The 57,671-nt window shown below is 54.8% G+C and carries 57 protein-coding genes (2 of these 57 cut by a window edge); 44 read left to right on the top strand and 13 right to left on the bottom strand.

Annotated features, from left to right (window positions below):
• The 5 genes from yjbE to psiE form a co-directional block, all read left to right on the top strand.
• Positions 1-220 carry the 3' portion of an exopolysaccharide production protein YjbE gene (gene yjbE, locus HED65_RS17790; RefSeq protein WP_114979575.1) on the top strand. The gene continues 23 nt to the left of window position 1, outside the view, so 220 of the gene's 243 nt are visible here — the last part of the coding sequence; its start codon lies beyond the left edge, outside the window; it ends in the stop codon at positions 218-220.
• A 62-nt stretch (positions 221-282) separates the two neighbouring features.
• Complete coding sequence (locus HED65_RS17785) at positions 283-921, top strand: YjbF family lipoprotein (RefSeq protein ID WP_114979574.1); 639 nt, start codon at positions 283-285, stop codon at positions 919-921.
• Entirely contained in the window at positions 918-1,655 is a 738-nt protein-coding gene (locus HED65_RS17780; protein ID WP_114979573.1) for a capsule biosynthesis GfcC family protein, read from the top strand. The genes HED65_RS17785 and HED65_RS17780 overlap by 4 nt, the downstream gene beginning before the upstream one ends.
• Complete coding sequence (locus HED65_RS17775) at positions 1,655-3,751, top strand: YjbH domain-containing protein (RefSeq protein WP_114979572.1); 2,097 nt, start codon at positions 1,655-1,657, stop codon at positions 3,749-3,751. The genes HED65_RS17780 and HED65_RS17775 overlap by 1 nt, the downstream gene beginning before the upstream one ends.
• Positions 3,752-3,873: 122 nt before the next feature.
• On the top strand, positions 3,874-4,284 hold the full coding sequence (psiE, locus tag HED65_RS17770) for a phosphate-starvation-inducible protein PsiE (protein WP_000202963.1): 411 nt from the start codon (positions 3,874-3,876) through the stop codon (positions 4,282-4,284).
• A 97-nt stretch (positions 4,285-4,381) separates the two neighbouring features.
• Here the strand turns inward: psiE and malG are convergent, their stop codons facing one another.
• The 3 genes from malG to malE all read right to left on the bottom strand — a co-directional run bounded on the left by malG (position 4,382) and on the right by malE (position 8,091).
• The gene (malG, locus tag HED65_RS17765; RefSeq protein WP_014830272.1) at positions 4,382-5,272 is read right to left on the bottom strand and encodes a maltose ABC transporter permease MalG; all 891 of its coding nucleotides are present in this window, start codon (positions 5,270-5,272) and stop codon (positions 4,382-4,384) included.
• Positions 5,273-5,286: 14 nt separating this feature from the next.
• Positions 5,287-6,831 carry a maltose ABC transporter permease MalF gene (malF, locus tag HED65_RS17760; protein WP_114979571.1) on the bottom strand — a complete coding sequence of 515 codons (1,545 nt, stop codon included), beginning with the start codon at positions 6,829-6,831 and terminating at the stop codon, positions 5,287-5,289.
• A 69-nt stretch (positions 6,832-6,900) separates the two neighbouring features.
• Positions 6,901-8,091 carry a maltose/maltodextrin ABC transporter substrate-binding protein MalE gene (malE, locus tag HED65_RS17755; RefSeq protein WP_032666867.1) on the bottom strand — a complete coding sequence of 397 codons (1,191 nt, stop codon included), beginning with the start codon at positions 8,089-8,091 and terminating at the stop codon, positions 6,901-6,903.
• 372 nt (positions 8,092-8,463) lie between these two features.
• Between malE and malK the strand changes: the two genes are divergently transcribed.
• The 5 genes from malK (at position 8,464) to ubiA (ending at position 13,585) form a co-directional block, all read left to right on the top strand.
• Entirely contained in the window at positions 8,464-9,573 is a 1,110-nt protein-coding gene (gene malK / locus HED65_RS17750; RefSeq protein WP_028017971.1) for a maltose/maltodextrin ABC transporter ATP-binding protein MalK, read from the top strand.
• Positions 9,574-9,644: 71 nt separating this feature from the next.
• On the top strand, positions 9,645-10,955 hold the full coding sequence (locus HED65_RS17745; RefSeq protein ID WP_114979570.1) for a maltoporin: 1,311 nt from the start codon (positions 9,645-9,647) through the stop codon (positions 10,953-10,955).
• A gap of 113 nt (positions 10,956-11,068) precedes the next feature.
• Positions 11,069-12,025 carry a maltose operon protein MalM gene (malM, locus tag HED65_RS17740; RefSeq protein WP_114979569.1) on the top strand — a complete coding sequence of 319 codons (957 nt, stop codon included), beginning with the start codon at positions 11,069-11,071 and terminating at the stop codon, positions 12,023-12,025.
• A 180-nt stretch (positions 12,026-12,205) separates the two neighbouring features.
• Complete coding sequence (ubiC, locus tag HED65_RS17735) at positions 12,206-12,703, top strand: chorismate lyase (RefSeq protein ID WP_028017968.1); 498 nt, start codon at positions 12,206-12,208, stop codon at positions 12,701-12,703.
• Positions 12,704-12,715: 12 nt separating this feature from the next.
• Positions 12,716-13,585: a 4-hydroxybenzoate octaprenyltransferase gene (gene ubiA / locus HED65_RS17730; RefSeq protein ID WP_114979568.1), complete on the top strand. Its 870-nt coding sequence runs from the start codon at positions 12,716-12,718 to the stop codon at positions 13,583-13,585.
• An 87-nt stretch (positions 13,586-13,672) separates the two neighbouring features.
• Here ubiA and zntA read toward each other — a convergent pair whose 3' ends face one another.
• Together zntA and HED65_RS17720 are read right to left on the bottom strand one after the other, a co-directional pair.
• Complete coding sequence (gene zntA, locus HED65_RS17725; protein WP_114979567.1) at positions 13,673-15,844, bottom strand: Zn(II)/Cd(II)/Pb(II) translocating P-type ATPase ZntA; 2,172 nt, start codon at positions 15,842-15,844, stop codon at positions 13,673-13,675.
• 76 nt (positions 15,845-15,920) lie between these two features.
• On the bottom strand, positions 15,921-16,547 hold the full coding sequence (locus tag HED65_RS17720) for a lysoplasmalogenase (RefSeq protein WP_114979566.1): 627 nt from the start codon (positions 16,545-16,547) through the stop codon (positions 15,921-15,923).
• Between the two features lie 129 nt (positions 16,548-16,676).
• Here HED65_RS17720 and HED65_RS17715 point away from each other — a divergent pair, with 129 nt between their 5' ends.
• Positions 16,677-17,033 (top strand): DUF2500 domain-containing protein, encoded by a 357-nt coding sequence (locus HED65_RS17715; protein ID WP_114979565.1) that lies wholly within the window; start codon positions 16,677-16,679, stop codon positions 17,031-17,033.
• A gap of 57 nt (positions 17,034-17,090) precedes the next feature.
• On the opposite strand, the gene HED65_RS17710 is transcribed toward HED65_RS17715, so the two are convergent.
• Both HED65_RS17710 and rsmD read right to left on the bottom strand, forming a co-directional pair.
• Positions 17,091-17,372, bottom strand: coding sequence for a DUF1145 family protein (locus tag HED65_RS17710; RefSeq protein WP_114979564.1), 282 nt, complete (start codon positions 17,370-17,372; stop codon positions 17,091-17,093).
• Entirely contained in the window at positions 17,356-17,958 is a 603-nt protein-coding gene (rsmD, locus tag HED65_RS17705) for a 16S rRNA (guanine(966)-N(2))-methyltransferase (RefSeq protein WP_114979563.1), read from the bottom strand. The genes HED65_RS17710 and rsmD overlap by 17 nt, the downstream gene beginning before the upstream one ends.
• A 127-nt stretch (positions 17,959-18,085) precedes the next feature.
• On the opposite strand from rsmD, the gene ftsY reads away from it, so the two are divergent.
• The 6 genes from ftsY to livJ all read left to right on the top strand — a co-directional run bounded on the left by ftsY (position 18,086) and on the right by livJ (position 25,071).
• Entirely contained in the window at positions 18,086-19,546 is a 1,461-nt protein-coding gene (gene ftsY, locus HED65_RS17700) for a signal recognition particle-docking protein FtsY (RefSeq protein WP_114979562.1), read from the top strand.
• Between the two features lie 2 nt (positions 19,547-19,548).
• On the top strand, positions 19,549-20,214 hold the full coding sequence (gene ftsE / locus HED65_RS17695) for a cell division ATP-binding protein FtsE (protein ID WP_025758973.1): 666 nt from the start codon (positions 19,549-19,551) through the stop codon (positions 20,212-20,214).
• Positions 20,207-21,262 (top strand): permease-like cell division protein FtsX, encoded by a 1,056-nt coding sequence (gene ftsX / locus HED65_RS17690; protein WP_028017960.1) that lies wholly within the window; start codon positions 20,207-20,209, stop codon positions 21,260-21,262. Before ftsE ends, ftsX begins: the two co-directional genes overlap by 8 nt.
• A 251-nt stretch (positions 21,263-21,513) precedes the next feature.
• Entirely contained in the window at positions 21,514-22,371 is an 858-nt protein-coding gene (gene rpoH, locus HED65_RS17685) for an RNA polymerase sigma factor RpoH (protein WP_114979561.1), read from the top strand.
• Between the two features lie 136 nt (positions 22,372-22,507).
• Complete coding sequence (locus HED65_RS17680) at positions 22,508-23,773, top strand: 4-aminobutyrate--2-oxoglutarate transaminase (protein WP_114979560.1); 1,266 nt, start codon at positions 22,508-22,510, stop codon at positions 23,771-23,773.
• 197 nt (positions 23,774-23,970) lie between these two features.
• Positions 23,971-25,071, top strand: a complete 1,101-nt coding sequence (gene livJ / locus HED65_RS17675) for a branched chain amino acid ABC transporter substrate-binding protein LivJ (RefSeq protein WP_147279804.1) — start codon at positions 23,971-23,973, stop codon at positions 25,069-25,071.
• A gap of 216 nt (positions 25,072-25,287) precedes the next feature.
• Here the strand turns inward: livJ and panM are convergent, their stop codons facing one another.
• Complete coding sequence (panM, locus tag HED65_RS17670) at positions 25,288-25,677, bottom strand: aspartate 1-decarboxylase autocleavage activator PanM (protein WP_114979558.1); 390 nt, start codon at positions 25,675-25,677, stop codon at positions 25,288-25,290.
• A gap of 424 nt (positions 25,678-26,101) precedes the next feature.
• Between panM and livK the strand changes: the two genes are divergently transcribed.
• The 10 genes from livK (at position 26,102) to ugpQ (ending at position 36,137) form a co-directional block, all read left to right on the top strand.
• On the top strand, positions 26,102-27,211 hold the full coding sequence (gene livK, locus HED65_RS17665; RefSeq protein ID WP_114979557.1) for a high-affinity branched-chain amino acid ABC transporter substrate-binding protein LivK: 1,110 nt from the start codon (positions 26,102-26,104) through the stop codon (positions 27,209-27,211).
• A 46-nt stretch (positions 27,212-27,257) separates the two neighbouring features.
• The gene (livH, locus tag HED65_RS17660) at positions 27,258-28,184 is read left to right on the top strand and encodes a high-affinity branched-chain amino acid ABC transporter permease LivH (RefSeq protein WP_028017954.1); all 927 of its coding nucleotides are present in this window, start codon (positions 27,258-27,260) and stop codon (positions 28,182-28,184) included.
• Positions 28,181-29,458 carry a branched chain amino acid ABC transporter permease LivM gene (gene livM / locus HED65_RS17655; protein ID WP_013099130.1) on the top strand — a complete coding sequence of 426 codons (1,278 nt, stop codon included), beginning with the start codon at positions 28,181-28,183 and terminating at the stop codon, positions 29,456-29,458. The genes livH and livM overlap by 4 nt, the downstream gene beginning before the upstream one ends.
• Complete coding sequence (livG, locus tag HED65_RS17650; RefSeq protein WP_008500101.1) at positions 29,455-30,222, top strand: high-affinity branched-chain amino acid ABC transporter ATP-binding protein LivG; 768 nt, start codon at positions 29,455-29,457, stop codon at positions 30,220-30,222. Before livM ends, livG begins: the two co-directional genes overlap by 4 nt.
• Positions 30,223-30,239: 17 nt before the next feature.
• Positions 30,240-30,953 carry a high-affinity branched-chain amino acid ABC transporter ATP-binding protein LivF gene (gene livF, locus HED65_RS17645; protein ID WP_022651964.1) on the top strand — a complete coding sequence of 238 codons (714 nt, stop codon included), beginning with the start codon at positions 30,240-30,242 and terminating at the stop codon, positions 30,951-30,953.
• Between the two features lie 248 nt (positions 30,954-31,201).
• A complete protein-coding gene (gene ugpB / locus HED65_RS17640) occupies positions 31,202-32,518 on the top strand; it encodes a sn-glycerol-3-phosphate ABC transporter substrate-binding protein UgpB (RefSeq protein ID WP_114979556.1) in 1,317 nt (438 codons plus the stop codon).
• A 74-nt stretch (positions 32,519-32,592) separates the two neighbouring features.
• Positions 32,593-33,480, top strand: a complete 888-nt coding sequence (ugpA, locus tag HED65_RS17635; protein WP_114979555.1) for a sn-glycerol-3-phosphate ABC transporter permease UgpA — start codon at positions 32,593-32,595, stop codon at positions 33,478-33,480.
• Positions 33,477-34,322 (top strand): sn-glycerol-3-phosphate ABC transporter permease UgpE, encoded by an 846-nt coding sequence (gene ugpE / locus HED65_RS17630; RefSeq protein WP_114979554.1) that lies wholly within the window; start codon positions 33,477-33,479, stop codon positions 34,320-34,322. The genes ugpA and ugpE overlap by 4 nt, the downstream gene beginning before the upstream one ends.
• A 1-nt stretch (position 34,323) precedes the next feature.
• Entirely contained in the window at positions 34,324-35,394 is a 1,071-nt protein-coding gene (locus tag HED65_RS17625; protein ID WP_114979553.1) for a sn-glycerol-3-phosphate import ATP-binding protein UgpC, read from the top strand.
• Entirely contained in the window at positions 35,391-36,137 is a 747-nt protein-coding gene (ugpQ, locus tag HED65_RS17620; RefSeq protein ID WP_114979552.1) for a glycerophosphodiester phosphodiesterase, read from the top strand. The genes HED65_RS17625 and ugpQ overlap by 4 nt, the downstream gene beginning before the upstream one ends.
• Here ugpQ and HED65_RS17615 read toward each other — a convergent pair.
• On the bottom strand, positions 36,121-36,498 hold the full coding sequence (locus tag HED65_RS17615; protein WP_108089399.1) for a DUF2756 family protein: 378 nt from the start codon (positions 36,496-36,498) through the stop codon (positions 36,121-36,123). The genes ugpQ and HED65_RS17615 overlap by 17 nt on opposite strands.
• 123 nt (positions 36,499-36,621) lie before the next feature.
• Between HED65_RS17615 and ggt the strand changes: the two genes are divergently transcribed.
• On the top strand, positions 36,622-38,367 hold the full coding sequence (gene ggt / locus HED65_RS17610) for a gamma-glutamyltransferase (RefSeq protein ID WP_189338751.1): 1,746 nt from the start codon (positions 36,622-36,624) through the stop codon (positions 38,365-38,367).
• 86 nt (positions 38,368-38,453) lie between these two features.
• Here ggt and yhhY read toward each other — a convergent pair whose 3' ends face one another.
• Entirely contained in the window at positions 38,454-38,942 is a 489-nt protein-coding gene (yhhY, locus tag HED65_RS17605) for an N-acetyltransferase (RefSeq protein ID WP_114979551.1), read from the bottom strand.
• A gap of 254 nt (positions 38,943-39,196) precedes the next feature.
• Here yhhY and HED65_RS17600 point away from each other — a divergent pair, with 254 nt between their 5' ends.
• The 5 genes from HED65_RS17600 (at position 39,197) to gntU (ending at position 44,148) form a co-directional block, all read left to right on the top strand.
• Positions 39,197-40,234: an oxidoreductase gene (locus HED65_RS17600; RefSeq protein ID WP_114979550.1), complete on the top strand. Its 1,038-nt coding sequence runs from the start codon at positions 39,197-39,199 to the stop codon at positions 40,232-40,234.
• 123 nt (positions 40,235-40,357) lie between these two features.
• A complete protein-coding gene (locus tag HED65_RS17595; RefSeq protein ID WP_028017945.1) occupies positions 40,358-41,053 on the top strand; it encodes a pirin family protein in 696 nt (231 codons plus the stop codon).
• 101 nt (positions 41,054-41,154) lie between these two features.
• Entirely contained in the window at positions 41,155-42,150 is a 996-nt protein-coding gene (gntR, locus tag HED65_RS17590; RefSeq protein ID WP_114979549.1) for a gluconate operon transcriptional repressor GntR, read from the top strand.
• A gap of 126 nt (positions 42,151-42,276) precedes the next feature.
• Positions 42,277-42,804, top strand: a complete 528-nt coding sequence (gene gntK, locus HED65_RS17585) for a gluconokinase (RefSeq protein ID WP_114979548.1) — start codon at positions 42,277-42,279, stop codon at positions 42,802-42,804.
• Positions 42,805-42,807: 3 nt separating this feature from the next.
• On the top strand, positions 42,808-44,148 hold the full coding sequence (gntU, locus tag HED65_RS17580) for a gluconate transporter (RefSeq protein ID WP_114979547.1): 1,341 nt from the start codon (positions 42,808-42,810) through the stop codon (positions 44,146-44,148).
• 117 nt (positions 44,149-44,265) lie between these two features.
• On the opposite strand, the gene plsB is transcribed toward gntU, so the two are convergent.
• Positions 44,266-46,686: a glycerol-3-phosphate 1-O-acyltransferase PlsB gene (gene plsB / locus HED65_RS17575; protein WP_114979546.1), complete on the bottom strand. Its 2,421-nt coding sequence runs from the start codon at positions 46,684-46,686 to the stop codon at positions 44,266-44,268.
• 154 nt (positions 46,687-46,840) lie between these two features.
• Between plsB and HED65_RS17570 the strand changes: the two genes are divergently transcribed.
• The 4 genes from HED65_RS17570 (at position 46,841) to HED65_RS17555 (ending at position 49,656) form a co-directional block, all read left to right on the top strand.
• Entirely contained in the window at positions 46,841-47,209 is a 369-nt protein-coding gene (locus tag HED65_RS17570; protein ID WP_023334158.1) for a diacylglycerol kinase, read from the top strand.
• A gap of 108 nt (positions 47,210-47,317) precedes the next feature.
• On the top strand, positions 47,318-47,926 hold the full coding sequence (gene lexA / locus HED65_RS17565; RefSeq protein ID WP_025757830.1) for a transcriptional repressor LexA: 609 nt from the start codon (positions 47,318-47,320) through the stop codon (positions 47,924-47,926).
• Between the two features lie 63 nt (positions 47,927-47,989).
• On the top strand, positions 47,990-49,327 hold the full coding sequence (gene dinF / locus HED65_RS17560) for an MATE family efflux transporter DinF (protein ID WP_114979545.1): 1,338 nt from the start codon (positions 47,990-47,992) through the stop codon (positions 49,325-49,327).
• Positions 49,328-49,446: 119 nt separating this feature from the next.
• A complete protein-coding gene (locus tag HED65_RS17555; RefSeq protein WP_028017939.1) occupies positions 49,447-49,656 on the top strand; it encodes a CsbD family protein in 210 nt (69 codons plus the stop codon).
• A gap of 66 nt (positions 49,657-49,722) precedes the next feature.
• Here HED65_RS17555 and zur read toward each other — a convergent pair whose 3' ends face one another.
• Positions 49,723-50,235 (bottom strand): zinc uptake transcriptional repressor Zur, encoded by a 513-nt coding sequence (gene zur / locus HED65_RS17550; RefSeq protein ID WP_028017938.1) that lies wholly within the window; start codon positions 50,233-50,235, stop codon positions 49,723-49,725.
• A 115-nt stretch (positions 50,236-50,350) separates the two neighbouring features.
• Between zur and HED65_RS17545 the strand changes: the two genes are divergently transcribed.
• From HED65_RS17545 to pspG, 4 genes are all read left to right on the top strand, one after another.
• Entirely contained in the window at positions 50,351-50,839 is a 489-nt protein-coding gene (locus HED65_RS17545; protein ID WP_114979544.1) for a cupin domain-containing protein, read from the top strand.
• 170 nt (positions 50,840-51,009) lie between these two features.
• Entirely contained in the window at positions 51,010-52,257 is a 1,248-nt protein-coding gene (locus HED65_RS17540; RefSeq protein ID WP_114979543.1) for a conjugal transfer protein TraF, read from the top strand.
• A gap of 81 nt (positions 52,258-52,338) precedes the next feature.
• Positions 52,339-53,334, top strand: coding sequence for a tRNA dihydrouridine(20/20a) synthase DusA (gene dusA / locus HED65_RS17535; RefSeq protein ID WP_114979542.1), 996 nt, complete (start codon positions 52,339-52,341; stop codon positions 53,332-53,334).
• A gap of 136 nt (positions 53,335-53,470) precedes the next feature.
• Positions 53,471-53,713, top strand: coding sequence for an envelope stress response protein PspG (gene pspG / locus HED65_RS17530; RefSeq protein WP_114979541.1), 243 nt, complete (start codon positions 53,471-53,473; stop codon positions 53,711-53,713).
• A gap of 184 nt (positions 53,714-53,897) precedes the next feature.
• Here pspG and HED65_RS17525 read toward each other — a convergent pair whose 3' ends face one another.
• Positions 53,898-54,881: a quinone oxidoreductase gene (locus tag HED65_RS17525; protein ID WP_114979540.1), complete on the bottom strand. Its 984-nt coding sequence runs from the start codon at positions 54,879-54,881 to the stop codon at positions 53,898-53,900.
• Positions 54,882-54,947: 66 nt separating this feature from the next.
• On the opposite strand from HED65_RS17525, the gene dnaB reads away from it, so the two are divergent.
• The 3 genes from dnaB to tyrB form a co-directional block, all read left to right on the top strand.
• The gene (gene dnaB, locus HED65_RS17520; RefSeq protein ID WP_025757838.1) at positions 54,948-56,360 is read left to right on the top strand and encodes a replicative DNA helicase; all 1,413 of its coding nucleotides are present in this window, start codon (positions 54,948-54,950) and stop codon (positions 56,358-56,360) included.
• Between the two features lie 16 nt (positions 56,361-56,376).
• Complete coding sequence (gene alr / locus HED65_RS17515; RefSeq protein ID WP_114979539.1) at positions 56,377-57,456, top strand: alanine racemase; 1,080 nt, start codon at positions 56,377-56,379, stop codon at positions 57,454-57,456.
• Between the two features lie 119 nt (positions 57,457-57,575).
• On the top strand, positions 57,576-57,671 hold the start of the coding sequence (gene tyrB / locus HED65_RS17510) for an aromatic amino acid transaminase (protein ID WP_114979538.1). The gene runs 1,098 nt beyond the window's last position; 96 of the gene's 1,194 nt are visible here — the first part of the coding sequence; its start codon is at positions 57,576-57,578; its stop codon lies off the right edge, out of view.

Here is a 57,671-nt window from a genome sequence, read left to right as displayed (position 1 = left end):
TTTTGCCATATCTGCGCTTGCGGCGACATCTGTCTATGCAGCTCCGGTTCAGGTCGGGGAAGCAGCAGGGTCGGCTGCGACGTCTGCGTCTGCGGGGATTTCTACCGCAGCCAGCGCCAGCACCGTAAGTTCAGCCGTGGGTGTCGCGCTGGCGGCAACCGGTGGCGGTGATGGCTCCAATACCGGAACCACGACCACCACAACGACCAGCACCCGGTAATTACGGGTGTTTTAATCATAACCACACTTCGGTGTGGTTATTTCGCCCTTCGGAGAAGAGTCGTGAAGCGACCTGCAATCATCATGATTTGCCTGCTCTTGCAGGCGTGCTCAGCCACCACCAAAGGGCTGGGGAACTCACTGTGGGACAGTATGTTCGGCACACCGGGTGTACATCTGACCGATGATGAACTTCAGAACATGCCGTATGCCAGCCAGTACATGCAGTTAAACGATGGCCCGCAACTGTTTGTGGTGCTCGCTTTCGATGAAAACGGGCAGCAGAAATGGGTGACGCAGGATCAGGCCACCATCGTGACGCAGCATGGACGTCTCGTGAAAACCCTGTTGGGCGGAGACAACCTGCTTGAGGCGAACAATATCGCTGCCGACCCGCTTATCAAACCAAACCAGATCACCGACGGCGCAAGCTGGACGCGCATGATGGGCTGGACCGAGCATAAACAGGTGCGTTACGCCACCGCACGATCCACCTTCCGTTGGGAGGGGACGGACAGTGTCAGCGTGGGAAGCGACAAAACCCAGGTTCGCGTGCTTGATGAAGAAGTGATCACCGACCAGGCCACGTGGCATAACCGCTTCTGGATCGACGATGACGGACAAATCCGTCAGTCCCTGCAGTATCTCGGTGCCGGATTCTTCCCGGTTAAAACTACGCTTATCAAGGCCGCGAAATCATGAAAACACTTATTCGCGTTGCGCTGATCGCCAGTTTTGCCACACCGCTTGCCTGGTCTGCCGGAACGGTGAAGGTCTATACCCCGGACAGCACGCAACCCAAAACACTGACCAACGCCGGACATCTGATCGATCTCGTCGGCCAGCCCAGACTGGCGAACAGCTGGTGGCCTGGCGCGGTGATCGCTGAACGCCAGAAGACCGCTGAAGCGGAACAACAGAACAAGGCGCTCCTCGCCAGGCTGACGGGGTTAGCGGAGCAGGAAGAGGGTGAGGATGCGGCGGCGATTAACAGCGTTCGCCAGCAGCTTCAGGCACAGAAAATCACCGGGCGGTTACCAGTGAACCTCGATCCAGATGACGTGCGCGTGGCGGAGAACGGTAACCCGGCTCTGGAAGGGGAATACACGCTCTGGCTACCTGCACAACCCACTACCATCACCGTCTTTGGTCTTATCAGTCACCCCGGTAAAAAAACCTTTACGCCAGGCCGCGATGTGGCGAGCTATCTCGATGAGCAAAGCCTGTTAAGCGGTGCGGATAACAGCTATGCCTGGGTGGTTTACCCTGACGGGCACACGCAAAAAGCGCCAGTGGCCTACTGGAACAAACGCCATATCGAACCCGCTCCTGGCAGCATCATTTTTGTCGGTTTTGCCGACCATTTCTGGACGAAAGCGTATGACGGGCTTAACGCCGATATCCTTCGCTCCCTGATCCAGCGGATACCGGAATAATGAAAAGAACCTATCTCTACAGCATGCTGGCACTTTGTGTGAGTGCCGCCTGCCATGCAGAAACGTATCCGGCACCCATTGGTCCGTCTCAGTCAGACTTCGGTGGTGTCGGTTTACTGCAAACACCCACCGCGCGTATGGCGCGTGAGGGTGAGTTGAGCCTTAACTATCGTGATAACGATCAATACCGCTACTACTCCGCGTCGGTGCAACTGTTTCCGTGGCTCGAAACCACGCTGCGCTATACCGACGTGCGTACGAAACAGTACAGCAGCGTCGAGGCGTTCTCCGGTGATCAGACCTACAAAGATAAAGCCTTCGACCTCAAAGTACGCCTGTGGGAAGAGAGTTACTGGATGCCGCAGGTCTCCGTCGGCGCAAAAGATATCGGCGGTACCGGTCTGTTTGATGCGGAATACATCGTTGCCAGTAAAGCCTGGGGACCGTTTGATTTCTCACTCGGTCTGGGCTGGGGTTATCTCGGTACCAGCGGCAACGTCAAAAACCCGTTTTGCTCCTACAGCGATAAATATTGCTACCGCGATAATAGCTACCAGAAAGCGGGTTCGATCAACGGCGACCAGATGTTCCACGGACCGGCGTCGCTGTTTGGTGGTGTTGAATACCAGACGCCCTGGCAGCCGTTGCGCCTGAAGCTGGAGTATGAAGGGAATGACTACTCGCAGGATTTCGCAGGCAAGATTGAACAGAAGAGCAAGTTTAACGTCGGCGCCATTTATCGCGTCACCGATTGGGCCGACGTTAACCTCAGCTACGAGCGTGGCAATACCTTCATGTTTGGCTTCACACTGCGCACTAACTTTAACGACATGCGCCCGCACTACAATGATAACGCACGGCCTGCATACCAGCCGGAGCCGCAGGACGCCATCCTGCAGCACTCGGTGGTGGCAAACCAGCTGACGTTGCTGAAATATAATGCTGGCCTGGCGGATCCGAAAATTCAGGTAAAAGGCGATACGCTGTACGTTACCGGCGAGCAGGTGAAATACCGCGACTCGCGTGAAGGGATCGAACGCGCCAACCGGATCGTCATGAACGATCTCCCGGATGGGATCCGCACGATCCGCGTGACGGAGAACCGTCTCAATCTGCCGCAGGTGACGACAGAAACAGACGTCGCCAGCCTCAAGCGCCATCTGGAAGGTGAACCGCTCGGGCATGAAACCGAGCTGGTGCAAAAACGCGTAGAGCCGATCGTGCCAGAAACCACCGAACAGGGCTGGTATATCGACAAATCCCGCTTCGATTTCCATATCGATCCGGTGCTGAATCAGTCCGTCGGTGGGCCAGAGAACTTCTACATGTATCAGTTGGGCGTGATGGCGACAGCGGATCTGTGGCTCACCGACCACCTGCTGACCACCGGTAGCCTGTTTGGCAACATTGCTAACAACTACGACAAGTTCAACTACACCAATCCGCCAAATGACTCGACGCTGCCGCGCGTGCGCACCCGTGTGCGTGAGTATGTACAGAATGATGTCTATGTGAACAACCTGCAGGCCAACTATTTCCAGTACTTCGGCAACGGTTTCTACGGCCAGGTTTACGGTGGGTATCTGGAAACCATGTTCGGCGGGGCGGGGGCGGAAGTGCTGTACCGTCCGGTAGACAGCAACTGGGCATTCGGTATTGATGCCAACTACGTTAAACAGCGTGACTGGCGTAGCGCGCAGGACATGATGAAATTCACCGACTATAGCGTCAAAACGGGCCACCTGACGGCCTACTGGACACCGTCATTTGCTCCTGACGTACTGGTGAAAGCCAGCGTCGGCCAGTACCTGGCAGGCGATAAGGGTGGCACGCTGGATATCTCTAAACACTTCGACAGTGGCGTAGTGGTGGGCGGTTACGCGACGATCACCAACGTCTCCCCGGACGAGTACGGGGAAGGTGACTTCACCAAAGGCGTATACGTGTCGATTCCGCTGGATCTGTTCTCGTCAGGCCCAACCCGCAGCCGTGCGGCAATTGGCTGGACACCGCTGACGCGCGACGGGGGTCAGCAGTTGGGTCGTAAGTTCCAGCTGTATGATATGACCAGTGATAAAAACATTAACTTCCGTTGATACCTGGCCTGCCCGGTGGCACTTCGCCACCGGGCGAATACGCCAAATATAAACAAAAAATATAGATCCCCGTCACATTTTTGCGTTATACAGGAACCTCGCCCTGGAGAATGAGGTGCTGTATGACATCCCTGACTCGCCCGCGCGTTGAGTTTATCTCAACTATCCTCCAGACCGTGCTGAACCTCGGTCTGTTGAGCCTTGGACTGATACTGGTCGTCTTTTTGGGTAAAGAGACGGTGCATCTGGCAGATGTGCTGTTCGCCCCCGAGCAAACCAGCAAATATGCGCTGGTGGAAGGACTGGTGGTCTACTTTCTCTACTTTGAATTTATCGCCCTGATTGTGAAGTACTTTCAGTCCGGCTTTCACTTCCCGCTGCGTTATTTCGTCTACATTGGGATCACCGCGATAGTGCGGCTGATCATCGTCGATCATAAATCCCCGCTCGACGTGCTGATCTACTCGGCGGCGATCCTGCTGCTGGTGATCACCCTCTGGCTGTGTAACTCGAAGCGGCTGAAGCGCGAATAAAAAAATGGCGGCCCGGAGGCCGCCTAACAACAGTCACAAGTTGGGTCAATACAATACGTCTAAAGTTGAGGGTTGCAGTGGCATAACAAAATGAAACTTAACCTTTCACACCGCCCGCCGTCAGGCCATTCACCAGCCAGCGTTGTGCCAGCAGGAATACCACGGTAATCGGGATGGCAGAGAGCACCGCCGCCGCCGCAAAGTCGCCCCACAGGTAGTTTTGCGGGTTGAGGTATTGCTGCATACCGACGGCCAGGGTGTAGCTATTTACATCGCGCAGTAACAGAGAGGCGACGGGTACTTCGGTGATGGCGGCGATAAACGACAGGATAAACACCACTGCCAGGATAGGTACCGACAGCGGCAGCAGAACCAGCCGGAACGCCTGCCACGGGGTTGCACCATCCAGTGCCGCAGCTTCTTCCAGCGAGCCGTCGATGGTTTCGAAATACCCTTTGATGGTCCACACATGCAGTGCGATACCGCCAAGATAGGCGAAGATTACGCCACCGTGGGTGTTCAGGCCGATAAACGGCACATACTGGCCCAGACGGTCAAACAAGGCATACAACGCGACCAGCGACAGTACCGCCGGGAACATCTGGAAAATCAGCATCCCCTTCAGCAGTGAGGCCTTGCCCGGGAACTTCATACGGGCGAAAGCGTACGCACACGTGGTGGAGAGCGTCACGATACCTATCGCAGTGATCCCGGCGATTTTCACCGAGTTCCACAGCCATAACAGCACCGGGAACGGCGGCGGTGTGACGCGACCATCAGCGTGTTCCACGCTGAAGCCCAGCGCGAGCTTCCAGTGCTCCCAGGAGATTTCGTCCGGGATCAGGCTCCCGGTGGCGAAGTTACCCGAACGCAGGGAGATGGCGATGACCATCAGCAGCGGGAACATGATCGCCGCGATAAAAATCAGCAGGCCTAAATGCGTCGCCAGGAGGCGCAGTTTCTGAGATTTGGGTTGTACCATAGCCATGATCGATGCCCTCCTTAGTCAAATTTCATTCGTGTGGCTTTCAGGTTCACAATCGCCAGTGCGCCAACCAGCAGGAAGATCAGGGTGGCAATCGCCGCCGCCAGACCGAAGTCCTGACCGCCGCCGCCTTCAAAGGCGATACGGTAGGTGTAGCTCACGAGCAGGTCGGTATAGCCTGCTGGCGTGGTGGTGCCAAGACGGTCAGGGCCGCCGTTGGTCAACAGTTGAATCAGCACGAAGTTGTTAAAGTTGAAGGCGAAGCTGGCAATCATCAGCGGTGTCAGCGGCTTAATGAGCAGCGGCAGCGTAATCTTAAAGAAGTTCTGGAACGGACCCGCGCCGTCCATCGCCGAGGCTTCGTACAGATCGTCCGGGATAGCCTTCAGCAGCCCCATGCACAGGATCATCATGTACGGATAGCCCAGCCAGGTGTTGACGATGATAATCATCGAACGGGCAGTTGTCGGGTCGCTGAACCAGGCCGGTTTGATACCAAACAGTGCGCTCAACATCATGTTGATTTCACCGAAGCTCTGGTTAAACAGCCCTTTGAAAATCAGAATCGAGATAAACGATGGCACGGCGTACGGCAGAATCAGCAGCACGCGGTAAATCGCTTTGCCTTTCAGGGCTTCCCATTGCACGAGACAGGCCAGAACCATGCCCACGGCCACGGTCAGGATCACGGTCAGAACCGAGAAGACCACCGTCCAGACGAAGATGGCGAAGAACGGTTTCTGAATGCCTTCGTCGGTGAACACGCGAGTAAAGTTGTCCCAGCCGATGGTGACGGTATAGCCAGGGCTGAGCTTATCATCACCCCATTTGCCATCGGCAGTAATGGACTGATAGAAACCAATGTCGTTGTTCGGACGATATTTCACGCCGCTCTGGTTGTTGGTCAGCGTGCCGTCATCCGCCAGCGTGTAGAGAGGCTGCGTGCCGGAGAACTGGCGCAGTGAGCTCATGGTCACTTTGCTTTCGTCTGGCAGTACGGCGGTGAGCTGGGTCAGCGCCTGACGGTTCTGGGTAATGACACGCAGGTTGGCACGTTCACCTTCCGGCAGCGCTACGGCCTCTTTTAAGGCCAGCTTCTGCTCGCCGCCAAATTTGAACGCGTCGGAGACATAGTATTTGCTGCTTGCTTCGTCAGTAAGTGCTAACTTCCACTCGTTACCCGCAGGATACAGGCCGAAGTTAAAGGTCTTGCCTGCCTGATAGGAGCGATCCAGAAGCACCTGCGTTGCGCGTTCTTGAGCCAGCTGGTTGGTACTGCTGTAGTTGGTAAACGCAATGGCGATAGTACAAATCAGTGGGAAGAGAACAAACAGCCCCATCCCGGCCACGCCCGGGTAGACATAACGCCAGGCATAGGCTTTACGGTTGGCGAAAATATACAGGCCAGCAGAGCTTAAAATCAGCGTCATGATGGCAAACAGATATTCCCCTTGTACGTACATTAAAACAACAAGGTAACCCACCAGCAGACACAGCAGACCCATCACTGACCATTTCAGCGCGTCGCTTTGCCACCAGTGTTTCTTTTTAATGACATCCATGGGGTTTTTCCTCTACAACGTTTGATCTTTTCTCCCTCTCCTGGGGGAGAGGGAGAGGGGACTACGGCATTACTTAGTAATACGACCCTGCGCATCTTTCAGCGCGGCATCAACAGTCTGACGACCGCTTGCCGCATTGATGACCGCAGTACGGGTGGCGTACCAGAACGCTGCCATTTGCGGGATGTTCGGCATGATTTCGCCTTTCTGGGCGTTATCCATGGTGGCCGCAATACGTGGGTCTTTTGCCAGATGATCCTGGAAGGATTTCAGCGCAACGGCACCCAGCGGTTTGTCCTTGTTCACTTCATCCAGACCCTGATCGGTCAGCAGGTAGTTTTCCAGGAACTCTTTCGCCAGCTCTTTGTTCGGGCTTGCCGCGTTGATACCCGCGCTCAGCACACCAACGAACGGTTTAGACGGCTTGCCTTTGAAGGTTGGCAGCAGCGTCACGCCGTAGTTGATTTTGCTCTTGTCGATGTTGGTCCAGGCCCACGGACCGTTGATGGTCATCGCGGTTTCGCCTTTGTTGAACGCCGCTTCTGCGATGGAGTAATCGGTATCCGCGTTCATATGTTTGTTTTTGATGAGGTCAACCAGGAAGGTCAGACCCGCTTTCGCGCCAGCGTTGTCCACGCCCACGTCTTTCACGTCATATTTGCCGTTTTCAAACTTGAACGCATAACCGCCATCGGCGGCAATCAGCGGCCAGGTGAAGTACGGTTCCTGCAGGTTGAACATCAGCGCGCTCTTACCTTTCGCTTTCAGCTCTTTATCCAGTTTCGGGATCTCTTCCCAGGTTTTCGGTGGGTTAGGTACCAGGTCTTTGTTGTAAATCAGAGACAGGGCTTCAACCGCGATTGGGTAAGCAATCAGCTTGCCGTTATAGCGAACGGCGTCCCAGGTGAACGGGAACAGTTTGTCCTGGAAGGCTTTGTCCGGCGTGACTTCTGCCAGCAGACCAGACTGGGCGTAACCACCGAAACGGTCATGCGCCCAGAAGATGATGTCCGGGCCGTCACCGGTTGCTGCAACCTGCGGGAATTTCTCTTCCAGCTTATCCGGGTGTTCTACGGTTACTTTGATACCGGTGTCTTTCTCGAATTTTTTACCCACTTCGGCCAGGCCGTTATAGCCCTTATCGCCGTTAATCCAGATTACCAGCTTACCTTCTTCAATTTTGGCGAGAGCCGGTGCGGAAATCATCATTGCTGCAAGGGCGGACAATGCGAAAACACGTGCGCCAGTCTTGATCTTCATATCTGCCATCCTTTTTTGGTGATGTGCTCGTGGATACAATGAGGTGGTTCAACGTGACTCAGTCTCCTTATTTGACATCCTCTTTCCATCCTCCCAACTCCTACGCCCCACCCCCGGTTTGTGTGATCTTCGTTACATAAATTTAAGTTATGAGTGCTGGCGCACATAAAAACACACTGAATTTTGCAGGTGGCTTCACGAATTTCGCCTCAGCCCTCCAGCCGCGGTCGCAGAGCCTGCTCTCTCATCCTCCCGCCTCCTCCCCCATAAAAAAGCCGGGGGGTGGAGGATTCGGGAAAGTAATGGATACCCCATAGTGAACTTATCTTGAATGTTTCTGTCGGTGACAGGTTGTAACGAAGGGAGAAGGGCATGGCGAGCGTACAGCTGCGTAATGTAACGAAAGCCTGGGGTGACGTTGTGGTGTCGAAAGACATCAATCTGGACATCCACGAAGGTGAATTCGTGGTATTTGTCGGCCCATCAGGCTGCGGTAAATCTACTCTGCTGCGTATGATTGCCGGTCTTGAAACTATCACCAGTGGCGATTTGTTTATTGGTGACACCCGTATGAACGACATCCCGCCTGCCGAACGTGGCGTAGGCATGGTGTTCCAGTCTTATGCGCTTTACCCCCATCTGTCTGTTGCCGAAAACATGTCCTTTGGCCTGAAACTGGCGGGTGCGAAGAAAGACGTGATTAACCAGCGCGTCACGCAGGTGGCGGAAGTGTTACAGCTGGCGCACCTGCTTGAGCGTAAACCGAAAGCGCTTTCCGGTGGTCAGCGTCAGCGTGTGGCGATTGGCCGTACGCTGGTGGCGGAACCGCGTGTGTTCCTGCTCGATGAACCCCTTTCTAACCTGGATGCCGCTCTGCGTGTCCAGATGCGTATTGAAATCTCCCGTCTGCACAAACGTCTTGGCCGCACGATGATTTACGTCACCCACGATCAGGTCGAAGCGATGACGCTGGCCGACAAAATTGTGGTGCTGGACGCCGGTCGCGTGGCGCAGGTGGGCAAACCGCTGGAACTTTATCACTACCCGGCAGACCGCTTTGTTGCGGGCTTCATTGGCTCGCCAAAGATGAACTTCCTGCCCGTCAAAGTGACCGCGACAGCTATTGAACAGGTACAGGTGGAGCTGCCAAACCGCCAGCAAGTCTGGCTGCCTGTTGACAGCGCCAACGTACAGGTAGGGGCAAACATGTCTCTCGGTATTCGTCCTGAGCACCTGCTGCCGAGCCACATCGCTGATGTGACGCTGGAAGGTGAAGTTCAGGTCGTCGAACAGCTTGGTCACGAAACACAGATTCATATCCAGATCCCCGCCATCCGTCAAAACCTGGTCTACCGCCAGAATGACGTGGTGTTGGTAGAAGAGGGTGCCACATTCGCTATCGGCTTGCCGCCAGAGCGTTGCCATCTGTTCCGTGAGGATGGCACTGCATGTCGTCGGTTGCACAAAGAGCCAGGCGTTTAAGCAATCCCAAAAGAAGACACGAAACCGACAGGTGAAGTGTTCAAAGAAAAGCAATGATCTCAGGAGATAGAATGATGATTACTCTGCGCAAACAAGTCCCTCTGGCAATCGCCATTGCGGCAGGCATCCTGTCTGCCCAGGCGGGTGCTGTGGACTTTAAAGGTTATGCTCGTTCCGGCATTGGCTGGACCGGGAGTGGCGGTGAGCAACAGTGTTTCCAGGCAACCGGTGCACAAAGTAAATACCGTCTCGGTAACGAATGTGAAACCTATGCGGAATTGAAACTGGGCCAGGAAGTGTGGAAAGAAGGCGATAAGAGCTTCTATTTCGACACCAACGTTGCGTATTCCGTCTCTCAGCAGAACGACTGGGAATCTACCAGCCCGGCCTTCCGTGAAGCTAACGTGCAGGGTAAAAACCTGATTGAATGGCTGCCAGGCTCCACTATCTGGGCCGGTAAGCGCTTCTATCAGCGTCATGACGTTCACATGATCGACTTCTACTACTGGGATATTTCGGGTCCTGGTGCGGGTATCGAAAACATCGACATGGGCTTCGGTAAACTGTCTCTGGCAGCCACCCGTTCTTCTGAGTCTGGCGGTTCAGCGACCTTCGCCGATCGTGATGCGAACGGTGACCGTATTTATGACAACGTTGTACCAAACGACGTCTTCGACGTTCGTTTAGCGGGCATGGAAATCAACCCAGGCGGTACGCTGGAACTGGGTGTTGATTACGGTCATACCAACATTCCTGATGACTACTACCTGCAGCCAGGTGCCTCTAAAGATGGCTGGATGTTCACTGCTGAACACACCCAGAGCATGATGAAGGGCTTCAACAAGTTCGTTCTGCAGTACGCGACGGACTCTATGACCTCTAACGGTAAAGGCATTCCACAGGGCGGCAGCGTTGATAACGACGGCTCCATGTGGCGTGTGCTGGACCACGGTGCAATTACCCTGGCAGACCGTTGGGACCTGATGTACGTCGGTATGTACCAGAACATCGATCGTGACAACAACAACGGTACCGAGTGGTGGACTGTAGGTGTTCGTCCGATGTTCAAATGGACGCCAATCATGAGCACCCTGCTGGAAGTAGGCTACGACAACGTCAAATCTCAGAAAACTGACGAGAAAAACAGCCAGTACAAAATCACCCTGGCACAGCAATGGCAGGCTGGCGACAGCATCTGGTCTCGTCCGGCTATCCGTGTCTTTGCAACCTATGCGAAGTGGGATGAGAAATGGGGCTACGCGAATAATGGCGATACAGGCTACACCTCTGGCGTAGCGTATAGCGATACTTCTGCGAAAACCTTCAGCCGTGGCGACGACGATGAGTGGACCTTCGGTGCCCAGATGGAAATCTGGTGGTAATTCGTTAGACCTGACGTAATGACCTAAAAGAGGGGCGCAGGCCCCTCTATCCTTAGGGTGCTGCGCGCTATTGCCTGGCCACCGCAGTGCTCACGCTATCAGAGGTAATAACAATGAAAATGAAGAAAAGTCTCGTCGCGCTGTGCCTCTCTGCGGGGCTGATGGCCTGTGTTCCGGCGGTCTCCTTTGCAGACGTGAATTTCGTACCACAAAATACCAGCGCTGCGCCGGCTATCCCGGCGGCGGCGCTCCAGCAACTGACCTGGACGCCAGTTGATCAATCCAAAATGCAGTCGACACAGCTTTCTACGGGCGGTCAGCAACTGAACGTGCCGGGGATCACCGGGCCGGTTGCCGCCTACAGCGTGCCGGCCAACATTGGTGAGCTAACCCTGACGCTGACCAGCGAAGTGAACAAGCAAACCAGCGTCTTCGCGCCTAACGTACTGATTCTGGATCAGAACCTGACGCCATCTGCTTTCTTCCCAAGCGAATATTTTAGTTACCAGGAACCAGGCGTGATGAGCGCCGACCGTCTGGAAGGCAAAATGCGCCTGACGCCTGCCCTGGGTCAGCAGAAGATTTATGTTCTGGTTTTCACGACCGAAAAAGATCTGCAGCAGACCACTAAGCTTATCGATCCGGCAAAAGCCTATGCGAAAGGCACCGGCAACTCGGTTCCGGATATTCCGGATCCATTAGCGCGTCACGTCACCGACGGTTTGCTTAAGCTGAAAGTCTCAACAAACAATGCATCCAGCGTGCTGGTTGGCCCACTGTTTGGCTCTTCCGGTACTGGCCCTGTCACAGTAGGCAATACAGCCGCGCCTGTGTATGCCGCTCCAGCCGCCACAGCCGCTGCCGCACCGGTAGCCGCCGCTGCACCAGCCCCATCGAAGAAAGCTGAACCGGTACTGAACGACACCGAAGAGTACTTCAACAACGCCATTAAGCAGGCGGTGAAGCGCGGCGATGTCGATAAAGCGCTGAAACTGCTTGATGAAGCCGAACGTTTAGGTTCAACCACTGCCCGTTCCACCTTTATCAGCAGTGTAAAAGGCAAGGGGTAACCGTTTCCCCACAGTGCTGATTTGTTAGTAGTTTGGTGCGCCTGAGTGGGCGCACTTTTTTTGGTATTCTCCGGGCTGTTGCGCTCTTGTTGCGATAGTGATCGTTAAATAACGTTTGGCCGCCCTCAATCTGCTTTTCTGCGATACAATGCCATCACGTTATGTATCGGAGAGTCTGGCATGTCACACCCTGCGCTAACGCAACTGCGTGCGCTGCGCTATTTCGACCAAATACCTGCGCTTGATCCGCAGCAACTGGACTGGTTGCTGCTGGAAGATTCCATGACGAAACGTTTTGAACAACAGGGTAAAACGGTCACGGTGACCCTGATTCAGGAAGGGTTTGTCTCTGGCGATGAGATTGCTGCCGAGCTGCCGCTATTGCCGCAAGAGCCACGTTACTGGCTGCGTGAAATTTTACTCTGCGCTGATGGCGAGCCATGGCTTGCCGGGCGGACGGTGGTGCCCGAATCCACCCTTTCCGGGCCCGAGCTGGCGCTGCAACGGTTGGGTAAAACGCCTCTGGGGCGTTACCTTTTCACCTCGTCTGAGCTTACCCGGGATTTTATTGAGATTGGTCGTGATGCCGAACTGTGGGGGCGTCGTTCCCGCCTTCGCCTGAGCGGTAAACCGTTAATACTGACGGAGCTTTTTTTACCGGCATCGCCGTTGTACTAAGAGGAAGAAAAAATGGAGTGGAGCCTGACGCAGAATAAGCTGTTGGCCTATCACCGCTTAATGCGTACCGATAAACCGATTGGCGCGTTACTGTTGCTGTGGCCGACCTTATGGGCGCTGTGGGTCGCGACGCCGGGCGTGCCACCGCTGTGGATCCTGGGGGTGTTTGTTGCCGGTGTCTGGCTGATGCGCGCGGCGGGCTGCGTGGTCAATGACTATGCCGATCGTAAATTCGACGGGCATGTAAAACGTACTGCCGGTCGTCCGTTACCCAGCGGGCAAGTCACCGGGAAAGAAGCGCGGGTGTTGTTTATTATTCTGGTGCTGCTCTCTTTTCTGCTGGTGTTAACCCTCAACACCATGACCATTCTGCTTTCCGTTGCGGCGCTGGCCCTGGCCTGGGTTTATCCGTTTATGAAACGCTACACCCATCTGCCTCAGGTGGTGCTGGGGGCGGCATTTGGCTGGTCGATTCCGATGGCGTTTGCGGCAGTTAGTGAGTCCTTACCACTAAGCTGCTGGCTGATGTTCCTGGCGAATATTCTCTGGGCTGTGGCATATGACACGCAATACGCGATGGTAGACCGCGACGATGACCTGAAAATTGGCATTAAATCCACCGCCATCCTCTTTGGTCGTCAGGACAAGCTGATTATCGGTATCCTGCAGGTTGCAGTACTGGCACTGATGGTCGCGATTGGTCGCATGAACGGACTGAACTGGGAGTTTTACTGGTCCGTGCTGGTGGCGGGCTTGCTGTTTGCGTACCAGCAAAAGTTGATTGCGAAGCGCGAGCGTGAAGCCTGCTTCAAGGCGTTTATGAATAATAACTACGTCGGTCTGGTGCTGTTTTTAGGCCTGGCGATGAGTTATTTCTTATAAAAAAGTCGGGTGGCGGCTTCGCCTTACCCGACCTACGAGTTAGCAGGACATGTAGGCCCGGTAAGCGTTAGCGCCACCGGGCTTTTTTTACCGGCGACGCAGCAGCCGAAGCGCGTTCGCCGTCACCAGCACCGTTGCCCCGGTATCAGCCAGCACCGCCAGCCACAATCCGGTCATGCCGAGCAGGGTCGTCACCAGGAAAATTCCTTTCAGCCCCAGCGCGATGCCGATGTTCTGACGGATATTGGCCCGCGTCGCACGTGCCAGCCCGATCATCTGCGCCAGCCCGGTCAGGCGGTTGTGAGTCAGTGCCGCGTCAGCCGTTTCAAGCGCCACGTCGGTACCGCTGCCCATCGCAATACCAATGGTCGATGCCTTCATCGCCGGGGCATCGTTAATACCGTCACCGACCATCGCCAGTGGCGCGTGAGCGTTCAGCTCCGTCACCGCGCTGACTTTATCCGCAGGTAACAACCCGGCTTTAAATTCCAGCCCCAGTTCACCGGCAATTGCGGCTGCCGCACGAGGGTTATCGCCTGTAAGAATAACGCCCTGTACCCCCAGTTGATGCAGCGCCGCCACGGCTTCTTTTGCGTCATCACGCAGGGTATCGCGCAATGCCAGCATTCCTTTCGTCACACCGTCCTGCATGACGACAACGACCGTTTGCCCGGCTTGTTCTAACGCCTCAACCTCTGGAGTAGAAGACTTGCCAGCCGCGACAATCAGCACCTTTTTGCCGTCGACGACGGCCTCAATGCCTGAGCCCATCAGTGCCCGCTGGGCAGTTGCCGCAGGGATGGTGAGTTCACGCGCCTTCGCTTCACGCACAATCGCCTGCGCCAGCGGGTGGGTTGAACCTTGCTCTACGGCAGCGGCCAATGTCAGCAGTTCGTTTTCACTGATTTCCTGCGGATAAACACCGGTCACCTGCGGTTTACCTACGGTCAGCGTACCGGTTTTATCGAAGGCAATGTGCTGAACCTGGCTTAGCTGTTCCAGGGCGGCTCCGCCTTTGATCAGCGCTCCGCGACGTGCCGCCGCCGCCAGTCCGGACGTGATGGCCGCCGGGGTGGAGATCACCAGCGCACACGGACAACCAATCAACAGCAGCGTCAGACCTTTATAAATCCAGCCTTCCCACGGAGCGCCGAAGAACAGCGGTGGAACGACAGTGACCAGCAGGGCAACCAGCATGATGGCGGGGGTGTAAATCCTGCTGAAGCGATCGATAAACCGCTCAACTGGCGCGCGACGCTCTTCGGCTTCCTCAATCAGCTTCAGAATACGGTCGATGGCGCTGTCACCGGGTTCGGAAAGCACTGTCAGTTGCACCAGACGATCAACACTGGTGGCACCCGCAGGCACTTTTTCACCGGTTGTGCGTTCAACCGGAATGGATTCTCCGGTGAGGGCGCTTTCGTCGAAGCTTGCTGTTGCGGTGAGCAACTCACCGTCTGCAGGCAGACGCCCGCCTGCGGCGACTTCAATTACATCGCCCGGGCGCAGTGTGTTGATGGCGACGGTTTCCCGGTTGCCGTTGATCACGCGTGTGGCGGTTTCAGGTTTCAGCGCCATTAGCGCGCTGACTCCTTTACGCGCGCGGCTGGCGGCCCAGCCCTCAAGACGTTCACCGATTAAGAACAGCAGCAGTACCATCGCCGCTTCTGCTGTCGCACCAATAAACAGTGCACCAATAGCGGCCACGCTCATCAGCGTTTCGATGGCAAACCAGCTTCCGCTTTTCATCAGCCGCAATGCCTGGCGGGCAATCGGGTACAGCCCAACCAGCGTGGTGGCGATGAATGCCAGATTGCCGAACGGATGGTTAATCTGTTCCAGACCCCAGCTCAGGGCCATCATGATGATGAGGGTAATAAGCGGCAGATTTTCTCGCAGGGAAGAGGTTTTTTCTGCAGGCGCATTTTCGCTACGCAGACTGTAACCCGCCTGACTTACGGCAGCTTCAACCTGTTTGCTAACGTCGTTATCCGCGCTAACCAGCAGCTTTTCAGTGGCAAACAGAACCTGGACATGACTCACTCCCGGCACCTGTTTTACCGCGTTTTCAACTTTACGGGCACAGGCGGCGCAGTCCATACCGTTGACGACCCAACTGTAGCGGTTGCCGTTTTCAGGGAGTATTTCGGTTTGTGTTTCGCACACACCTTCGCAGCAGCAGTCGTCCTTCGGCGGAACCGGACTGAGCTTAAGTGCTGAGAATTGTGGGACTTTTTTTGGCGTTTCTGGAGTCGACATGGCAGTCTCCGGCAATGATAATTTTCTCATTAACCGCAGCATACACTCTGGAGTCGACTCCAGAGTCAAGGCTTATTTAAATATACAGCGAGCGCACAATCAGGAAGTGTCCGGCAAAGTAGCAGGCGGCGGCAATCGCGTTATCCGCCCGGAAACGACGGCGATAGTGGCTGCCCAGCCACACGATATTCCCGAGTAACAGCAATGCTGCACCGAAGAACGCCGACATCGCCGGTGCCGTTGGGCGGAAGAACCATAGTTCGCCTGCCAGCCATACCATCACCAGTGTCATGGCGATAAAGGTGCAGACTGGCAAACGCATCTCTTCCAGACGCGACCAGATCACCGCGATAAGCAGTGCGCCAATCACCAGCAGCACCAGCGGCAGCGGCCAGAAGAATGACAGCGTCATCTGGCTGGCAAAATAGATGGTATACAGCAGATGCGACAGGAAAAATGCCCCCACGGCATACAGCAGACGCTGACGTGGCAGCAGGGTTAAGGCATCGCCAATCAGGGAAGCACACAGCCCGGCGAGGACCAGATAGCTTATGGCGTTAAACATCGGCGCTTGCCAGGCAAGCAGCAGAAGCAGCAACAGCGTGACCGGTTTAAACAACCAGCGCTGCCAGGTGGGACCGCGGTACGACGCATCGACATAAAGCCATGCGGAAAAACAGACAGCGATAAATGACCAAAGCATATTAACTCCCTGTATCTGTTAAGGCTGAATAATCAGTTTCTGATCCAGTGTAGTGATGCGGGCGGGCGTTTGGCAATGGCGGGGAAGGCAGGGTATCCTGAATTCCGCATAATCTGATGGGATTTTAGAATGAGCAAGATGCCGCTGTTTTTCATTATCGTGGTGGCGATTATCGTCATTGCCGCCTCGTTCCGTTTCGTGCAACAGCGCCGCGAGAAGGCGGATAACGATGCTGCACCGCTGCTGCAAAAGCGCGTAGTAGTGACGAACAAACGCGAAAAACCGCTTAACGACCGCCGTTCACGCCAGCAGCAGGTGACGCCAGCAGGTACGACAATGCGCTATGAAGCGAGCTTTAAGCCGGAAACCGGCGGGCTGGAGATGACCTTCCGCCTGGAGGCGCAGCAGTACCATCAGTTGACGGTGGGGGAGAAAGGGATGCTGAGTTATAAAGGGTCCCGATTTGAAGGTTTTACGCCTGAATAATGCTCGATCGGTTCCCTCTCCCTTGGGGAGAGGGTTAGGGTGAGGGCATCAGGCCGCTTACTTCTTCACCTGCGCCTTAAATTTCTTCATCCACACCAGCAGTTCAAACACGCCGAAAATAAACACGCGCAGCTGTTGCCAGCCGGTCATCTGCGGGCCATCTTTTGGCAGACCGTTTTTCAGCATTACCATCTGCAGGGCGTGCATAAACGATGTGAAAACCAGCGCAACGTTCACAAAAATATTCATTGGGCGCGGGAACGGGTGCACCAGGTTGAGAAGTAGAAACGCCCAGACGCCCAGCATCAACAAACGTCCCAGATTAATCAGTACCGGCATCGGATCCTCCTTGTGACTGACGATGATACAGACGATAAGCGACCTGACCTGCAACTTTTTCACGGTGCAGATCCCAGTGAGCGGGAACTGGCGGTAAACCGTTTTCCACTTCACTTTCAACGTAAATTAATGCGTCATCTGCCAGCCAGCCATTTTGCTCCAGCAGGGATAACGTCTCTTCCAGCAGTCCCTTACGGAACGGCGGGTCGACAAACACCACGTTATGCGGCGTGCCTTTCTGCGCAAGAAAACTCAGTGTGTTGGTGTTCACGACTTTAGCGTTGGTAGCTTTTAGCGTCGCCAGATTTTGCTGCAGCGTCTGCGCCACACCGCGCTCCATCTCCAGCAGCGTGGCGCTGGCGGCATAGCGTGACAGCGCTTCCAGCCCGAGTGCGCCGCTTCCGGCGAAACAGTCCAGACAGTGGGCGTCTACCATGGACGGAGCCAGCCAGTTAAACAGCGTCTCGCGTACGCGGTCGGTAGTAGGGCGTAAACCGGGGCTGTCCGGCACCGGTAATTTCCGGCCTCGCCACTGACCGCCGATAATACGAATTTGACCGGCCGGGGCGCGGTTGGGTTTCTTCATCTCAGGAAAGCTCTGTTAACAATTGGCCTGCGATTGCGGGCGGTGATGTCAATTAAGTAAAGTGTTAGACTATTTCATCATTTTTTTAGCTTCCATGTATATAGCGCCGCGAGGAGTGTAGTCGCAGATGGCAAAACAAAAAAAACGTGGCTTCTTTTCCTGGCTGGGCTTCGGTGAAAAAGAGCAAGAAACAGAACAGAAAACCGAAGAGCAACAAGCCGTTGAAGAGCAGTCGCAGCCTGAAACGCCTGTAGAAACCGCCGCGGTTGTCGAAGCGGAAGAGACGGTGCACAGCAAAGAAGAGATTGCATCTTTCGCTGAAGAGGTGGTTGAGGTCACTGAACAGGTTCAGGAGAGTGAGAAGCCAGAACCGGTTGTCGCCGAAGATATTCCCGAAGCGCCTCAGGCCATCATCGAACACGAAGAACTGCCGCTGCCGGAAGAGGTGAAAGCCGAAGCCGTTTCTGCCGAAGAGTGGCAGGCCGAAGCGGAAACCGTTGAAATTGTTGAGGCGGTGGAAGAAGAAGCCGAAAACGAACCTGAGCTGACCGACGAAGAGCTGGAAGCGCAGGCGCTGGCAGCAGAAGCGGCTGAAGAAGCGGTTATCGTGGTGCCAGTGGAAGAGCAGGCCGAAGAGGAGATCATTCAGGAACAGGAAAAACCGACCAAAGAAGGTTTCTTCGCTCGCCTGAAACGCAGCCTGCTTAAAACCAAAGAAAACTTAGGTTCCGGATTTATCAGTCTTTTCCGCGGCAAGAAGATCGACGACGATCTGTTTGAAGAGCTGGAAGAGCAACTGTTGATCGCCGACGTCGGTGTGGAAACCACCCGTAAGATCATCACCAACCTGACCGAAGGGGCGAGCCGCAAACAACTGCGCGACGCCGAAGCGCTGTATGGCCTTCTGAAAGATGAGATGGGTGAAATTCTCGCAAAAGTTGACGAACCGCTTAATATTGAAGGCAAAACGCCATTTGTTATTCTGATGGTTGGCGTGAACGGCGTGGGTAAAACCACCACCATCGGCAAGCTGGCACGTCAGTTCGAGCAGCAGGGTAAATCGGTGATGCTGGCGGCGGGCGATACCTTCCGTGCGGCAGCGGTTGAGCAGCTCCAGGTCTGGGGCCAGCGCAATAACATCCCGGTGATTGCTCAGCATACCGGCGCGGATTCCGCTTCCGTTATTTTTGACGCCATCCAGGCGGCGAAGGCGCGCAACGTGGATGTACTGATTGCCGATACCGCAGGGCGTTTGCAGAACAAATCGCACCTGATGGAAGAGTTGAAGAAAATCGTCCGTGTGATGAAAAAACTGGACGAAGAAGCTCCGCATGAAATTATGCTGACCATTGATGCCAGCACCGGACAGAATGCCATTAGTCAGGCAAAACTGTTCCATGAAGCGGTAGGACTGACGGGGATCACGCTGACCAAACTGGACGGCACCGCCAAAGGTGGGGTGATCTTCTCCGTGGCCGATCAGTTCGGCATTCCTATCCGTTACATCGGTGTGGGCGAGCGTATTGAAGATTTACGTCCGTTTAAGGCGGACGACTTTATTGAGGCACTATTTGCCCGAGAGGACTAACAATGATTCGCTTTGAACACGTCAGCAAGGCCTATCTCGGTGGGAGACAAGCGTTGCAGGGGGTGACATTCCACCTGCAACCGGGCGAGATGGCATTCCTGACCGGCCATTCCGGCGCGGGGAAAAGTACCCTGCTCAAGCTTATCTGTGGGATCGAACGGCCAAGTGCCGGGAAAATCTTTTTCGGCGGCCATGAGATAAGCCGCCTGAAAAATCGCGAAGTGCCGTTTCTGCGTCGTCAGATCGGCATGATTTTCCAGGACCACCACCTGCTGATGGATCGCACCGTTTTCGATAACGTGGCTATTCCGCTGATTATTGCCGGTGCCAGCTATGATGATATCCGCCGTCGCGTCTCTGCAGCGCTGGATAAGGTCGGGCTGCTGGACAAAGCGAAGAACTTCCCGATCCAGCTCTCCGGCGGTGAACAGCAGCGCGTGGGCATTGCCCGTGCGGTGGTGAACAAGCCTGCGGTGCTGCTGGCGGATGAACCGACCGGTAACCTGGACGACGCCCTGTCAGAAGGGATTTTGCGTCTGTTTGAGGAATTTAACCGCGTAGGGGTGACGGTTTTGATGGCGACGCACGATATCGGGCTTATTTCCCGTCGTTCGTACCGCATGCTGACCCTGAGCGACGGTCATTTGCACGGAGGCCATGGTGAATAAGCGTGATGCAATAAACCAGATTCGACAGTTCGGAAACCGGTTTGACCGTTTCCGTAAGTCGCAGGGCGGTGGTGATGGCAATCGTAATGCGCCAAAGCGCCAGAAAGCTGCGCCAAAACCAGCCTCCCGCAAAACCAACGTGTTTAACGAGCAAGTGCGTTATGCCTTCCACGGCGCGCTGCAGGACCTGAAAAGCAAACCGCTGGCGACGTTCCTGACGGTGATGGTGATTGCCATCTCCCTGACGCTGCCAAGTGTCTGCTATATGGTCTATAAAAACGTCAACCAGGCGGCCTCGCAGTACTATCCGTCCCCGCAGATCACGGTTTATCTGGATAAAGCCCTCGACGATAACGCGGCGGCGCAGGTGGTCGGGCAAATTCAGGCCGAGCAGGGTGTGGAGAAGGTCAACTATCTCTCTCGTGAAGATGCGCTGGGCGAGTTCCGTAACTGGTCTGGTTTTGGTGGCGCGCTGGATATGCTCGAAGAGAACCCATTACCTGCTGTGGCGGTGGTGATCCCGAAGCTGGATTTCCAGGGGACCGATTCGCTTAACACTCTGCGCGATCGCATCACACGCATTAAAGGCATTGATGAAGTGCGTATGGATGACAGCTGGTTTGCACGCCTCTCTGCCCTGACCGGGCTGGTGGGACGTGTGGCAGCGATGATTGGCGTGCTGATGGTGGCAGCAGTCTTCCTCGTCATCGGGAACAGTGTACGCCTGAGCATTTTTGCCCGTCGCGATACCATCAATGTGCAGAAACTGATTGGTGCGACGGATGGTTTCATCCTTCGTCCGTTCCTCTATGGCGGCGCACTGCTCGGTTTTTCCGGCGCATTTCTTTCACTGATACTGTCAGAAATTTTGGTGATGCGACTGTCATCGGCAGTCACAGAAGTGGCACAGGTTTTTGGGACGAAGTTTGATATCAGTGGTTTAGGGTTCGATGAGTGCCTGTTACTACTGCTGGTTTGCTCCATGATCGGCTGGGTTGCTGCATGGCTGGCGACGGTGCAACATTTACGTCACTTTACTCCCGATTAATAAAAGCGTGATATAATCTTTCCCTGCACCGAGATGTTCGCTCTGCAGGGAAAGCGTCCCTGTTGTCTCTTCCCCTGTTATCATCTTCATGTCACATTTTGTGCGTAATTTATTCACCGTTGCACCTGGAACTTGTGGATAAAATCACTGTCTGATACAAGAGTGAATGCTAATCTCGTTGCTCAAACGCTTTGGCATGGTTGTTGCCTGATGGGGATAACCTGGACCAGAAGAAACATTGAGAGGAATGAATGACCAAAGAAATGCAAACTTTAGCTTTAGCCCCTGTTGGTAACCTGGAGTCTTACATCCGGGCTGCGAACACCTGGCCGATGTTAACGGCCGAGGAAGAAAAGGAGCTTGCTGAAAAGCTGCATTACCAGGGCGATCTGGAAGCAGCTAAGACGCTGATCCTGTCTCACCTGCGCTTTGTTGTTCACGTTGCTCGTAATTATGCGGGCTACGGCCTGCCGCAGGCGGACTTGATTCAGGAAGGTAACATCGGTCTGATGAAGGCTGTGCGTCGCTTTAACCCGGAAGTGGGTGTGCGACTGGTCTCCTTCGCCGTACACTGGATCAAAGCAGAGATTCACGAATACGTTCTGCGTAACTGGCGTATTGTGAAAGTCGCCACGACAAAAGCGCAACGCAAACTGTTCTTTAACCTGCGTAAAACCAAGCAGCGTCTGGGCTGGTTCAATCAGGATGAAGTTGAAATGGTGGCGCGCGAGCTGGGCGTATCCAGCAGAGATGTGCGTGAGATGGAATCCCGTATGGCCGCGCAGGACATGACCTTTGATATGTCCTCTGACGACGACGCATCTGACAGCCAGCCGATGGCACCGGTACTGTATCTGCAGGATAAAACCTCTAACTTTGCTGACGGCATTGAAGAGGATAACTGGGAAGATCAGGCCGCGAACAAGCTGACTCATGCAATGGAAGGTCTTGACGAACGTAGCCAGGACATTATCCGCGCCCGCTGGCTGGACGAAGATAACAAGTCCACGCTGCAGGAACTGGCCGACCGCTACGGCGTTTCCGCTGAACGTGTTCGTCAGCTTGAGAAGAACGCCATGAAAAAACTTCGCGCCGCTATCGAAGCGTAAGATAAGCGAAGTACACCGAGAACCCTCGAATGCAAATTCGGGGGTTTTGTTTTTTTAGCGCCCGCTCTGGCGAATTCCCTCCCCCTGGCAAACACTTACTGATGCGCTAAGCAGGCGACTTTCTCAGGGGGACAGGGTGAAAAATAACGAACTGAATGACCGGCGTTTACAGGCGACGCCGCGCGGCATCGGTGTGATGTGTAATTTTTATGCCGATAAAGCTGAAAACGCCACGGTGTGGGATGTTGAAGGCAACGAGTACATCGACTTCGCCGCGGGGATCGCGGTACTGAATACCGGCCATCGCCACCCCAAAGTCATTTCCGCGATCGAAAAGCAACTCCATGCCTTTACCCACACGGCCTACCAGATTGTGCCGTACGAAGGCTACGTGGCGCTTGCCGAACGTCTCAACGAACGCGTGCCCGTTGAGGGCCCGGCTAAAACGGCGTTCTTCTCCACGGGGGCTGAGGCGGTCGAAAACGCCGTAAAAATTGCCCGCGCGTATACCAGGCGTCCTGGCCTTATCACCTTCGGTGGTGCATTCCACGGCCGCACCTTTATGACGATGGCTTTAACGGGGAAAGTGGCACCCTACAAACTGGGTTTCGGCCCGTTCCCCGGCTCGGTTTACCACGCGCAATATCCTAATGAACTGCACGGCATCAGCACGGCGGAAGCGTTGAAAAGCCTGGAACGCATCTTTAAAGCGGATATCGCACCCGACCAGGTCGCGGCCATTATTCTCGAGCCGGTTCAGGGGGAAGGTGGTTTCAACATTGCGCCTGCTGATTTTATGCAGGCCCTGCGCGCGTTGTGCGATACCCACGGCATTTTGCTGATTGCCGACGAGGTGCAAAGCGGCTTCGCCCGTACCGGCAAGCTGTTCTCGATGGAACACCACTGCGTGAAGCCTGATCTGATCACCATGGCGAAAAGCCTTGCGGGCGGGATGCCGCTCTCGGCGGTTTCTGGCCGTGCGGAGGTGATGGACGCACCCGCGCCGGGCGGGCTGGGCGGCACCTACGCCGGAAACCCGCTGGCGATTGCGGCGGCGCATGCCGTGCTGGACGTGATTGATGAAGAGGACCTCTGCACGCGCTCGGCCCATCTTGGCCATCACCTGGTAGAAGTGCTGAACAAAGCGAAGGAACATTGCCCTTATATCGCTGACATTCGTGCGCAAGGCTCGATGGTGGCGGTGGAGTTTAACGACCCGCAATCAGGGCTCCCGTCGCCGGAATTCACCCGTCAGGTACAAGAACGCGCGTTGCAGGAAGGGCTACTTCTTCTGAGCTGCGGCGTCTACGGCAACGTCATTCGTTTCCTGTATCCGCTGACTATCCCTGAAGTGCAGTTCCGTAAAGCGCTGGACATTATCTCCGCGTCGCTGACACGTTAAAGCCACACGCCCGGCGGAAATCTCTGCCGGGCTTATCATATATTCATTTCAAATTAGCTATTCCAAAATCATAAAAATGGGGTATGTTTTAGCAGAGTATGCTGAAAAAGCGCGAGTGGCATACCTATAACTGAAATAAAGCGCTACACAACAACATCACAATAATCGTAATAACCATAATAATGGGGAATCTCAGGATGAACATGAAGGGTAAAGCGTTACTGGCAGGATGTATCGCGTTGGCATTTAGCACGATGGCACAGGCAGATATTAAAGTGGCTGTCGTAGGAGCGATGTCCGGTCCGGTAGCACAGTATGGTGACCAGGAATTTACTGGCGCAGAACAGGCGGTTGCAGACATTAATGCCAAGGGCGGTATTAAGGGCGAAAAACTGCAGATCGTAAAATATGATGATGCCTGTGACCCGAAACAAGCGGTCGCGGTTGCGAACAAAGTGGTGAACGACGGGATCAAATACGTTATCGGTCACCTGTGCTCTTCCTCTACTCAGCCAGCGTCTGACATCTACGAAGACGAAGGCATTCTGATGATTACCCCGGCAGCGACGGCACCAGAGCTGACCTCTCGCGGCTACAAGCTGACCCTGCGCACCACCGGTCTGGACTCTGACCAGGGCCCAACTGCGGCGAAATACATCGTTGAAAAAGTGAAGCCGAAGCGCATTGCCATCGTTCATGACAAGCAGCAGTACGGTGAGGGTCTGGCGCGTTCCGTGCAGGACAACCTCAAGAAAGCGAATGCCGACGTGGTGTTCTTCGACGGTATCACCGCTGGTGAGAAAGATTTCTCCACCCTGGTGGCGCGTCTGAAGAAAGAGAATATTGATTTTGTGTACTACGGTGGTTACCACCCGGAAATGGGGCAGATCCTGCGCCAGGCACGTGCTGCCGGTCTGAAAACCCAGTTCATGGGACCGGAAGGCGTGGCGAACGTTTCCCTGTCTAACATCGCGGGTGAATCAGCCGAAGGCCTGCTGGTGACCAAACCGAAGAACTACGACCAGGTCCCGGCGAACAAACCAATCGTAGATGCCATCAAGGCGAAGAAACAGGATCCAAGCGGTGCGTTCGTGTGGACCACCTACGCTGCCCTGCAGTCTCTGCAAGCGGGCCTGAACCAGTCAGCCGATCCGGCTGAGATTGCCACCTGGCTGAAAGCGAATACTGTTGAGACCGTGATGGGGCCGCTTTCCTGGGACGCGAAGGGCGACCTGAAGGGCTTCGAGTTCGGTGTGTTTGACTGGCATGCTAACGGCACGGCGACAGACGCCAAATAATTTTCCCTTCGCCTTTCGCGCCGCAGGTGCGTTGGCTGCGTTATTCAACCCCGGTCACTTACTTATGTAAGCTCCCGGGGATTTCATAACTTGCCGCCTTCCTGCAACACGAAATGCTTGGGAAAAGCTGCAAAAAGGCAACGTAAGTTGCCTTTTTTATGTTTTCTCCCTCTCCCCGTGGGAGAGGGTCGGGGTGAGGGCATCAGGCCGCACAGGTCATCCCTGGCGCTTCTCCCACCCATTCTCCTGCGCCGTAAACCCTAACGCCTGCAAAAATGCTGCCATCACGCCACGGTCTTCCACGCCCACGTCGGACATCCACCAGGAGGTCACGCTCGGGTTTTCGCGGATCACTTCTTCAATCAAATACTGCCCCACACCGCGACGACGGGTGACGTCACGCACGCGCAGTGAATCCAGCGCCCCTTCGGTGCCGCTCAGGGTCACGCGAACCGCTGCCAGCAAACGTTCGTTAAAGCGCGCGGCATAAATGCGGTGGGTCTCGTCAACGCGTAGTGACGAAGGGGAATATTCCGGCCAGATCTTGCCCAGGTCGATATGATCCTGGTCGCTAAAGGTCACCAGACGAACGATTGTCAGTTTCATTAGCTTGTTGTCCAAATCAAATTGAGTAGGGGCAGTGTACTCAATTTATTCACTCAGCGGCTTCCTCTTTTTATTCTCATTAACCAGGTGATTAGTTTTTTGGCAACGCGATGGGCAGTTTGAAAACACATGGATCGAAAAATAAGCAGAATTTTAACCTGAATGGTAGTGATTTATTCGGCGCTTTGTACCGTTATTTTATGCTGCAAACTGCACTTTTATTTGTTTATCTCTGCCTGAATTCAGAATATTATCTTTGCTTAATAGCCTGAAAAATAGAGATTTTAGTCTGGTTTTTGTGAAAAAACTGCGCTAAACCATTAAAGGCACTGGTAAAAATAGCGTTGTGCATTAAAAGTACAGAATGCTTTTTAACCAGAATAAAACAAAATATAAACACGACATCACGAATGGGGATTCAGAGATGAAAAGGAACGCGAAAACGTTACTCGCGGGGATGGTTGCATTGTCGATTTCGCATGCAGCCATGGCGGAAGAGATTAAAGTTGCTGTAGTCGGTGCGATGTCCGGTCCTGTTGCCCAGTGGGGGGATATGGAGTTCAACGGTGCGCGCCAGGCCATCAAAGACATCAACGCCAAAGGTGGCATCAAAGGCGACAAACTGGTCGGCGTGGAATACGACGATGCCTGCGATCCCAAACAGGCCGTCGCGGTCGCCAACAAAATCGTCAACGACGGTATTCAGTATGTGATTGGCCACCTGTGCTCATCCTCCACCCAGCCGGCGTCTGATATCTACGAAGACGAAGGCATTCTGATGATCACCCCGGGTGCGACCAACCCGGAGCTGACCCAACGCGGCTATCAGCACATTATGCGTACCGCGGGTCTGGACTCCTCTCAGGGCCCAACCGCCGCCAAATACATCCTCGACACCGTTAAGCCACAGCGCATTGCCATTATTCATGACAAGCAGCAGTACGGTGAAGGCCTGGCGCGTTCCGTTCAGGACGGCCTGAAAAAAGGCGGCGCGAATGTCGTCTTCTTCGATGGAATTACCGCCGGTGAGAAAGATTTCTCCGCCCTGATTGCCCGTCTGCAAAAAGAGAATATTGATTTCGTTTACTACGGTGGCTACTACCCGGAAATGGGCCAGATGCTGCGCCAGGCGCGTTCGGTAGGGCTGAAAACCCAGTTTATGGGGCCGGAAGGCGTGGGTAACGCCTCCCTGTCAAACATCGCGGGTGATGCCGCCGAAGGCATGCTGGTTACGATGCCAAAACGCTATGACCAGGATCCGGCCAACAAGGCTATCGTTGATGCGCTCAAGGCGCAGAAGAAGGATCCGAGTGGTCCGTACGTCTGGATCACCTACGCGGCTGTGCAGTCTCTGGCAACCGCACTGGATCGCTCCGGCAGCAAAGAACCGCTGGATCTGGTGAAAGATTTAAAAGCACACGGGGCGAACACCGTGATTGGGCCGCTGAACTGGGATGAGAAAGGCGATCTGAAGGGATTTGAGTTTGGTGTCTTTAAGTGGCACGCCGACGGTTCATCCTCGGCCGCCAAATAATTATCCCACCGCCCGGACTGACGGGCGGGTATAAAAAGGTTTGCATATGTCCGAGCAGTTTCTCTATTTCCTGCAGCAGATGTTTAACGGCGTCACGCTGGGAAGCACCTACGCGCTGATCGCCATCGGCTATACGATGGTTTACGGTATTATCGGCATGATTAACTTCGCCCACGGCGAGGTGTACATGATCGGTAGTTATGTCTCCTTTATGATCATCGCCGCGCTGATGATGATGGGTATCGACAGCAGCTGGTTGCTGGTCGCTGCCGGGTTTGTCGGCGCGATCGTGATTGCCAGTGCCTACGGCTGGAGCATCGAACGCGTGGCCTACCGGCCGGTGCGCAGCTCCAAGCGCCTGATTGCCCTGATCTCCGCCATCGGTATGTCAATCTTCCTGCAAAACTACGTCAGCCTGACCGAAGGCTCGCGCGACGTGGCGCTGCCAAGCTTGTTTAATGGCCAGTGGGTTGTCGGGGCGAGTGATAACTTCTCTGCGTCTATTACCACCATGCAGCTGGTTATCTGGATCGTGACCTTCATTGCGATGCTGGCGCTGACCTTGTTCATTCGTTATTCCCGCATGGGGCGCGCCTGTCGTGCCTGCGCGGAAGACCTGAAGATGGCGAGCCTGCTGGGCATTAACACCGACCGTGTGATTGCACTCACCTTCGTGATTGGCGCGGCAATGGCTGCTGTCGCAGGTGTGCTGCTCGGTCAGTTCTATGGTGTGATTAACCCGTACATCGGCTTTATGGCCGGGATGAAAGCCTTCACCGCTGCGGTGCTGGGTGGTATCGGCAGCATTCCGGGCGCGATGATTGGCGGTCTGATCCTCGGTGTGGCGGAAGCGCTCTCCTCGGCGTATCTGAGTACGGAATATAAAGATGTGGTGTCGTTTGCCCTGCTGATTCTGGTTCTGCTGGTAATGCCTACCGGTATTCTGGGTCGTCCGGAGGTAGAGAAAGTATGAAACCGATGCATTTTGCAATGGCGCTGCTCTCTGCCGCCATGTTCTTCGTGCTGGCGGGCGTCTTTATGGGCGTTCAGTTAGAGCTGAACGGTACTAAGCTGGTGGTGGACACCGCAGCAGACATCCGCTGGCAGTGGGTGTTTATCGGCACGGCCGTGGTGTTCCTGTTCCAGCTGCTGCGTCCGCTGTTCCAGAAGACGCTGAAAGGCGTTTCTGGCCCGAAATTCGTGCTGCCTGCGATTGATGGTTCAACCGTTAAACAGAAGCTGTTCCTCGTCGCCCTGCTGGTGGCGGCGGTGGCGTGGCCGTTCGTGGTATCTCGCGGGACGGTAGACATTGCCACCCTGACCATGATCTACGTGATACTCGGTCTGGGTCTGAACGTGGTAGTGGGGCTCTCTGGCCTGCTGGTGCTGGGCTACGGCGGCTTCTACGCCATCGGTGCTTACACCTTCGCGCTGCTGAACCACTATTACGGCCTCGGCTTCTGGACGTGTCTGCCGCTGGCAGGGTTGGTTTCTGCTGCTGCGGGCTTCCTGCTGGGCTTCCCGGTGCTGCGCTTGCGCGGTGACTACCTGGCGATTGTGACCTTAGGCTTTGGTGAAATCGTCCGTATCTTGCTGCTCAACAACACTGAAGTGACCGGTGGCCCGAACGGTATCAGCCAGATCCCGAAACCGACCTTCTTTGGTCTGGAATTCAGCCGTACCGCCCGTGAAGGCGGCTGGGATACCTTCAGCAACTTCTTTGGCGTGAAATATGACCCGTCTGACCGTGTGATCTGGCTCTACCTGGTGGCGCTGCTGCTGGTGGTGATTACCCTGTTCGTGATCAACCGTCTGCTGCGCATGCCGCTGGGCCGCGCGTGGGAAGCACTGCGTGAAGATGAGATCGCCTGCCGCTCCCTGGGCCTGAACCCGACCCGTATCAAGCTGACCGCGTTCACCATCAGTGCCGCGTTTGCCGGTTTTGCCGGGACGCTGTTTGCCGCACGCCAGGGCTTTGTCAGCCCGGAATCCTTCACTTTTGCCGAATCTGCCTTTGTGCTGGCGATTGTGGTGCTCGGCGGGATGGGTTCGCAGTTCGCCGTTATCCTGGCGGCCATCCTGCTGGTGGTCTCGCGTGAGCTGATGCGCGACTTTAACGAATACAGCATGCTGATGCTGGGTGGTTTAATGGTGCTGATGATGATCTGGCGTCCGCAGGGCTTGCTGCCGATGACCCGTCCACAGCTGAAGCTGAAGAACGGGCAAGCGAAAGGAGAGCAGGCATGAGTCAGCCATTATTATCCGTTAACGGTCTGATGATGCGTTTTGGCGGCCTGCTGGCGGTCAACAACGTGAATCTGGATCTGCACAAGAAAGAGATTGTCTCCTTGATTGGCCCGAACGGCGCGGGTAAAACGACGGTCTTCAACTGCCTGACTGGTTTCTACAAGCCGACGGGCGGCACCATTATGTTGCGCGACCAGCACCTTGAAGGCCTGCCCGGGCAACAGATCGCCCGTATGGGCGTGGTGCGTACTTTCCAGCACGTGCGTCTGTTCCGTGAGATGACGGTCATTGAGAACCTGCTGGTGGCGCAACATCAGCAGCTGAAAACCGGGCTTTTCTCTGGCCTGCTGAAAACCCCGGCCTTCCGTCGCGCACAGGATGAAGCGCTGGATCGCGCTGCCACCTGGCTCGACCGCATCGGTCTGTTGCAGCATGCTAACCGTCAGGCTAGCAACCTGGCTTACGGCGACCAACGCCGTCTGGAGATTGTGCGTTGCATGGTGACGCAGCCGGAAATCCTGATGCTCGACGAGCCTGCTGCTGGCCTCAACCCGAAAGAGACCAAAGAGCTGGACGAGCTGATTGCTGAACTGCGCGATCATCACGACACAACCATCCTGTTGATTGAGCACGATATGAAGCTGGTGATGGGCATTTCTGACCGTATCTACGTGGTAAACCAGGGTACGCCGCTGGCAAACGGCACGCCGGAAGAGATCCGCAACAACCCGGACGTGATCCGCGCCTATTTAGGCGAAGCATAATGGGGGCGAGCCATAAGATGGAAAAAGCGATGTTAACGTTCGACAAGGTCAATGCGCACTACGGCAAGATCCAGGCGCTACACGACGTCAGCCTGCATATCAATCAGGGTGAAATCGTCACCCTGATTGGCGCCAATGGCGCGGGCAAAACAACACTGCTCGGTACCCTGTGCGGTGACCCGCGTGCAACCAGCGGGCGAATTGTGTTCGATGGCAAAGACATTACCGACTGGCAGACCGCCAGAATCATGCGTGAAGCGGTGGCGATTGTCCCGGAAGGGCGTCGCGTGTTTTCCCGCATGACGGTGGAAGAGAACCTGGCGATGGGCGGCTTCTTCGCTCACCGCGATGAATACCAGACCCGCATCAAGTGGGTGTACGAACTCTTCCCGCGCCTGTGGGAGCGTCGTATCCAGCGTGCGGGCACCATGTCCGGCGGTGAACAGCAGATGCTGGCGATTGGCCGTGCGCTGATGAGCCAGCCACGATTGTTGCTTCTCGATGAACCGTCGCTGGGGCTTGCGCCAATCATCATCCAGCAGATTTTTGACACCATCGAACAGCTGCGTAAAGAGGGAATGACCATCTTCCTCGTCGAGCAGAATGCTAACCAGGCGCTGAAGCTTGCAGACCGTGGCTACGTACTGGAGAACGGTCGCGTGGTACTCTCTGATACTGGCGATGCGCTGCTGGCGAACGAAGCGGTGCGGAGTGCTTATTTAGGCGGCTGAGCCGTCTTTATCGCCCGGTGGCGCTTACGCTTACCGGGCCTACAGGATCGAGTAGGCCGGGTAAGGCGTAGCCGCCACCCGGCTTTTTTTCACCCCCAACCCCCTTCACACAACCATCATCCCCCTGACGCCTGGCTGTCATCTACCTGTAAACAAACAGTTATTTTTCTGTCATTCGAGCATGTCATGTTACCTCGCGAGCATAAAACGCGTGATATCGCGCATCCGGCATAATAAGAGAGACGACTATGACATCGTTACGACACACAGCTTTGGGTCTGGCAATCGGTCTGGCTTTTGCGACGAACGCAATGGCTGTCACCACCATTCCGTTCTGGCATTCCATGGAAGGGGAGTTGGGTAAAGAAGTTGACTCCCTGGCGCAGCGTTTCAACGACACTCATCCGGATTACAAAATTGTGCCGGTGTACAAAGGTAACTACGAGCAGAGCCTGAGCGCAGGTATCGCTGCTTTCCGTACCGGTAATGCACCTGCACTGTTACAGGTTTATGAAGTGGGTACCGCCACCATGATGGCCTCTAAAGCCATCAAGCCGGTGTATGAAGTCTTTAAAGATGCGGGTATCAACTTCGACGAATCCCAGTTCGTGCCAACCGTTTCCGGTTACTACACTGATTCCAAAACCGGCCACCTGCTGTCTCAGCCGTTTAACAGCTCTACCCCTGTGCTGTACTACAACAAAGACGCCTTCAAGAAAGCCGGTTTAGATCCAGAGCAACCGCCAAAAACCTGGCAGGATTTGGCGGAGTACACCGCGAAGCTGAAAGCGGCAGGGATGAAGTGCGGCTATGCGAGCGGCTGGCAGGGCTGGATCCAGATTGAAAACTTCAGCGCCTGGCATGGCCTGCCGGTGGCGACCAAAAACAACGGTTTCGACGGCACCGATGCGGTACTGGAGTTCAACAAACCAGAGCAGGTGAAACACATTGCACTGCTGGAAGAGTTGAACAAGAAGGGCGATTTCAGCTATTTCGGCCGTAAAGACGAATCTACCGAGAAGTTCTACAACGGTGATTGCGCTATTACCACCGCCTCTTCCGGTTCACTGGCAGACATCCGTCATTACGCCAAATTCAACTACGGCGTGGGCATGATGCCTTACGACGCTGATGTGAAAGGTGCGCCACAGAACGCCATCATCGGCGGGGCGAGCCTGTGGGTGATGCAGGGCAAAGACAAAGGGACCTACAAAGGCGTAGCCGAGTTCCTCGACTTCCTGGCGAAACCAGAAAATGCCGCCGAATGGCACCAGAAAACCGGTTACCTGCCAATCACCAAAGCCGCGTATGACCTGACTCGCGAGCAGGGCTTCTACAGCAAGAACCCGGGCGCGGACATCCCGACGCGTCAGATGCTGAACAAGCCGCCATTGCCTTACACCAAAGGTCTGCGTCTGGGCAATATGCCGCAGATCCGCACCATCGTCGATGAAGAACTGGAAAGCGTGTGGACCGGGAAGAAAACGCCACAGCAGGCGCTGGATTCAGCGGTAGAGCGCGGGAATCAGCTGCTGCGTCGTTTTGAGCAGTCGACCAAATCGTAATCTTTTTACCCTCACCCTAACCCTCTCCCACCGGGAGAGGGCTGGAGTGAAGGGAAACCAACCTGAGCTAACCTATGTCCTCATCTCGTCCGGTGTTCCGTTCCCGCTGGCTGCCCTATCTGCTGGTCGCGCCGCAACTGGTCATCACCGTTATCTTCTTTATCTGGCCTGCGGGCGAAGCGCTATGGTACTCGGTCCAAAGCGTCGATCCGTTCGGGCTTTCCAGCCAGTTTGTTGGCCTGGATAATTTCACCGCGCTGTTCCATGACAGCTACTATCTGGACTCTTTCTGGACGACGCTGAAATTCAGCGCGCTGGTGACCGTCAGCGGTCTGGTTGCATCGCTGTTTTTCGCCGCGCTGGTGGATTACGTGGTACGCGGCAGCCGTCTGTATCAGACGCTGATGCTCCTGCCTTACGCCGTTGCGCCCGCCGTCGCTGCTGTACTGTGGATCTTCCTGTTTAACCCTGGCCGCGGGTTGATTACCCACTTCCTGGCAGAATTCGGCTACGACTGGAACCACGCGCAGAACAGCGGTCAGGCGATGTTCCTGGTGGTGTTTGCCTCGGTGTGGAAGCAGATCAGCTATAACTTCCTGTTCTTCTTTGCCGCGTTGCAATCCATTCCGCGCTCGCTGGTGGAAGCCGCGGCGATTGATGGCGCAGGCCCGATCCGCCGCTTCTTTAAACTGGCGCTGCCGCTGATCGCCCCGGTGAGTTTCTTCCTGCTGGTGGTCAACCTGGTGTACGCCTTCTTCGACACCTTCCCGGTGATCGATGCCGCCACCGCCGGTGGTCCGGTACAGGCGACGACCACGCTTATCTATAAGATCTACCGCGAAGGTTTTGCTGGCCTGGATCTCTCAGCCTCTGCCGCGCAGTCCGTCGTGCTGATGTTCCTTGTCATCATCCTCACGGTGGTGCAGTTCCGTTATGTCGAAAGTAAGGTGCGCTACCAATGATTGAGAACCGTCGCGGGCTGACGATTTTCAGCCATACCATGCTGATTTTAGGGATTATTGTCATCCTGTTCCCGTTGTACGTAGCCTTTGTTGCCGCCACGCTGGACACCAAGGCGGTGTTTGATACGCCGATGACGCTGATCCCGGGCGGTCATCTTTTCGAGAATATGTCGACCATCTGGACGCAGGGCGTGGGTGTTAACAGCGCACCGTTCTGGTTGATGATGCTCAACAGTTTCATCATGGCGTTCGGTATCACGGTGGGCAAAATTACAGTGTCGATGCTCTCGGCCTTTGCCATCGTCTGGTTCCGCTTTCCGCTGCGTAACCTGTTCTTCTGGATGATCTTTATCACCCTGATGTTGCCGGTGGAGGTGCGTATCTTCCCGACGGTGGAGGTCATCGCCAACCTGAAGATGCTCGACAGCTATGCGGGCTTAACCCTGCCGTTGATGGCTTCGGCGACCGCCACCTTCCTGTTCCGCCAGTTCTTTATGACCCTGCCGGACGAGCTGATTGAAGCCGCGCGTATCGACGGCGCTTCACCGATGCGCTTCTTCCGCGACATCGTGCTGCCGCTGTCGAAAACCAACCTCGCGGCGCTGTTTGTGATCACCTTTATCTATGGCTGGAACCAGTACCTGTGGCCACTGCTGATTATTCAGGACGTTAACCTCGGCACTGCCGTGGCAGGCATTAAAGGCATGATCGCCACTGGTGAAGGTACCACCCTCTGGAACCAGGTGATGGCGGCGATGCTGCTCACCCTTATCCCACCCGTAGTCATTGTTTTAGCCATGCAACGTGCATTTGTCCGTGGCCTGGTCGATAGCGAGAAATAAGATGGCAGGTTTAAAACTTCAGGCAGTTACTAAAAGCTGGGATGGCAAAACCCAGGTTATTCAGCCGTTAACGCTCGACGTGGCGGACGGCGAGTTTATCGTGATGGTCGGGCCGTCTGGCTGCGGTAAATCCACCCTGCTGCGCATGGTGGCGGGGCTTGAGCGCGTGACCTCCGGGGATATCTGGATCGACCGTCATCGCGTCACCGAGATGGAGCCGAAAGACAGAGGCATCGCGATGGTGTTCCAGAACTACGCGCTCTATCCGCACATGAGCGTGGAAGAGAACATGGCCTGGGGGCTGAAAATACGCGGGATGGGCAAAGGGCATATCGAGGAGCGTGTGAGAGAAGCGGCGCGCATTCTGGAGCTGGATGGCCTGCTGAAGCGCAGACCGCGCGAGCTTTCCGGCGGCCAGCGTCAACGCGTGGCGATGGGCCGCGCGATTGTGCGTGACCCGGCGGTGTTCCTGTTCGATGAACCGCTCTCCAACCTCGATGCCAAGCTGCGTGTGCAGATGCGCCTCGAGCTACAGCAGCTGCATCGCCGCCTGAAAACCACCTCTTTGTACGTGACCCACGATCAGGTCGAAGCGATGACGCTCGCCCAGCGCGTGATGGTGATGAACAAGGGGATAGCTGAGCAGATTGGCACCCCGGTTGAAGTGTATGAAAAACCGGCCACCCGCTTTGTGGCGAGCTTTATCGGCAGCCCGGCAATGAACCTGCTGGAAGGGCGTATCAGCAGTGCGGGAACCCATTTTGAGCTGGAAAGCGGGATGGCATTGCCGATCAACTGGTACTATCGTGGCTACGCCGGGCGTAAAATGACGCTCGGTATCCGCCCGGAGCATATTGGTTTAACCTCTCAGGCGGAAGGCGGCGTACCGCTGGTGATGGATACGCTGGAGATGCTGGGGGCTGATAACCTGGCGCACGGACGTTGGGGCGAGCAAAAAATGGTGGTGCGTCTGGCACATCAGGAACGCCCTAAAGCAGGCAGCACGCTATGGCTGCATCTGCCGGAAAATCACCTGCACTTATTTGACGGTGAAACAGGACAACGAGTATGAGCAACTGGCCTTATCCCCACATCGTCGCCCACCGTGGCGGCGGTAAACTGGCACCGGAAAATACCCTGGCGGCAATTGATGTTGGCGCACGTTACGGCCACACAATGATTGAATTCGACGCCAAGCTGTCGAAAGACGGCGAAATTTTCCTGCTGCATGATGACAACCTTGAACGCACCAGCAACGGCTGGGGCGTGGCGGGTGAATTGCCGTGGCGCGATCTGCTGAAAGTGGATGCCGGAAGCTGGTACAGCGGTGAATTCAAAGGCGAGCCGCTGCCGCTGCTGGCGGAAGTGGCGGAACGCTGCCGTAAGCACGGGATGATGGCCAACATTGAGATCAAACCGACAACCGGCACCGGGCCGCTAACGGGCAAGGTCATCGCGCTGGCAGCGCGTGAGTTGTGGGAAGGGATGACCGCGCCGTTGCTCTCCTCGTTCGAAATTGACGCGCTGGAAGCGGCACAGGCGGCCGTGCCGGAGTTGCCGCGTGGGCTGCTGCTGGACGAGTGGCGCGAGGACTGGCGTGAGCTGACGACACGCTTAGCGTGTGTCTCTATCCATCTCAATCACAAGCTGCTGGATGAGGCGCGGGTGAAGATGCTGAAAGACGCGGGTCTGCATATTCTGGTCTACACCGTCAATAAACCCCAGCGTGCAACCGAACTGCTGCGCTGGGGCGTGGACAGCATCTGTACCGATGCGATTGACCTGATCGGCCCGGACTTTAGTTCTGCGGATTAAGCATACTGCCGTTCGACTGCTGCGGTAGCATATGCTGCTGGCCGCTGCTCTGCATTGTTCCGTTGCCTAACATGCCACCGTTATGGTTGGGCAGCGGCTGTTCCCGTACCTGACCCTGCTGCACGCGCTGAGTGTTGGCGTTCATCTGATTTTGCAGGCTCTGCTGTTGCATCTGGGTCTGCGTTTTCAACTGCTGGTTAAGCATCCCTTTTTGCTGCTGCTGCTGGCTCATCATCTCCGTCTGCATACGCTGCTGGCTTGGAATGACATAACCCTGCTGGTTCGGATTGTTCATGGTATTCAGTGGCTGTGCGAGCGCGGTAAACGGTAACAGCGCGGTAAGAATCAGTAAGCGTTTCATTGTCATTTCCTCCTTTTGAGGCCTCTCTTAAGTTTACCCTGATTTCACCATGACGATGATTTTTTAGGAGTTGTGAACCAGGCTTAAGCGGGGAATATGGATCCCTTCACCTGGAGAACAATAATGATGAAACCAACATTTTTACGCTGGGTAGCGATCGCCGCGCTGATGGCTGGCGGCACATTTAGCGTGGCGGCCAACCCGCCAGCGGCACCGCCAGTCTCCTATGGCGTGGAGGAAGATGTTTTCCATCCCGTGCGGGCGACACATGGCATGGTGGCTTCGGTGGATGCGCTGGCAACAAAAGTGGGCGTCGATATTCTTAAGCAGGGTGGTAACGCGGTGGATGCGGCTGTTGCCGTCGGGTACGCGCTGGCGGTGACGCATCCGCAGGCGGGTAACCTGGGGGGCGGGGGCTTTATGATGCTGCGCACCAAAGACGGGAAAACCACGGCTATCGACTTCCGTGAAATGGCTCCCGGCAAGGCTTCCCGTGATATGTTCCTTGACGATCAGGGCAACCCGGACAGCAAAAAATCGCTGACCTCGCATCTCGCGTCTGGCACGCCGGGCACCGTGGCGGGTTTCTCACTGGCGCTGGAAAAATACGGCTCGATGCCGCTGAACAAGGTCGTCCAGCCTGCGATTAAACTGGCGCGGGAGGGCTTTATTGTGAATGACGCCCTGGCCGATGATCTCAAAACCTACGGCAGTGAAGTCATTCCGAACCATGAAAACAGCAAGGCGATCTTCTGGAAAAACGGTGAGCCGCTGAAGAAGGGCGATAAGCTGGTGCAGAAGAATCTCGCCAAAAGCCTGGAGCTGATTGCGGAGCACGGCCCGGACGCCTTCTACAAAGGCACGATTGCTGACCAGATTGCTGAAGAGATGCAAAAGAACGGCGGGCTCATCACCAAAGCGGATCTGGCAGAATACAAGGCGGTGGAGCGTGCGCCGATCAGTGGAACCTATCGCGGCTACGAAGTCTTCTCCATGCCACCACCGTCCTCTGGTGGCATTCACATCGTGCAGATCCTCAACATTCTTGAAAACTTCGATATGCACAAATTCGGCTTCGGTAGTGCCGATGCCATGCAGGTGATGGCCGAGGCGGAAAAGCATGCCTACGCTGACCGTTCGGAATATCTCGGTGATCCGGACTTCGTGAAGGTGCCGTGGCAGGCGCTGACCAATAAGGCTTATGCCAAATCGATTGCTGAACAGATCGACATCAACAAGGCTAAGCCTTCGAGCGAGATCCGCCCCGGTAAGCTGGCACCGTACGAAAGCAACCAGACCACCCATTTCTCGGTGGTGGATAAAGACGGTAACGCGGTGGCAGTGACCTATACACTCAATACCACTTTCGGTACCGGTATTGTGGCGGGCAATAGCGGCATTCTGCTGAACAACGAGATGGATGATTTCTCTGCCAAACCGGGCGTGCCGAACGTCTACGGGCTGGTCGGTGGTGATGCGAATGCGGTGGGGCCGAAGAAACGTCCATTGTCGTCCATGTCGCCTACCATCGTGGTGAAAGACGGTAAAACCTGGCTGGTGACCGGTAGTCCTGGTGGTAGCCGTATTATCACTACTGTGCTGCAAATGGTCGTGAACAGTATCGACTTTGGGATGAACGTTGCCGAAGCGACCAATGCCCCGCGTTTCCACCATCAGTGGCTGCCGGATGAGCTGCGTGTCGAGAAGGGCTTTAGCCCGGATACGATCAAACTGCTGGAGCAGCGCGGACAAAAGGTGGCGGTGAAAGAGGCGATGGGGAGCACCCAGAGCATTATGGTCGGGCCGGACGGAGCGCTGTTTGGGGCGTCGGACCCGCGTTCGGTGGATGATTTAACGGCGGGGTATTAACGTATTGCCCGGTGGCGCTGCGCTTACCGGGCCTACAACTGCACGAACGTAGGCCGGGTAAGGCGAAGCCGCCACCCGGCAACACACTACTTCATTCTCGCCATATAATACGCATCGACATACTCGCCGTTGCGCAGCGCGTAACGTTTGCCGGTGCCTTCAATTTCGAATCCGTGCTTCTTGTAGACCGCAATGGCCGGCTCGTTGTCGACAAACACCGTCAGCTCAATACGATCAACCCGCAGCCAGTTGTCGCACATATCAATCATGGTGCGAAGCAGCGCACTGGCAACGCCGCGGTTGTGCCACTGCGACCCTACACAAATACCGAAATCAGCGACGTGGCTGCGGCGCGGCCGCTGTGCGACATCGATCGTGAGATGCCCGACGACGATATCATCAATGCAGGCAACTAACTGCTTAATCCCAGGCTGATCGCTTAGCCGCATCTGCCACATTTCCATAGAAGGATGAGGGACTTGTAGCGTGTTGTGGTACACCTCCGGCTGGGCGTGGATCTGACGGATGGCGTCATAATCTTTCGGTTCAGCGTGGCGTATCACTATCTCACTCATTCCTTCGTCCTCTGTGGGTTAATGTCCTCTTTAACATCAGTGACTTTAAAATTTGAGTCAACCGCTATTTTTTGCAAAAAGTATTGGACAACTGCGAATGAGAATGATTATTATTGTCCTGCATTCAGGAAGACCGCTACGGGAACCTGAAAGCACGACATTGCTCACATTGCTTCCAGTATTACTTTAGCCAGCTTTTAGCTGGCTTTTTTTTGTTATGGTAGGTCTCAGTAACCTTCCAAAAGGACTGAGCCATGACACTACATTGCGCATTTATTGGATTTGGTAAAAGTACGACCCGCTATCACCTTCCGTATGTCCTTCACCGTAAAGATTCCTGGCATGTGGCCCATATCTACCGCCGCCGCGCGAAGCCAGAGGAGCAGTCTCCGCAGTATTCCCACATCCATTTCACCAGCGATCTGGACGAAATCCTTAACGATCCGCAGGTGAAACTGGTTGTTGTCTGTACTCATGCTGACAGCCATTTTGACTACGCGAAACGCGCTCTGGAAGCAGGTAAGAACGTACTGGTGGAAAAGCCGTTTACGCCGACTATCGCCGAAGCGAAGGCGTTGTTCGCACTGGCGAAAAGCAAAGGACTGACCGTTACGCCATATCAAAACCGTCGCTTTGACAGTTGCTTCCTGACGGCGAAAAAAGTGATTGAGAGCGGTAAGCTCGGTGACATCGTGGAAGTCGAAAGTCACTTCGACTACTACCGCCCGGTAGCAGAAACTCAACCAGGCCTGCCGCAGGATGGCGCGTTCTATGGGCTCGGCGTACACACCATGGATCAGGTCATCTCCCTGTTTGGCCGCCCGGACCACGTGGCATATGACATCCGCAGCCTGCGTAACAAAGCCAACCCGGACGATACGTTTGAAGCGCAGCTGTTCTACGGTGACCTGAAAGCTATTGTCAAAACCAGCCATCTGGTGAAAATCGACTATCCGAAATTTATCGTTCACGGTACGAAAGGCTCGTTTATCAAGTCCGGTATCGACCAGCAGGAGACCAGCCTGAAGGCCAATATCATGCCAGGTGAACCGGGCTTTGCGGCGGATGATTCGGTTGGCGTGCTGGAATATGTGAAGGCGGATGGCACGACTGCCAGAGAAGAGTTGAAGCCCGAGGTGGGTGATTATGGCCGCGTGTACGATGCACTGTTTGCGACTATCAATAGCGGTGTAGCGAATTACGTCAAGGAATCTGACGTACTGACTAACCTTGAAATCCTTGAACGGGCCTTTGAACAGGCTTCTCCTGCCACGGTAACCCTCGCGAAATAAGCAAAAATGGCTCCTCTTCACTTGTTCATAATTTTTGAACAGAGGAGTCAATTTTCACCCTCTATGATCCCAGGCCGTTTGCGTCCACACTTACTCCATCGAAACGAACTGAGGGTGAAAACAATGATCTACTTACGCAAAGCAAACGAACGTGGTCACGCGAATCATGGCTGGCTGGACTCATGGCATTCATTCTCGTTTGCCGACTACTACGACCCAAACTTCATGGGCTTCTCCGCACTGCGCGTGATTAACGACGACGTGATTGATGCAGGGCAGGGCTTCGGCACCCACCCGCACAAAGACATGGAAATTCTGACCTATGTGCTGGAAGGCGCGGTTGAGCACCAGGACAGCATGGGCAACAAAGAGCAGGTTCCTGCGGGCGAGTTCCAGATCATGAGCGCGGGTACCGGGGTGCGTCACTCTGAGTACAACCCGAGCAAAACGGAAAAATTGCACCTGTATCAAATCTGGATTATTCCAGAAGAAACCGGCATCACGCCACGCTATGAGCAGCGCCGCTTCGACGCGAAACAGGGTAAACAGCTGGTGCTGTCCCCGGATGCGCGAGAAGGCTCCCTGAAAGTGCATCAGGATATGGAACTGTATCGCTGGGCGCTGGCGAAAGACGAACAGTCTGTTCATCAGATTGCTGCTAACCGCCGCATCTGGATCCAGGTGGTGAAAGGTGAAGTCACCATCAACGGTACTAAAGCGACAACGGCTGATGGTCTGGCCATCTGGGACGAGCAGGCGATCTCCGTACACGCTGACAGCGAAAGTGAAATTCTGCTGTTTGACCTGCCTCCGGTGTAATAAATCATAAATAAATGCCCAACCTTCCCTCTGACAGGGGAAGGTTGGGCTTTGTCCGTGATAAACTGAGCAAATCTCTCACTTCAAGATTTCTCAGGACGATGAAAAAGAAACGCCCCGTACTTCAGGATGTCGCCGACCGCGTTGGTGTGACCAAAATGACGGTCAGCCGATTTTTACGTAACCCGGAGCAGGTTTCCGTGGCGCTGCGTGGCAAGATTGCCGCGGCTCTTGATGAACTGGGGTATATCCCTAACCGCGCACCCGATATTCTCTCCAATGCGACCAGTCGTGCGGTGGGCGTCCTGCTTCCCTCTTTAACCAACCAGGTTTTCGCCGAAGTGCTGCGCGGAATTGAAAGTGTGACCGATGCGTTTGGTTATCAGACCATGCTTGCGCACTACGGGTACAAGCCGGAGCTGGAAGAGGAACGTCTTGAGTCCATGCTTTCCTGGAACATCGACGGCCTGATCTTAACGGAACGTACCCACACGCCGCGCACGCTGAAGATGATTGAAGTGGCGGGCATTCCGGTGGTGGAGCTGATGGACAGCCAGTCCCCATGCCTCGATATCGCCGTGGGTTTTGATAACTTCGAAGCGGCACGTCAGATGACGGCGGCGATTATCGCGCGCGGTCATCGTCACATCGCCTATCTGGGAGCGCGTCTTGATGAACGTACTATCATCAAACAGAAGGGATACGAGCAGGCGATGCTCGACGCGAACTTAGTCCCGTACAGCGTGATGGTGGAGCAGTCCTCTTCCTATACGTCGGGTATTGAGCTGATGCGTCAGGCGCGGCGCGAGTATCCGCAACTGGACGGTATTTTCTGTACCAACGATGACCTTGCTGTCGGTGCAGCGTTCGAATGTCAGCGTCTGGGACTTTCCATCCCGCGTGATATGGCGATTGCCGGTTTCCACGGCCACGATATCGGCCAGGTCATGGAGCCGCGTCTGGCGAGCGTCCTGACACCGCGTGAACGTATGGGCCGTATTGGCGCAGAACGCCTGCTGGCGCGCATTCGTGGCGAGACGGTTACCCCTAAAATGTTAGATTTAGGTTTCACCTTGTCACCGGGTGGATCTATTTGAGCTGACAAATTTGAACTAGCTCACACTTATTCACTTCTCGCACGTTTGGATATTGCTTCTATTTTGCCCCAGCAGGACAATGTTACCGATAACTGTTACCCGTAACAATTGACTGAGGGACACCCTTTGAGCACGACTAATCATGATCACCACGTCTACGTCCTGATGGGCGTTTCCGGTAGCGGGAAATCAGCCGTGGCCAGCGAAGTGGCGCATCAACTCCAGGCTGCGTTTCTTGATGGTGACTTCCTCCATCCGCGCAGCAATATCATGAAAATGGCCTCTGGCGAGCCGCTGAACGACGACGACCGCAAACCGTGGTTGCAGGCGTTGAATGACGCCGCGTTCGCGATGCAGCGCACCAACAAAGTTTCCCTTATCGTTTGCTCCGCGCTGAAAAAAACCTACCGCGACCTGCTGCGTGACGGCAACCCGAACCTCTCTTTCATCTACCTGAAAGGGGATTTTGAGGTGATTGAAAACCGTCTTAAGGCGCGTAAAGGTCACTTCTTCAAAACTCAGATGCTGGTGACGCAGTTCGAAGCGCTGCAGGAACCGGGTGAAGATGAGAAAGATGTCTTAGTGGTTGATATCGATCAGTCACTGGAAGGTGTTGTTGCCAGCACCATCGAGGTCATTAATAAAAGGCAGTAAGTTTTGAGTATATTAACGCTTGTTTTGACAGCAGTGGGTTCCGTGTTGCTGCTGCTGTTTTTAGTGATGAAGGCGCGTATGCACGCTTTCGTTGCTTTGATGGTGGTTTCTATTGGTGCAGGTCTCTTTTCTGGAATGCCGCTCGACAAAATCGCTGCGACAATGGAAAAAGGGATGGGCGGTACGCTGGGCTTCCTGGCGATTGTCGTCGCGCTTGGGGCAATGTTTGGCAAGATTTTACATGAGACAGGCGCTGTTGATCAGATAGCCGTCAAGATGCTGAAATCCTTCGGACATAACCGTGCGCATTATGCGATTGGCCTGGCCGGTCTGATTTGTGCGCTGCCGCTGTTCTTTGAAGTGGCGGTTGTGTTGCTGATTAGCGTGGCCTTCTCTATGGCGCGCCACACCGGGACTAACCTCGTGAAACTGGTTATCCCGCTGTTTGCGGGCGTGGCTGCGGCCGCTGCGTTCCTGCTGCCTGGGCCAGCACCGATGCTGCTGGCATCTCAGATGCACGCTGATTTCGGCTGGATGATTCTGATTGGCCTGTGTGCGGCAATCCCGGGGATGATTATTGCCGGTCCGCTGTGGGGCAACTTCATCAGCCGTTACGTTGAACTGCACATTCCGGATGACATCACCGAGCCGCACCTGGGCGAAGGTAAAATGCCTTCCTTCGGTTTCAGTCTGTCACTGATCCTGCTGCCGTTGGTGCTCGTTGGGCTGAAAACCATTGCCGCGCGCTTTGTGCCGGTGGGTTCCAGCGCGTACGAATGGTTTGAGTTTATTGGCCATCCGTTCACGGCGATCCTGGTGGCGTGTCTGGTGGCGATTTATGGCCTGGCGATGCGTCAGGGCATGCCAAAAGATAAAGTAATGGAAATCTGCGGTCATGCGCTGCAACCAGCCGGCATTATTCTGTTGGTGATTGGTGCGGGCGGGGTGTTCAAGCAGGTTCTGGTTGATTCCGGCGTGGGTCCAGCTCTGGGTGAAGCGCTGACTGGAATGGGCCTGCCGATTGCGGTGACCTGCTTCGTGCTGGCGGCTGCAGTGCGTATTATCCAGGGTTCGGCGACTGTCGCGTGCTTAACCGCCGTGGGGCTGGTAATGCCGGTGATTGAACAGCTGCATTACTCCGGTGCGCAAATGGCTGCGCTGTCTATCTGTATTGCGGGCGGGTCTATCGTGGTTTCTCACGTGAATGACGCAGGCTTCTGGCTGTTCGGTAAATTTACCGGTGCCACCGAAGCACAGACGCTGAAAACCTGGACGCTGATGGAAACCATCCTCGGTACGACAGGCGCAATTGTCGGGATGATTGCCTTTACGCTGCTGAGCTAAATGCGGTGATGTGGCAAGGCTAAAAATAAGGCCCGGTAGCGTTAAAGCTTACCGGGCCTTAATCATTCTGCGAATGACAGGCCGGGAAGAGTGAAAACTCCGCCCGGCTTTTTATTATCACTCGCCCTGCGTTGAACTCTCAATCGTCAGACGCACATCAGACGTAATCAGTTCAGCCAGCATCTGGTAGACCTTCAGCGTCTCTTCCGGCTCGGCATCACCCGTATCACTGATAAAGCCTTCATCACGCAGCGTCAGAACCAGTGAACTGAAGACCGCTTTGTCGAAGAATTCAGGAGCGTTAATACCGTGCAGAACGGACAGGCGCTGTGCCAGCGTCCGGCTCTCTTTCTCCAGCGTTCCACGGTTGATAGACGGGTTCGCACTGAGCAACCAGAATGTAATGGCATAACGTTGCAGCGTTTCACGTGCACCGGCCGCCAGCAGTTGCAGGGTACGGGAACGTGACGGATTGATGTGCAGCTCGTCGTTCACAACGGTGATCAGCCCCTGACGACGCAGTTCTTCCGTCAGTTTATCCAGCTCGCCAGCCAGCTCATCCTTGCTCCAGCGCAAGAACAGCTCCGCTTTCAGCATCGGGTAGAGCGTGTCAACGTGACGCAACAGCTCCTGACGTGAAATGCGACGATGCTGGGTGATGATAGCTGCCATGAGTGACGGAAGCATCAGCATATGGGCAATATTGTTGCGATAGTACGTCATCAGCACGGCCTGCTCGCGCGGCAGAATGACGATGTCGCCGATCGTGTCTTTTTCGACTTCAAACTTGTTCATCTGCAAAGCGTGATCAATAAGCTCACTGGCGCTCGCAGAAGGTGCCGTCGAGTCAACCGAGTACGGGACGTTACGCATCATATCGAGATAACAATCCAGCTGCTCTGTCAGTTGTTCGCGAGTCAGCGAGCGCTGACGAGACGCCAGAAGCGCGGTACAACACAGGTTCATGGCGTTAGCCGCACCAGCGTTGTTAATGCGCACCATCAGCTCAGACGCGATGCCGTTGACCGTTGGCGTCAGCCAGGCTGGACGAACGGCTTCGATAGGGTCGATAGACTCGCGCCACTCCGGAACGTGATGGTTCAAGTACGTCATCAGCGGCATCGGCTCGCCAAAGTTCACATAGCCCTGGCCGAGATTACGGAGCTTGCTCAAACCGCGCAGCATTTGCGGCAGGCTCTCTTTCTCTTTGGTTGCACCACGCAGCTCTTTAGCGTAAGTCCCCACCTCCATCACATGCTCATAGCCGATGTAGATTGGTACCAGTGTGATTGGACGGGTTCCTCCGCGCAGCATGGCCTGAATGGTCATGGACAGCGTGCCGGTCTTCGGATCGAGCAGACGTCCGGTACGGGAGCGGCCACCTTCCACAAAGTACTCAACGGAATAACCGCGGCTGAACAACTCACCCAGATACTCGCGGAACACCGTGGAGTAGAGTTTGTTGCCCTTAAAGGTACGACGAATAAAGAATGCACCCAGACGGCGGAAAATCGGGCCAGCTGGCCAGAAATTCAGGTTGATGCCGGCAGCGATATGCGGCGGTACCAGCCCCTGGTGATAGAGCACATAGGAGAGAAGCAGGTAGTCCATGTGGCTGCGGTGGCAGGGGACATAGACAATTTCATGGCCATCGTGCGCCAGTTGGCGTACACGCTCGGCGTTATGGACGTTGATGCCCTGATAGAGACGGTTCCAGGTAAAGCTGAGAATACGATCGGACAGGCGAATCATCTCGTAAGAGAAGTTCGCTGCAATCTCTTCCATCAGTGCAATGGCGTTCTGCTGGGCTTTCTCATGCGAAATCTTCTTGCTGCGTGCTTCGTCTTCAACGGCACGGGCAATCGCTTTGGAGGCCAACAGCTTGTTGAACAGATCCTGACGCGCCGGGAGACGCGGCCCAACGGCAGCGAGGCGCTGACGGGCGAAGTGCATACGCGCTACGCGCGCCAGTTTTTGCGCGATGATCTTGTCGGTGCCATGCTCGTCCGCCATACGACGCAGCGAAACGGAAGGGGAGAAGCGCACAAAGCTGTCGCGTCCCAGCCAGGAGACCGCGAAGAACTTCTGGATGCCGTTAAGCATGCGCAGCGGTGGATTCTCTTCACCTTTTTCACGACCCGGGCGACGACCAAACATCACCGATACTGGCACCATCTGCACATCCAGATCAGGATTGCTGCGGTGCAGGTCGAGATAGTCATGGAACAGCTTGATGGACTCTTCTTTCGGCGTGTAATAGGTAAACACGCGCGGTCCACCGTGAATGAACACGTAGCGCGGCAGCAGCGTACCGTCAACTTCAAGCGGTTCAAGCGGGTCAGGTAAGTCATGCGCCAGGCATTGGGCGCGAAGCGTCAGTAAGTCTGCCTTCGAGTTATAAGGCAAAACGTACATAATGGGGCGCGACGTATCGAGCCCTAATTCCAGCGCGGGTTCTGCTGGGATAGACTTGCTTTTTACCAGGATGCTTAATGGTAAATTAAGTAATTTGTAGTAAATTCGTGGCCAGCCGGACATAAACGATGTAAAGCCTCTGGTTAATAATGCAATTGCGGCGCAAGGATAACAGAAAGCGCGCAAAATTTCTGTTGTTACCCGTCATACTTCAGGCGGCAGCGAAACGCGCTGCCACTCTAGTTACTGACGCTATTTCCAATAAAAGGTTCTTTTAATGGCCAATAATACCACTGGGTTAACCCGAATCATCAAAGCCGCCGGCTATTCCTGGAAAGGTTTCCGTGCCGCGTGGATCAATGAAGCCGCCTTTCGCCAGGAGGGCGTCGCCGCTATCATCGCGGTGATTATCGCCTGTTTCCTTGATGTTGATGCAATAACACGCGTTCTTCTGATCGGCTCCGTACTGTTGGTGATGATAGTGGAAATTCTCAATAGCGCTATTGAGGCTGTTGTTGACCGGATTGGCTCAGATTTCCACGAGCTCTCTGGCCGGGCAAAAGACATGGGCTCCGCTGCCGTGTTGCTGGCGATTATTACTGCGGTCATTACCTGGGTCACGCTGCTTTGGTCACATTTCCGATGAGCCTCGAGGAATAATTAAGTCCCTGGTTTTTTGTGCAGTTTTTGGTTCCAAAATCGCCTTTGACTGTATATACTCACAGCATAACTGTATATACACCCAGGGGGCGGAATGAAAGCGTTAACGACCAGGCAGCAAGAGGTGTTTGATCTCATCCGGGATCATATCGGCCAGACGGGTATGCCACCCACGCGTGCGGAAATCGCTCAGCGTCTGGGCTTCCGTTCTCCGAATGCTGCCGAAGAACACCTGAAAGCGCTGGCGCGTAAGGGCGTGATTGAGATTGTTTCGGGCGCGTCACGCGGTATCCGCCTGCTGGTGGAAGAAGAGACGGGCATTCCGCTGGTGGGGCGTGTTGCGGCCGGTGAGCCTTTACTGGCACAGCAGCATATTGAAGGCCACTACCAGGTCGATCCGGGGATGTTTAAACCAAGCGCTGATTTCCTGCTGCGCGTAAGTGGCATGTCGATGAAAGACATCGGTATTCTTGACGGTGATCTGCTTGCGGTTCACAAAACGCAGGATGTGCGAAACGGCCAGGTTGTGGTCGCGCGTATTGATGACGAAGTCACTGTTAAGCGTCTGAAAAAACAGGGTAATACCGTACAGTTGCTGCCTGAAAACAGCGAATTCTCCCCGATTGTGGTGGATCTTCGCGAGCAGAACTTCTCTATCGAAGGGCTGGCAGTAGGGGTGATTCGCAACGGCGAATGGCTGTAATCTCTTCCTGACAGGCTACGGCGTTGCTGTAGCCTGATTCCTTTACCTCTCCCGGTATTTTTCATGTCACTGCTGACGGCATCAGATAAGGCATTGTGGCGTCTTGCACTGCCGATGATTTTTTCCAATATCACCGTGCCCCTGCTGGGTCTGGTAGATACTGCTGTTATTGGCCATCTGGATTCACCTGTTTATCTTGGCGGTGTGGCGATTGGCGCGACGGCAACCAGCTTCCTGTTTATGCTGCTGCTCTTTTTGCGCATGAGTACTACCGGGCTCACGGCACAGGCATATGGTGCCAGAGATCCGCTGCGTCTGGCGCGCGCGTTGGTGCAGCCGCTCATTCTGGCGCTTGGTGCGGGGGCATTAATTGTTGTATTGCGCTCGCCCCTGATTGACCTCGCGCTTCACATCGTTGGCGGTAACGAGGCGGTACTGGAGCAGGCGAGACGTTTCCTTGAAATCCGCTGGCTCAGTGCACCCGCATCACTGGCTAACCTGGTTCTGCTGGGGTGGTTACTCGGCGTGCAGTATGCCCGCGCCCCCGTCATTCTGCTGGTGGTGGGAAACCTGCTCAACATTGTGCTTGATGTCTGGCTGGTAATGGGTCTGCATATGAACGTGCAGGGGGCTGCACTGGCGACGGTAATTGCCGAATACGGGACTTTTATCATCGGCCTGTGGATGGTCTGGCGTGTGCTGGCGATGCGCGGGATCTCTCTTGCGCTATTAAAAAACGCATGGCGCGGCAATATCCGTAAGCTGCTGGCACTCAACCGTGACATTATGCTGCGTTCACTTCTCCTTCAGCTCTGTTTCGGCGCGCTGACGGTTTTCGGGGCTCGGCTGGGGCCAGACATCGTTGCGGTCAATGCCGTATTGATGACGCTGCTGACCTTTACCGCTTACGCGCTGGACGGCTTTGCCTATGCTGTGGAAGCGCATTCCGGGCAAGCGTACGGTGCGCGCAAAAGCGGGCAGCTTCAGGATGTCTGGCGGGCAGCCTGTCGTCAGTCGGGGTTGGTGGCGCTGGCATTTGGTCTGGTTTATGCCGTTTTTGGCGAGCAGATTATTGCGTTACTCACCTCACTTCCCACACTGCGTGAACTGGCGAGCCACTATCTCATCTGGCAGGTGATCTTACCGGTAGTCGGTGTCTGGTGTTATCTGCTGGACGGCATGTTTATTGGTGCGACGCGCGGGGCCGAAATGCGCAACAGTATGGCGGTGGCGGCAGCCGGGTTTGGTCTGATGCTGCTGACGCTTCCCTGGCTTGGCAATCACGGTTTGTGGCTGGCGTTGGCCGTTTTCCTCTTGTTGCGGGGGCTGTCTCTGGCCTTTATCTGGCGCCGTCACTGGCGAAACAACACCTGGTTTCCTTCCCGTCACGATATATCTTGATGGTTAAAGATTCCGAATATCAAAGTGGCGGCAGAATCCTTAACTACAATAATTATCACGTCCAGCAGAAAAGAACGTAACGGACGTTACGACCTAACGCTTAACATGAGGACACGATGATGAATAAAGACGAAATCAGCGGCAACTGGAAGCAGTTCAAAGGTAAAGCGAAAGAACAGTGGGGTAAGCTGACGGATGACGATATGACCGTCATTGAAGGTAAACGCGATCAGCTTGTCGGTAAAATCCAGGAGCGTTACGGCTACGCAAAAGACCAGGCGGAAAAGGAAGTCGGCGACTGGGAAAAACGCAACGACTACCGCTGGTAACCGGGTTATACCCGCAAGTACAAGGAAGTACACCCTGAGGGCGGCCATGAGCCGCCTTTTTCATTGCTAGCGAGGTTTTTTCTTCACAACAATTGTGTGGTCGTGCTGGCACTTGTCGTGATGGCTGCATGATTCCACTTCGACACAGGCAGAGCACAGCCCGTGTGCTTCAATAACGTTATGACGCAAGGCAAAGCCCATTTTGGCCGCCAGCGTATGCATAATGTCTTCAACACCTTCAGCCCCTTCTTCTTTCACCACGCCACAGCGGTCACAGATAAACATCGCCGATGTGTGGGTTGGCTGGTCAAACAGATGACACAGCACATAGCTGTTTGTGGATTCAACCTTATGCACGAAACCTTGTTCCAGCAGGAAATCCAGCGCGCGATAAACCGTAGGCGGTTTGGCCTGCGGCTCGCTTTCGCGGAGCAGGTCGAGCAGATCGTATGCGCTGATGGCTCCCTGTTGCAGACTCATCAGGCGTAATACCTCAAGGCGCTGCGGAGTCAGGCGCACATTGCGTTGCGCGCAGAGCTTTTCGGCCTGCGCTAACAGCTCTTTTGTGGACTTATCCATTTAGCACCCCGGATGTTATAGGACGGAAAACCCTCACTTTATCATGTTCTGCTAAAAACACCGAGATCCGCCTGTCTGTGCTATACCTGACGCATTGCAAACCGGGAAATTAACAATGAAAAGACCTGACTGTATTCGACACTGGCGCGATGTGGAAGGCGCTGATAACTCAACTTATCCCGACAGTGACGAGCGTTTTTCCATCGGTGCGCCGTTGGCTCGCAAGCTCGGGCTTGGGCGTATTGGCATCCATCATGAGCGTTTACCCCCCGGACGTCGGACATCCTATCCCCATGCGGAAAGTGACGAAGAAGAGTTCATTTATGTGCTTGAAGGATATCCTGAAGCCTGGATTAATGGCTATTTGTGGAAACTTGAACCTGGCGATAGCGTAGGGTTTCCCGCCGGAACGGGTATCTGCCATACCTTTATCAACAACACGGACGAAGAGGTTCGGCTCCTGGTGGTGGGCGAAGCCAACAAGAAGCACAACCGCATCTACTATCCGCTCAACCCAGTATATGCCGCCACGCGAGAGGATCGCTGGGTCGATCACCCGCCCCAGTTTTTCGGGCCGCATGATGGAAAACCTGGGAAAAAATAATTTCCTCTTCTATAAATATTGAGGACCGTCACAAATTACAACAGGTCTGGTTAGAATTTAACTTAAGGAAATGGCGGGTCTTTTTGTACTTATTCACAGCAATAGTTCGTACCTGTTTGGGTGATAACAGACAGGGGTTATTTCATAACAGACTATAAGACGAGCATACTGTGAAAAAACATTTTAAATTTTCGGTGGTTAGCATCGCTGTCTCCTTGTTTATGGCAAATCAGGCCGGAGCAGCCAATACCTGGACAGAAGCACGTAGCGATGCAATGGGAGGAACTGGGGTCGCGGCTGGGAGCTATGGCAGCGGGGTGTTAATCAACCCGGCGTTGCTTGCAAAGGCGAAACCTGACGATGGCATTACGGTGATCCTGCCCTCTATCGGTGCGCAAATTTCAGACAAAGACAATCTGCGCGATAAGATTGATGACATCAGTGATGATGTCAGCAACTATCGCAGTACCCTGGATAATATCAATCCTATCGATCTCCTTAATCCTTCCAGCGCTGCATCGCGACAGGTCTCTGCCGCCGCAGGTGACCTTGCCGATCAACTGGATTCACTGAAAGGGAAAACCGCCAGCGGTAAAGCCGGGGGTGGGATTGCTGTAAGTATTCCTAATGACGTGCTCTCAGTGGCCTTCGTGGCCAAAGCCAATGCACGTGCTCGCGTGAGCTCTTACATCGATCAGGGCGATATCGACAAATTGCGCGCGGTGGAAGCCGTTCCGGCGGCCGTATTTGGGGTTGACCCGAATGATTTGAAATCAAAGGGTTTTGGTCGTGCGGCAATCGTTTCAGACTATGGTGTGGCAGTAGCGCGTCAGTTTGATATCAGCGGCGTGCCTGTTTCCGTGGGTATCACTCCTAAGCTGCAACAGACCTGGCTCTATAACTACACGGTCTCGATCTACAACTTTGACAGTGGCGATATCAACAGCAGCCGCTATCGCAACGACGATACCGGGTTTAACGTTGATGCCGGCCTTGCTGCTGATTTCGGCGAAAACTGGACGGTGGGTTTGACCGGGAAAAACCTTTTCTCGCGCGATATCGATACCAAAGTAGTGGATGGTGTGCGTGATACTTATCAAATCAGCCCTGTCGTTACGGCGGGTGCGGCCTGGCATACCGATCTCCTGACGCTGACAGCGGATGGTGACCTGACCGAAACCAAAGGTTTTAAAAGCGAAGAGAACTCCCAATATGTTGGCGTGGGTGCGGAAGTGACGCCATTGGGCTGGCTGGCGGTTCGCGCAGGTTATCGTGCCGATGTGAAAGACAATGACAGCAATGTCTTTACCGCGGGTGTGGGGTTTGCACCGCTTAACACGGTTCATATCGACCTGATGGGTCTGTATGGTGAAGACGAAACCTGGGGTGCGGGGGCGCAACTGAGCATGACGTTCTAAAGTCCACCGGAGGCGCTGCGCCTCCGGCTTTTCTTTGTGCTATAGTAGCGCCCCTTTTCACCAGATGCTTAAAACTTCGCCATGTCGTCAGAATTACAGACTGCTTTCCCTGCACACCGTTTCTCCATTGCGCCAATGCTCGACTGGACGGACAGACACTGCCGCTACTTCCTGCGTCAGCTCTCCCGTCATACGTTGCTGTACACCGAAATGGTCACAACCGGTGCGATTATTCACGGTAAAGGAGACTATCTGGCTTACAGTGAAGAGGAGCACCCGGTTGCCCTGCAGCTTGGCGGTAGCGATCCGGCCGCGCTGGCGCACTGTGCGAAGCTGGCAGAAGAACGTGGTTACGATGAGATCAACCTGAACGTAGGCTGCCCGTCTGACCGCGTGCAAAACGGTATGTTTGGCGCGTGCCTGATGGGGAATGCACAACTGGTGGCAGACTGCATTAAGGCGATGCGCGATGTCGTCTCCATTCCGGTGACGGTCAAAACCCGTATCGGGATTGACGACCAGGACAGCTACGAATTCCTGTGTGATTTCATTAATACGGTATCCGGAAAAGGTGAGTGTGAGATGTTTATCATCCATGCACGTAAAGCCTGGCTCTCCGGCCTTAGCCCGAAAGAGAACCGTGAAATCCCGCCACTGGACTACCCGCGCGTGTATCAGCTGAAGCGTGACTTCCCGCACCTGACGATGTCAATCAACGGTGGCATCAAGTCGCTGGAAGAGGCCAAAGCGCATCTGGAACATATGGATGGCGTGATGGTCGGGCGCGAGGCGTATCAGAACCCGGGCATTCTGGCGACGGTCGATCGTGAAATCTACGGTGTAGAAGGCGCAGATACCGATCCGGTTGCGGTGGTACGTGCCATGTATCCGTACATTGAACGCGAGCTGAGCAACGGCACGTATCTCGGCCATATCACCCGCCACATGCTTGGTCTGTTCCAGGGGATTCCGGGCGCGCGTCAGTGGCGTCGTTACCTGAGCGAGAATGCGCATAAAGCCGGTGCCGACATCGAGGTGCTGGAACATGCGTTGAAGCTGGTGGCAGATAAGCGATAAATTTCGCTAAAAGATCGTCAAATTGACCACGCCCTGCAAATTTCTGCGGGGCGTTTTGCTTTTAGAACAAGGGGTTAGTTTTGGCATGCTTTTTGTAATGCTTACTGCATTACTCAGGAGCGTGTGGGAGAAAAACATGCTGGAACTACTTTTTGTGATTGGTTTTTTTGTCATGCTATTAGCCACAGGCGTTTCGCTGCTCGGCATTCTGGCCGCTATCGTTGTCGCCACGGTGGTGATGTTTATCGGTGGATTATTTGCCCTGATGATCAAGCTGTTGCCGTGGTTACTGCTGGCTATTGTGGTGGTGTGGGTGATACGGGCGATTAAAACGCCAAAAGTGTCCACTTATCAGCGTAATAACCGCTTTCGTTACTAAGGTATTGAGGGGTTCGTCACATACTTGTAACTTTTCTGGTGGCATTGCTTAGAACAGAATAGGATTTACTTATCGAATCTGTCACTATGACTGCCGCTAAAGAATTCATCGAGCTGTACCCTACATACAGCCGAACTAAAAAAAGAAAGGGCTTCCTCAGGGAAGCCCAATTTCTTTTCTGGATTCAGGGGATTAACAGACTTGAACCCTGCGTCACCCTGCTCTCAAGTACCTCATGCGCGCGTTGCGCATCGGCCAGCGGATATTTCTGCGCATCTGCCACATCCACTTTAATCACCCCACTGGCGATCAGCGAGAACAGCTCGTTACTGGCTTCCTCAAGCTCTTCCCGGTTAGTGATATAGCCTTGCAGGGAAGGGCGAGTCACATAAAGAGAACCTTTCTGGTTCAGAATGCCAAGGTTAACCCCGGTCACAGCGCCTGACGCATTACCGAAACTCACCATTAGCCCGCGGCGCTGCAGACAGTCCAGAGAGGCTTCCCAGGTATCTTTGCCTACCGAGTCATACACTACGCGCACTTTTTTGCCGTTAGTGATTTCTTTCAGCCGCTCGACAATGTTCTCTTCACGATAGTTAATCACCTGCCAGGCTCCCGCCTGCAAGGCACGCTGCGCTTTTTGCGCATTGCCCACGGTACCGATCAGTTTTGCCCCCAGCGCTTTTGCCCACTGACACGCGATCAGCCCCACACCACCCGCAGCGGCATGAAACAGGAACTGCTCGTCAGGTTTAATTTCGTAGGTTTTACGCAGCAGGTAGTAGACCGTAAGCCCTTTCAGAAATGAGGCTGCAGCTTGCTCAAAGGAGATGGCGTTGGGCAGCAGGGCGGCTTTATCCGCCGGGACGTTGTGGACGGAACTGTATGCTCCCAGAGCAGACTGCGCATACACCACGCGATCACCCTCTTTAAGATGCTTAACGGCATGGCCAGTTTTGATAACCACTCCTGCCGCTTCGGTACCCAGACCGCTTGGCAGTGACGGAGGCGGGTAGAGGCCTCCGCGAATATAGGTATCAATGTAGTTAATGCCTATGGCTTTGTTTTCAACCTGAACTTCGTTTTCGCCAGGTGCTACAGGGGTAAATTCCACCGCTTTCAGCACTTCTGGCCCACCGTGTTTCTGGAATTCAATGCGCGTTGCCATGCTCCCTCCGTAAGAAAAATATGGTAATCTTTCGACCCACTCTTTATCTCGGTAACTCCATTCACTATGGCAGGAAACAAACCCTTCAACAAACAGACTGAACCTCGCGAGCGTGATTACCAGGTCGCAGGATTAAAAGTCCCGCCGCACTCGATTGAAGCGGAACAGTCGGTGTTGGGCGGTTTAATGCTGGATAATGAACGCTGGGACGACGTCGCTGAGCGCGTGGTGTCTGAGGATTTCTACACCCGACCGCATCGTCATATCTTTACCGAAATGGCGCGTCTGCAGGAGTCGGGCAGCCCGATTGACCTGATCACACTTGCGGAATCGCTGGAGCGACAGGGACAACTGGACAGCGTCGGTGGGTTTGCCTACCTGGCAGAATTATCGAAAAATACACCAAGTGCGGCGAATATCAGTGCATACGCCGATATCGTGCGTGAACGTGCTGTAGTTCGTGAGATGATTTCGGTAGCGAATGAGATCGCCGAGGCTGGTTTTGATCCGCAGGGTCGCACCAGTGAAGATCTGCTCGATCTCGCCGAATCCCGGGTCTTTAAAATCGCGGAAAGCCGCGCAAATAAAGATGAAGGCCCGAAAAACATTGCTGATGTGCTCGACGCCACCGTCGCCCGTATCGAACAACTGTTCCAGCAGCCACATGACGGTGTGACCGGTGTGAACACCGGTTATGACGATCTCAATAAGAAAACCGCTGGCCTGCAGCCGTCGGATCTGATTATCGTCGCGGCGCGTCCGTCGATGGGTAAAACGACATTTGCGATGAACCTCGTCGAAAATGCAGCGATGTTGCAGGACAAGCCGGTACTGATTTTCAGTCTTGAGATGCCCTCCGAGCAGATTATGATGCGTTCCCTGGCGTCACTCTCGCGCGTGGATCAGACCCGCATTCGTACCGGTCAGCTGGATGACGAAGACTGGGCGCGGATCTCCGGCACCATGGGCATTCTGCTGGAAAAACGGAATATCTATATTGATGACTCCTCCGGCCTGACGCCGACGGAAGTCCGCTCCCGTGCGCGTCGTATCGCCCGTGAACACGGCGGCATCGGCCTTATCATGATCGACTACCTTCAGCTGATGCGCGTCCCGTCGCTCTCCGACAACCGTACGCTGGAAATTGCAGAGATTTCCCGCTCACTCAAGGCGTTAGCCAAAGAGCTGCACGTGCCCGTGGTGGCACTCTCACAGCTTAACCGCTCCCTGGAACAACGCGCCGACAAACGCCCGGTCAACTCCGACCTGCGTGAGTCTGGCTCCATCGAGCAGGATGCTGACTTAATCATGTTTATCTACCGTGATGAGGTTTATCACGAGAACAGCGACCTGAAAGGGATCGCCGAAATTATTATTGGTAAGCAACGTAACGGCCCAATCGGTACGGTACGTTTGACCTTTAACGGACAGTGGTCGCGTTTCGACAACTATGCCGGTCCTCAATATGATGATGAGTAATTTCTAAGGAATTCAAATGCAAGCGGCAACAGTAGTCATTAACCGCCGCGCTCTGCGACACAACCTGCAACGACTGCGCGAACTGGCTCCCGCCAGCAAGCTCGTTGCAGTCGTGAAAGCGAACGCTTACGGACACGGTCTCCTTGAGACCGCGCGAACGCTCCCCGATGCCGACGCCTTTGGCGTCGCCCGTCTTGAAGAGGCCATCCGCCTGCGCGCGGGTGGGATCACACAACCCATTTTACTGCTGGAAGGCTTTTTCGAAGCCACTGATTTACCCACTATTGCTGATCAGCACCTGCATACCGCCGTTCACAACGAAGAACAACTGACTGCGCTGGAAACCGCCGAGTTAAGTGAGCCAGTAACCGTGTGGATGAAGCTCGATACGGGTATGCACCGACTGGGTGTGCGTCCGGAAAACGCACAAGCGTTTTATCAGCGTTTATGCCAGTGCAAAAATGTGCGCCAGCCAGTGAACATCGTCAGTCACTTTGCTCGTGCTGATGAGCCTGAATGTGGTGCGACCGAACAACAGCTCGATATCTTTAATACCTTCTGCGAAGGTAAGCCGGGAATGCGCTCGATTGCCGCGTCTGGCGGTATTTTGCTGTGGCCGCAATCGCACTTCGACTGGGTGCGTCCGGGCATTATTCTTTACGGCGTATCGCCGCTGGAGAACAAACCCTGGGGGCCGGATTTTGGCTTCCAGCCAGTGATGTCATTGGTGTCTAACCTGATTGCCGTGCGTGAGCACAAAGCGGGTGAACCCGTGGGCTACGGGGGAACCTGGATCAGCGAGCGTGATACCCGGTTGGGCGTTGTGGCGATGGGCTATGGAGATGGTTATCCACGTGCCGCGCCGTCGGGTACGCCAGTGTTGGTTAATGGTCGCGAAGTGAAGATTGTTGGTCGCGTGGCGATGGACATGATTTGCGTCGATCTGGGGCCGGAAGCGCAGGAGAAAGCGGGTGACGCAGTGGTGATGTGGGGTGAAGGCTTGCCCGTCGAACGCATTGCTGAAATCACGAAAGTGAGTGCTTACGAACTTATCACACGCCTGACGTCGCGGGTAGCGATGAAGTACATAGATTAATCCATGGCTGGAGTGAGAGTGTTACTCTCACTCCACGTTTATTAACATCCCCTCGATCTTCTGCCATATCCGGTTTATTGTTGAAATCCCTGCCTCATCGAATTCCGGAGAACCATCGCGTGTTTCAGAAAGTTGACGCCTATGCCGGCGACCCTATTCTCTCCTTAATGGAGCGTTTCAAAGAAGATCCTCGCAGCGACAAAGTGAACCTCAGC

This window comes from Pantoea sp. LS15 (assembly GCF_012241585.1).
Lineage (GTDB): Bacteria > Pseudomonadota > Gammaproteobacteria > Enterobacterales > Enterobacteriaceae > Enterobacter.
The sequence above is the reverse complement of the archived record's forward strand: the minus strand, read 5'-3'. Positions and strand labels throughout refer to the sequence as shown.

Coding starts and splice junctions, on each gene's coding strand:
- HED65_RS17780 (WP_114979573.1), top strand. CDS start 918: ATGAAAACACTTATTCGCGTTGCGCTGATCGCCAGTTTTGCCACACCG.
- HED65_RS17775 (WP_114979572.1), top strand. CDS start 1,655: ATGAAAAGAACCTATCTCTACAGCATGCTGGCACTTTGTGTGAGTGCC.
- psiE (WP_000202963.1), top strand. CDS start 3,874: ATGACATCCCTGACTCGCCCGCGCGTTGAGTTTATCTCAACTATCCTC.
- malG (WP_014830272.1), bottom strand. CDS start 5,272: ATGGCTATGGTACAACCCAAATCTCAGAAACTGCGCCTCCTGGCGACG.
- malF (WP_114979571.1), bottom strand. CDS start 6,831: ATGGATGTCATTAAAAAGAAACACTGGTGGCAAAGCGACGCGCTGAAA.
- malE (WP_032666867.1), bottom strand. CDS start 8,091: ATGAAGATCAAGACTGGCGCACGTGTTTTCGCATTGTCCGCCCTTGCA.
- malK (WP_028017971.1), top strand. CDS start 8,464: ATGGCGAGCGTACAGCTGCGTAATGTAACGAAAGCCTGGGGTGACGTT.
- HED65_RS17745 (WP_114979570.1), top strand. CDS start 9,645: ATGATGATTACTCTGCGCAAACAAGTCCCTCTGGCAATCGCCATTGCG.
- malM (WP_114979569.1), top strand. CDS start 11,069: ATGAAAATGAAGAAAAGTCTCGTCGCGCTGTGCCTCTCTGCGGGGCTG.
- ubiC (WP_028017968.1), top strand. CDS start 12,206: ATGTCACACCCTGCGCTAACGCAACTGCGTGCGCTGCGCTATTTCGAC.
- ubiA (WP_114979568.1), top strand. CDS start 12,716: ATGGAGTGGAGCCTGACGCAGAATAAGCTGTTGGCCTATCACCGCTTA.
- zntA (WP_114979567.1), bottom strand. CDS start 15,844: ATGTCGACTCCAGAAACGCCAAAAAAAGTCCCACAATTCTCAGCACTT.
- HED65_RS17720 (WP_114979566.1), bottom strand. CDS start 16,547: ATGCTTTGGTCATTTATCGCTGTCTGTTTTTCCGCATGGCTTTATGTC.
- HED65_RS17715 (WP_114979565.1), top strand. CDS start 16,677: ATGAGCAAGATGCCGCTGTTTTTCATTATCGTGGTGGCGATTATCGTC.
- HED65_RS17710 (WP_114979564.1), bottom strand. CDS start 17,372: ATGCCGGTACTGATTAATCTGGGACGTTTGTTGATGCTGGGCGTCTGG.
- rsmD (WP_114979563.1), bottom strand. CDS start 17,958: ATGAAGAAACCCAACCGCGCCCCGGCCGGTCAAATTCGTATTATCGGC.
- ftsY (WP_114979562.1), top strand. CDS start 18,086: ATGGCAAAACAAAAAAAACGTGGCTTCTTTTCCTGGCTGGGCTTCGGT.
- ftsE (WP_025758973.1), top strand. CDS start 19,549: ATGATTCGCTTTGAACACGTCAGCAAGGCCTATCTCGGTGGGAGACAA.
- rpoH (WP_114979561.1), top strand. CDS start 21,514: ATGACCAAAGAAATGCAAACTTTAGCTTTAGCCCCTGTTGGTAACCTG.
- livJ (WP_147279804.1), top strand. CDS start 23,971: ATGAACATGAAGGGTAAAGCGTTACTGGCAGGATGTATCGCGTTGGCA.
- panM (WP_114979558.1), bottom strand. CDS start 25,677: ATGAAACTGACAATCGTTCGTCTGGTGACCTTTAGCGACCAGGATCAT.
- livK (WP_114979557.1), top strand. CDS start 26,102: ATGAAAAGGAACGCGAAAACGTTACTCGCGGGGATGGTTGCATTGTCG.
- livH (WP_028017954.1), top strand. CDS start 27,258: ATGTCCGAGCAGTTTCTCTATTTCCTGCAGCAGATGTTTAACGGCGTC.
- livM (WP_013099130.1), top strand. CDS start 28,181: ATGAAACCGATGCATTTTGCAATGGCGCTGCTCTCTGCCGCCATGTTC.
- livG (WP_008500101.1), top strand. CDS start 29,455: ATGAGTCAGCCATTATTATCCGTTAACGGTCTGATGATGCGTTTTGGC.
- livF (WP_022651964.1), top strand. CDS start 30,240: ATGGAAAAAGCGATGTTAACGTTCGACAAGGTCAATGCGCACTACGGC.
- ugpB (WP_114979556.1), top strand. CDS start 31,202: ATGACATCGTTACGACACACAGCTTTGGGTCTGGCAATCGGTCTGGCT.
- ugpA (WP_114979555.1), top strand. CDS start 32,593: ATGTCCTCATCTCGTCCGGTGTTCCGTTCCCGCTGGCTGCCCTATCTG.
- ugpE (WP_114979554.1), top strand. CDS start 33,477: ATGATTGAGAACCGTCGCGGGCTGACGATTTTCAGCCATACCATGCTG.
- HED65_RS17625 (WP_114979553.1), top strand. CDS start 34,324: ATGGCAGGTTTAAAACTTCAGGCAGTTACTAAAAGCTGGGATGGCAAA.
- ugpQ (WP_114979552.1), top strand. CDS start 35,391: ATGAGCAACTGGCCTTATCCCCACATCGTCGCCCACCGTGGCGGCGGT.
- HED65_RS17615 (WP_108089399.1), bottom strand. CDS start 36,498: ATGAAACGCTTACTGATTCTTACCGCGCTGTTACCGTTTACCGCGCTC.
- ggt (WP_189338751.1), top strand. CDS start 36,622: ATGATGAAACCAACATTTTTACGCTGGGTAGCGATCGCCGCGCTGATG.
- yhhY (WP_114979551.1), bottom strand. CDS start 38,942: ATGAGTGAGATAGTGATACGCCACGCTGAACCGAAAGATTATGACGCC.
- HED65_RS17600 (WP_114979550.1), top strand. CDS start 39,197: ATGACACTACATTGCGCATTTATTGGATTTGGTAAAAGTACGACCCGC.
- HED65_RS17595 (WP_028017945.1), top strand. CDS start 40,358: ATGATCTACTTACGCAAAGCAAACGAACGTGGTCACGCGAATCATGGC.
- gntR (WP_114979549.1), top strand. CDS start 41,155: ATGAAAAAGAAACGCCCCGTACTTCAGGATGTCGCCGACCGCGTTGGT.
- plsB (WP_114979546.1), bottom strand. CDS start 46,686: ATGTCCGGCTGGCCACGAATTTACTACAAATTACTTAATTTACCATTA.
- HED65_RS17570 (WP_023334158.1), top strand. CDS start 46,841: ATGGCCAATAATACCACTGGGTTAACCCGAATCATCAAAGCCGCCGGC.
- lexA (WP_025757830.1), top strand. CDS start 47,318: ATGAAAGCGTTAACGACCAGGCAGCAAGAGGTGTTTGATCTCATCCGG.
- dinF (WP_114979545.1), top strand. CDS start 47,990: ATGTCACTGCTGACGGCATCAGATAAGGCATTGTGGCGTCTTGCACTG.
- HED65_RS17555 (WP_028017939.1), top strand. CDS start 49,447: ATGAATAAAGACGAAATCAGCGGCAACTGGAAGCAGTTCAAAGGTAAA.
- zur (WP_028017938.1), bottom strand. CDS start 50,235: ATGGATAAGTCCACAAAAGAGCTGTTAGCGCAGGCCGAAAAGCTCTGC.
- HED65_RS17545 (WP_114979544.1), top strand. CDS start 50,351: ATGAAAAGACCTGACTGTATTCGACACTGGCGCGATGTGGAAGGCGCT.
- dusA (WP_114979542.1), top strand. CDS start 52,339: ATGTCGTCAGAATTACAGACTGCTTTCCCTGCACACCGTTTCTCCATT.
- pspG (WP_114979541.1), top strand. CDS start 53,471: ATGCTGGAACTACTTTTTGTGATTGGTTTTTTTGTCATGCTATTAGCC.
- HED65_RS17525 (WP_114979540.1), bottom strand. CDS start 54,881: ATGGCAACGCGCATTGAATTCCAGAAACACGGTGGGCCAGAAGTGCTG.
- dnaB (WP_025757838.1), top strand. CDS start 54,948: ATGGCAGGAAACAAACCCTTCAACAAACAGACTGAACCTCGCGAGCGT.
- alr (WP_114979539.1), top strand. CDS start 56,377: ATGCAAGCGGCAACAGTAGTCATTAACCGCCGCGCTCTGCGACACAAC.